The 55,537-nt window shown below is 66.6% G+C and carries 51 protein-coding genes, 4 tRNA genes and 1 pseudogene (1 of these 56 cut by a window edge); 42 read left to right on the top strand and 14 right to left on the bottom strand.

Going from position 1 to position 55,537, the window contains the following annotated elements; translation table 11 throughout:
- Window positions 1-596, bottom strand: the 5' portion of a protein-coding gene (locus BMY22_RS13975; protein WP_090623028.1) for an ABC transporter substrate-binding protein. The gene continues 478 nt to the left of window position 1, outside the view; 596 of the gene's 1,074 nt are visible here — the first part of the coding sequence; its start codon is at window positions 594-596; its stop codon lies off the left edge, out of view.
- Window positions 597-647: 51 nt separating this feature from the next.
- Window positions 648-1,838: an acyl-CoA dehydrogenase family protein gene (locus BMY22_RS13970; RefSeq protein WP_090623026.1), complete on the bottom strand. Its 1,191-nt coding sequence runs from the start codon at window positions 1,836-1,838 to the stop codon at window positions 648-650.
- 497 nt (window positions 1,839-2,335) lie between these two features.
- Here BMY22_RS13970 and BMY22_RS13965 point away from each other — a divergent pair, with 497 nt between their 5' ends.
- The 3 genes from BMY22_RS13965 (at window position 2,336) to BMY22_RS23815 (ending at window position 6,730) form a co-directional block, all read left to right on the top strand.
- Window positions 2,336-2,614 carry a helix-turn-helix domain-containing protein gene (locus tag BMY22_RS13965; protein ID WP_090623024.1) on the top strand — a complete coding sequence of 93 codons (279 nt, stop codon included), beginning with the start codon at window positions 2,336-2,338 and terminating at the stop codon, window positions 2,612-2,614.
- A gap of 261 nt (window positions 2,615-2,875) precedes the next feature.
- Window positions 2,876-6,196 carry an SIR2 family NAD-dependent protein deacylase gene (locus tag BMY22_RS13960; RefSeq protein WP_090623022.1) on the top strand — a complete coding sequence of 1,107 codons (3,321 nt, stop codon included), beginning with the start codon at window positions 2,876-2,878 and terminating at the stop codon, window positions 6,194-6,196.
- A gap of 24 nt (window positions 6,197-6,220) precedes the next feature.
- The gene (locus BMY22_RS23815; RefSeq protein WP_143068494.1) at window positions 6,221-6,730 is read left to right on the top strand and encodes a hypothetical protein; all 510 of its coding nucleotides are present in this window, start codon (window positions 6,221-6,223) and stop codon (window positions 6,728-6,730) included.
- 188 nt (window positions 6,731-6,918) lie between these two features.
- On the opposite strand, the gene BMY22_RS13955 is transcribed toward BMY22_RS23815, so the two are convergent.
- Entirely contained in the window at window positions 6,919-7,830 is a 912-nt protein-coding gene (locus BMY22_RS13955; protein WP_090623020.1) for a LysR family transcriptional regulator, read from the bottom strand.
- A 98-nt stretch (window positions 7,831-7,928) separates the two neighbouring features.
- Between BMY22_RS13955 and BMY22_RS13950 the strand changes: the two genes are divergently transcribed.
- From BMY22_RS13950 to BMY22_RS13910, 9 genes are all read left to right on the top strand, one after another.
- Window positions 7,929-8,537, top strand: coding sequence for a cysteine dioxygenase family protein (locus tag BMY22_RS13950; RefSeq protein WP_090623019.1), 609 nt, complete (start codon window positions 7,929-7,931; stop codon window positions 8,535-8,537).
- Window positions 8,534-10,117 carry a rhodanese homology domain-containing protein gene (locus BMY22_RS13945; protein WP_090623016.1) on the top strand — a complete coding sequence of 528 codons (1,584 nt, stop codon included), beginning with the start codon at window positions 8,534-8,536 and terminating at the stop codon, window positions 10,115-10,117. The genes BMY22_RS13950 and BMY22_RS13945 overlap by 4 nt, the downstream gene beginning before the upstream one ends.
- Before the next feature lie 137 nt (window positions 10,118-10,254).
- Window positions 10,255-10,680: a hypothetical protein gene (locus BMY22_RS13940; protein ID WP_090623015.1), complete on the top strand. Its 426-nt coding sequence runs from the start codon at window positions 10,255-10,257 to the stop codon at window positions 10,678-10,680.
- A 287-nt stretch (window positions 10,681-10,967) separates the two neighbouring features.
- Window positions 10,968-11,864 (top strand): TauD/TfdA dioxygenase family protein, encoded by an 897-nt coding sequence (locus tag BMY22_RS13935; protein WP_090623013.1) that lies wholly within the window; start codon window positions 10,968-10,970, stop codon window positions 11,862-11,864.
- 142 nt (window positions 11,865-12,006) lie between these two features.
- A complete protein-coding gene (locus BMY22_RS13930) occupies window positions 12,007-13,038 on the top strand; it encodes an ABC transporter substrate-binding protein (protein WP_090623011.1) in 1,032 nt (343 codons plus the stop codon).
- Between the two features lie 4 nt (window positions 13,039-13,042).
- A complete protein-coding gene (locus BMY22_RS13925) occupies window positions 13,043-13,873 on the top strand; it encodes an ABC transporter ATP-binding protein (RefSeq protein WP_090623009.1) in 831 nt (276 codons plus the stop codon).
- 119 nt (window positions 13,874-13,992) lie between these two features.
- Window positions 13,993-14,859, top strand: coding sequence for an ABC transporter permease (locus tag BMY22_RS13920; RefSeq protein ID WP_090623007.1), 867 nt, complete (start codon window positions 13,993-13,995; stop codon window positions 14,857-14,859).
- 49 nt (window positions 14,860-14,908) lie between these two features.
- A complete protein-coding gene (locus BMY22_RS13915) occupies window positions 14,909-15,667 on the top strand; it encodes an SDR family NAD(P)-dependent oxidoreductase (RefSeq protein WP_090623005.1) in 759 nt (252 codons plus the stop codon).
- Between the two features lie 62 nt (window positions 15,668-15,729).
- A complete protein-coding gene (locus BMY22_RS13910; RefSeq protein ID WP_090623002.1) occupies window positions 15,730-16,746 on the top strand; it encodes an ABC transporter substrate-binding protein in 1,017 nt (338 codons plus the stop codon).
- Between the two features lie 48 nt (window positions 16,747-16,794).
- On the opposite strand, the gene BMY22_RS13905 is transcribed toward BMY22_RS13910, so the two are convergent.
- Together BMY22_RS13905 and BMY22_RS13900 are read right to left on the bottom strand one after the other, a co-directional pair.
- The gene (locus BMY22_RS13905; RefSeq protein WP_090623001.1) at window positions 16,795-17,775 is read right to left on the bottom strand and encodes a 2-hydroxyacid dehydrogenase; all 981 of its coding nucleotides are present in this window, start codon (window positions 17,773-17,775) and stop codon (window positions 16,795-16,797) included.
- Window positions 17,776-17,920: 145 nt separating this feature from the next.
- A complete protein-coding gene (locus BMY22_RS13900; protein WP_090622998.1) occupies window positions 17,921-18,919 on the bottom strand; it encodes a sulfate ABC transporter substrate-binding protein in 999 nt (332 codons plus the stop codon).
- Window positions 18,920-19,134: 215 nt separating this feature from the next.
- Between BMY22_RS13900 and BMY22_RS13895 the strand changes: the two genes are divergently transcribed.
- The 10 genes from BMY22_RS13895 (at window position 19,135) to BMY22_RS13850 (ending at window position 24,954) form a co-directional block, all read left to right on the top strand.
- A complete protein-coding gene (locus tag BMY22_RS13895; RefSeq protein ID WP_090622996.1) occupies window positions 19,135-19,773 on the top strand; it encodes a peroxiredoxin in 639 nt (212 codons plus the stop codon).
- A gap of 10 nt (window positions 19,774-19,783) precedes the next feature.
- On the top strand, window positions 19,784-20,377 hold the full coding sequence (ssuE, locus tag BMY22_RS13890; protein ID WP_090622994.1) for an NADPH-dependent FMN reductase: 594 nt from the start codon (window positions 19,784-19,786) through the stop codon (window positions 20,375-20,377).
- 97 nt (window positions 20,378-20,474) lie between these two features.
- Window positions 20,475-21,437, top strand: a complete 963-nt coding sequence (locus BMY22_RS13885) for a sulfonate ABC transporter substrate-binding protein (RefSeq protein WP_090622991.1) — start codon at window positions 20,475-20,477, stop codon at window positions 21,435-21,437.
- A gap of 51 nt (window positions 21,438-21,488) precedes the next feature.
- Window positions 21,489-22,637, top strand: coding sequence for an FMNH2-dependent alkanesulfonate monooxygenase (ssuD, locus tag BMY22_RS13880; protein WP_090622990.1), 1,149 nt, complete (start codon window positions 21,489-21,491; stop codon window positions 22,635-22,637).
- Between the two features lie 159 nt (window positions 22,638-22,796).
- Window positions 22,797-23,591, top strand: a complete 795-nt coding sequence (gene ssuC / locus BMY22_RS13875) for an aliphatic sulfonate ABC transporter permease SsuC (protein WP_090622987.1) — start codon at window positions 22,797-22,799, stop codon at window positions 23,589-23,591.
- On the top strand, window positions 23,588-24,394 hold the full coding sequence (gene ssuB, locus BMY22_RS13870) for an aliphatic sulfonates ABC transporter ATP-binding protein (RefSeq protein WP_090622984.1): 807 nt from the start codon (window positions 23,588-23,590) through the stop codon (window positions 24,392-24,394). Before ssuC ends, ssuB begins: the two co-directional genes overlap by 4 nt.
- 101 nt (window positions 24,395-24,495) lie before the next feature.
- A tRNA-Ala gene (locus tag BMY22_RS13865) sits at window positions 24,496-24,571 on the top strand.
- A 58-nt stretch (window positions 24,572-24,629) separates the two neighbouring features.
- Window positions 24,630-24,705, top strand: a tRNA-Glu gene (locus BMY22_RS13860).
- A 50-nt stretch (window positions 24,706-24,755) separates the two neighbouring features.
- Window positions 24,756-24,831: transfer RNA gene (locus BMY22_RS13855), tRNA-Ala, on the top strand.
- A gap of 47 nt (window positions 24,832-24,878) precedes the next feature.
- Window positions 24,879-24,954 (top strand) — tRNA-Glu (locus BMY22_RS13850).
- Window positions 24,955-25,126: 172 nt separating this feature from the next.
- Here BMY22_RS13850 and sodC read toward each other — a convergent pair.
- Window positions 25,127-25,648 carry a superoxide dismutase family protein gene (sodC, locus tag BMY22_RS13845; protein ID WP_090623036.1) on the bottom strand — a complete coding sequence of 174 codons (522 nt, stop codon included), beginning with the start codon at window positions 25,646-25,648 and terminating at the stop codon, window positions 25,127-25,129.
- 153 nt (window positions 25,649-25,801) lie between these two features.
- Between sodC and BMY22_RS13840 the strand changes: the two genes are divergently transcribed.
- From BMY22_RS13840 to BMY22_RS13790, 11 genes are all read left to right on the top strand, one after another.
- Window positions 25,802-26,632, top strand: coding sequence for a MinD/ParA family protein (locus BMY22_RS13840; RefSeq protein WP_208599287.1), 831 nt, complete (start codon window positions 25,802-25,804; stop codon window positions 26,630-26,632).
- A 180-nt stretch (window positions 26,633-26,812) separates the two neighbouring features.
- On the top strand, window positions 26,813-27,463 hold the full coding sequence (ccmA, locus tag BMY22_RS13835; protein ID WP_090622980.1) for a cytochrome c biogenesis heme-transporting ATPase CcmA: 651 nt from the start codon (window positions 26,813-26,815) through the stop codon (window positions 27,461-27,463).
- Window positions 27,460-28,131 carry a heme exporter protein CcmB gene (gene ccmB, locus BMY22_RS13830; RefSeq protein ID WP_090622978.1) on the top strand — a complete coding sequence of 224 codons (672 nt, stop codon included), beginning with the start codon at window positions 27,460-27,462 and terminating at the stop codon, window positions 28,129-28,131. Before ccmA ends, ccmB begins: the two co-directional genes overlap by 4 nt.
- Before the next feature lie 90 nt (window positions 28,132-28,221).
- The gene (locus tag BMY22_RS13825) at window positions 28,222-28,974 is read left to right on the top strand and encodes a heme ABC transporter permease (RefSeq protein ID WP_090622976.1); all 753 of its coding nucleotides are present in this window, start codon (window positions 28,222-28,224) and stop codon (window positions 28,972-28,974) included.
- Window positions 28,971-29,147 (top strand): heme exporter protein CcmD, encoded by a 177-nt coding sequence (gene ccmD, locus BMY22_RS13820; RefSeq protein ID WP_090622973.1) that lies wholly within the window; start codon window positions 28,971-28,973, stop codon window positions 29,145-29,147. The genes BMY22_RS13825 and ccmD overlap by 4 nt, the downstream gene beginning before the upstream one ends.
- Window positions 29,144-29,611, top strand: a complete 468-nt coding sequence (ccmE, locus tag BMY22_RS13815; RefSeq protein WP_090622971.1) for a cytochrome c maturation protein CcmE — start codon at window positions 29,144-29,146, stop codon at window positions 29,609-29,611. The genes ccmD and ccmE overlap by 4 nt, the downstream gene beginning before the upstream one ends.
- The gene (locus tag BMY22_RS13810) at window positions 29,608-31,581 is read left to right on the top strand and encodes a heme lyase CcmF/NrfE family subunit (RefSeq protein ID WP_090622969.1); all 1,974 of its coding nucleotides are present in this window, start codon (window positions 29,608-29,610) and stop codon (window positions 31,579-31,581) included. The genes ccmE and BMY22_RS13810 overlap by 4 nt, the downstream gene beginning before the upstream one ends.
- 2 nt (window positions 31,582-31,583) lie before the next feature.
- On the top strand, window positions 31,584-32,114 hold the full coding sequence (locus BMY22_RS13805) for a DsbE family thiol:disulfide interchange protein (RefSeq protein ID WP_090622966.1): 531 nt from the start codon (window positions 31,584-31,586) through the stop codon (window positions 32,112-32,114).
- Complete coding sequence (locus BMY22_RS13800; RefSeq protein ID WP_090622964.1) at window positions 32,111-32,584, top strand: cytochrome c-type biogenesis protein; 474 nt, start codon at window positions 32,111-32,113, stop codon at window positions 32,582-32,584. Before BMY22_RS13805 ends, BMY22_RS13800 begins: the two co-directional genes overlap by 4 nt.
- Window positions 32,581-33,783, top strand: a complete 1,203-nt coding sequence (ccmI, locus tag BMY22_RS13795) for a c-type cytochrome biogenesis protein CcmI (RefSeq protein WP_090622962.1) — start codon at window positions 32,581-32,583, stop codon at window positions 33,781-33,783. Before BMY22_RS13800 ends, ccmI begins: the two co-directional genes overlap by 4 nt.
- Before the next feature lie 23 nt (window positions 33,784-33,806).
- The gene (locus BMY22_RS13790; protein ID WP_090622959.1) at window positions 33,807-34,283 is read left to right on the top strand and encodes a hypothetical protein; all 477 of its coding nucleotides are present in this window, start codon (window positions 33,807-33,809) and stop codon (window positions 34,281-34,283) included.
- A 20-nt stretch (window positions 34,284-34,303) separates the two neighbouring features.
- Here BMY22_RS13790 and BMY22_RS13785 read toward each other — a convergent pair whose 3' ends face one another.
- Window positions 34,304-35,152 carry an ion transporter gene (locus BMY22_RS13785; RefSeq protein ID WP_090622957.1) on the bottom strand — a complete coding sequence of 283 codons (849 nt, stop codon included), beginning with the start codon at window positions 35,150-35,152 and terminating at the stop codon, window positions 34,304-34,306.
- A gap of 190 nt (window positions 35,153-35,342) precedes the next feature.
- Between BMY22_RS13785 and moaA the strand changes: the two genes are divergently transcribed.
- From moaA to ligA, 4 genes are all read left to right on the top strand, one after another.
- Window positions 35,343-36,338 carry a GTP 3',8-cyclase MoaA gene (gene moaA / locus BMY22_RS13780; protein ID WP_090623034.1) on the top strand — a complete coding sequence of 332 codons (996 nt, stop codon included), beginning with the start codon at window positions 35,343-35,345 and terminating at the stop codon, window positions 36,336-36,338.
- A gap of 212 nt (window positions 36,339-36,550) precedes the next feature.
- Complete coding sequence (gene smc, locus BMY22_RS13775) at window positions 36,551-40,039, top strand: chromosome segregation protein SMC (RefSeq protein ID WP_090622953.1); 3,489 nt, start codon at window positions 36,551-36,553, stop codon at window positions 40,037-40,039.
- A 216-nt stretch (window positions 40,040-40,255) separates the two neighbouring features.
- The gene (gene zipA, locus BMY22_RS13765) at window positions 40,256-41,116 is read left to right on the top strand and encodes a cell division protein ZipA (RefSeq protein WP_090622951.1); all 861 of its coding nucleotides are present in this window, start codon (window positions 40,256-40,258) and stop codon (window positions 41,114-41,116) included.
- A 103-nt stretch (window positions 41,117-41,219) separates the two neighbouring features.
- The gene (gene ligA / locus BMY22_RS13760; RefSeq protein ID WP_090622948.1) at window positions 41,220-43,571 is read left to right on the top strand and encodes an NAD-dependent DNA ligase LigA; all 2,352 of its coding nucleotides are present in this window, start codon (window positions 41,220-41,222) and stop codon (window positions 43,569-43,571) included.
- Window positions 43,572-43,811: 240 nt separating this feature from the next.
- On the opposite strand, the gene rapA is transcribed toward ligA, so the two are convergent.
- The gene (gene rapA, locus BMY22_RS13755; RefSeq protein ID WP_090622947.1) at window positions 43,812-46,661 is read right to left on the bottom strand and encodes an RNA polymerase-associated protein RapA; all 2,850 of its coding nucleotides are present in this window, start codon (window positions 46,659-46,661) and stop codon (window positions 43,812-43,814) included.
- Between the two features lie 160 nt (window positions 46,662-46,821).
- Between rapA and BMY22_RS13750 the strand changes: the two genes are divergently transcribed.
- Both BMY22_RS13750 and BMY22_RS24395 read left to right on the top strand, forming a co-directional pair.
- Window positions 46,822-47,412 carry an alpha-ketoglutarate-dependent dioxygenase AlkB family protein gene (locus BMY22_RS13750; protein ID WP_090622944.1) on the top strand — a complete coding sequence of 197 codons (591 nt, stop codon included), beginning with the start codon at window positions 46,822-46,824 and terminating at the stop codon, window positions 47,410-47,412.
- Window positions 47,409-47,576 carry a hypothetical protein gene (locus BMY22_RS24395; protein WP_090622941.1) on the top strand — a complete coding sequence of 56 codons (168 nt, stop codon included), beginning with the start codon at window positions 47,409-47,411 and terminating at the stop codon, window positions 47,574-47,576. The genes BMY22_RS13750 and BMY22_RS24395 overlap by 4 nt, the downstream gene beginning before the upstream one ends.
- A gap of 72 nt (window positions 47,577-47,648) precedes the next feature.
- Here BMY22_RS24395 and BMY22_RS13740 read toward each other — a convergent pair whose 3' ends face one another.
- The 3 genes from BMY22_RS13740 to BMY22_RS13730 form a co-directional block, all read right to left on the bottom strand.
- Window positions 47,649-49,367 carry an FAD-dependent oxidoreductase gene (locus tag BMY22_RS13740; protein WP_090622940.1) on the bottom strand — a complete coding sequence of 573 codons (1,719 nt, stop codon included), beginning with the start codon at window positions 49,365-49,367 and terminating at the stop codon, window positions 47,649-47,651.
- A 129-nt stretch (window positions 49,368-49,496) separates the two neighbouring features.
- Window positions 49,497-50,498 (bottom strand): tripartite tricarboxylate transporter substrate binding protein, encoded by a 1,002-nt coding sequence (locus BMY22_RS13735; RefSeq protein WP_090622938.1) that lies wholly within the window; start codon window positions 50,496-50,498, stop codon window positions 49,497-49,499.
- A 37-nt stretch (window positions 50,499-50,535) separates the two neighbouring features.
- A complete protein-coding gene (locus BMY22_RS13730) occupies window positions 50,536-50,757 on the bottom strand; it encodes a hypothetical protein (RefSeq protein WP_090622936.1) in 222 nt (73 codons plus the stop codon).
- Window positions 50,758-50,995: 238 nt separating this feature from the next.
- Here BMY22_RS13730 and BMY22_RS13725 point away from each other — a divergent pair, with 238 nt between their 5' ends.
- A complete protein-coding gene (locus tag BMY22_RS13725; RefSeq protein WP_090622934.1) occupies window positions 50,996-51,784 on the top strand; it encodes an IclR family transcriptional regulator in 789 nt (262 codons plus the stop codon).
- A 218-nt stretch (window positions 51,785-52,002) separates the two neighbouring features.
- Window positions 52,003-52,896, top strand: a complete 894-nt coding sequence (locus tag BMY22_RS13720) for a LysR family transcriptional regulator (RefSeq protein WP_090622933.1) — start codon at window positions 52,003-52,005, stop codon at window positions 52,894-52,896.
- Between the two features lie 31 nt (window positions 52,897-52,927).
- Here the strand turns inward: BMY22_RS13720 and BMY22_RS13715 are convergent, their stop codons facing one another.
- From BMY22_RS13715 to BMY22_RS13705, 3 genes and pseudogenes are all read right to left on the bottom strand, one after another.
- The gene (locus tag BMY22_RS13715; RefSeq protein ID WP_090622931.1) at window positions 52,928-53,770 is read right to left on the bottom strand and encodes an SDR family oxidoreductase; all 843 of its coding nucleotides are present in this window, start codon (window positions 53,768-53,770) and stop codon (window positions 52,928-52,930) included.
- Between the two features lie 198 nt (window positions 53,771-53,968).
- A complete protein-coding gene (locus tag BMY22_RS13710; protein ID WP_090622929.1) occupies window positions 53,969-54,724 on the bottom strand; it encodes a carboxymuconolactone decarboxylase family protein in 756 nt (251 codons plus the stop codon).
- A 41-nt stretch (window positions 54,725-54,765) separates the two neighbouring features.
- Window positions 54,766-55,185: pseudogene (locus BMY22_RS13705) on the bottom strand (zinc-binding dehydrogenase); the annotation flags it as partial.
- A gap of 52 nt (window positions 55,186-55,237) precedes the next feature.
- Between BMY22_RS13705 and BMY22_RS13700 the strand changes: the two are divergent.
- Window positions 55,238-55,537: helix-turn-helix domain-containing protein (locus BMY22_RS13700; protein ID WP_143068493.1), on the top strand; the 300-nt coding region annotated here is incomplete at its 3' end.

Below are 55,537 nucleotides of genomic sequence, written 5' to 3'. Positions count from 1 at the left end.
GTCCGCCAGTTCACGTCGCGGACCGGATCGACGCCGTGGCGCTTGAGCATCAGCGAGAAGAAATTCTTGTCCGGGCTGGCCATGTCGGTGACGCCGATGGTCTTGCCCTTGAGGTCGGCGAAGCTGCGCGGGCCGTTTTCCTGGGCGATCAGGCGCAGGCAGCCGCCGTGGGTGCCGGCGGTCAGCTTGACGTCGAAGCCCTGCTCCAGCGCCTTCAGCCAGCGCAGCGCCATGCCGGTGGCGGCGTCGGCCTTGCCGGTGGCCAGGGATTCGAGCAGCACCTCGGTGGAGTGGCCGAAGTTGACGAACTCGACTTCCAGGTTGTGGTTGCGGAAGAAGCCCTGGCTGTCGGCCACCGCGACCGGGGCCAGGCAGATCGCGTTGAGGTTGGTCGCCAGCTTGAGCTTGCGCGGCGCCGGCAGCGCCCAGCCCTTGGCGTCGAGCGAGAAGCTTTGTGCCGGCGCGGCATGGCCGGCGTGGCCGGCATGGGCGTGCGGATCGGCGGCCCAGGCGAAGCGGCCGACGGCGGCGGCCGCGGCGGCGGTGCCGGCCAGACCGAGCAGGCGGCGGCGGGAGAGGTTGGAGTTGAAGGTCATGCGAATCGCTTCCGTGAGAATCGGGTAATGGGTTCGGGGTCGGCGGATTTGCTAGAGGCCCAGGGCGGCCTGACCGGCCTTGACCAGCACGACATCGCTCTGCGGCGTGTGGATGCGTCCGCACAGCACGTCGCGGTAGTGCCGCTCCAAGGGGTTGTTCCTGCTCAGGCCGTGGTTGCCGGAGGCCTGCAGGGCCAGCTCCACCGCGCGGATGGCGTTGTCGGTGACCAAGTGCTTGAGCTGGCCGCTGCTGCCTTCCGGCAGGCGCCGGCCGGCGGCGGCCTCCAGCAGGCTGCGGTTGACCAGCAGCAGGCTGTCGATTTCGCCGACCAGTTGCTGCAGGCGCGGCAGGGAGGCGAGCGGCGCGCCGAGCGCACTCGGCGTGCGGTTTTTCAGCCAGTCGACCAGCCAGTCGCGGGCGGCGCGGGCGACGCCGTCGTAGAGGGCGCCGAGCAGGGCGCCCATCCACAACAGGCCCTCGGGGTCGAGTTCGGTATCGGTGCTCCGGTGGCTGGCCGGCGCCACGTTGACCGCGTGCTCCAGCGGCACCAGCACCTCGTCGAAGTCGATGCGGTGGCTGCAGGTGGCGCGCATGCCCAGGTGGTCCCAGTCCTCGACGATGCGGATGCCGGGGCTGTCCTGGCGCACCAGCCAGACGCCGACCAGCGGGTCGGGGTCGTCGCTGCGGGCGAACACGTTGCACCAGGTCAGCCCGTAGCTGCCGGTGGAGTAGAGCTTGCTGCCGCTGATCCGCCAGCCCTCGGGCGTGCGCCGGGCGACGGTGGCCGGCAGGCCGCCGCGCGAGGGCGAGCCGAGCGCCGGCTCGACGCGCAGCGCGTTGATCAGCGCACCGTCCTCGACGGCCTCGCGGACCACCCGCTGGCGCAGCGCGTTCGGCCACTGCGGGTTGTCCTGCAGGCGGTTGTGGTGGAGGTACTGCATGGCCAGGATCAGCGCGGTGGACGGATCGCCCTTGGCCACCGCGCCGATGGCCTCGACGGCCTCGGCCAGTCCGCCGCCCAGGCCGCCCTGGGACAGGGGAATGGTCAGGGCCAGCAGGCCTTCCTGATGCAGGCGATGGAAGTTTTCCTGGGGAAACTCGCCGCTGCGGTCGTAGTCGGCGGCACGCCCGGCGAACTCCTCGCCGAGACGGTTCAGCAGCGCGGAAAAGGCCGGGCTGCCGGGGCGGACGGGCGAGCCCGCGGCTGCCCGGGAAGGGTTGCGAAGTGGAGTGATGCTCATCGGAATGCACCTGGGGCGACTGTCACGATGCCGAGTCGTCCGGTGGTCCGGTGGGCCAGCCATCTGTAGCGCCGGTTGAGGGGCCTGCAGGAAGTGGTGGCCCAATACTGCATGCATAAGAGAGCAATCTGAAATTCGATTTTCTTATAAATTAATATTCCTCAGTTTTAACTTTAATCGTCTTTAATTTGCTTTATTTGCATTTTGTGCGTGGCTTTCATGCGTGCCTCGCGGGTTCGGAGTGGGTAGGGTGGATGGCCGAAGCCATCCACCTTCGTTCGGCTTCGCCATCGGCCTGCTGTTGTTAGGGCGGCGCCCGGATCGGCGTGAATGCGCTTGCATGACAGAAGGCAATACATTGCCTGTTTCGCACGAGTAAGACGTCGAAATGGGTATTTAAATACCTTTTTCATGCTTGGGAAGGCTAAAAATAGGCACTATGATGCCTATCTGGACCGACTCACACGGGGCGCGCAGCAGTCGCTGCCGGACATGCCATGAAGAAGCCGGAAGAAGACCGCGGCGCGGTACTCGACGAAATCCGCCAGCAACTGGCCGACGGCACCCTGAGCTTCGGCGGCGCGATCCGCCAACTGCGCCTGCGCGTCACCGGCCTGAACCAGACCGACTTCGCCCGCATGTGCAAACTCTCCCTGCGTACCCTGCGCCAGCTCGAACAGGACACCGGCAACCCCACGGTAGCGACCCTGGACAGCGTGTTCAGGCTGTTCGGGATGCGGGTGGGGATAGTGGCGGTGAGGAGGAAGGGGACGTGAGGGGGGATCATGATCGGTTCCCCGTTGCCCCCTCAGATGCTGCAGGAGCTGAACGAGGGGGGACTTGCTTGGTCGTGTGGCGCCTCAAGTGGCTGACATCCATTGGCCATTGGCTGCAGTCGACCAGAAGCGGCTAGGCGCGAGAGTACCAATTGACATATAGGCATCATAGCACAATGCCATGTAACTTAATCGGCTGCTACTTACAATGATTACTCTTATAGAAAACGCGGCGGCTTTACAGCGGCAACAGGGGGAGCAGTGTCTATAAAAATCAACGATGAGGTCCACTACAACGCTATCCGCAAAGCATTAGCCAACGGCAATGCCGCAGTCATGGTAGGAGCCGGATTCAGTCGAAATGCAGAAAATGGCGATCAGTTGGCCATGTGGTACGACGTTGCGAAAGAACTATGGCGCGAATTGAACCCGACGGACAGTGATCTGAAGGATTTTTCAGCAGGCATGGTAACGCAACTGGGTGAGCAATATGCCCGCGTTTTTTCTAAGCCCGCACTCGAAGAAGTTTTGAAGCGCCTCATTCCTGACGACAGAGTGCGTCCAGGTATTTTGCACAATCAACTACTTCAGTTGCCATGGTCAGAGATCTTCACTACTAACTACGACACCTTATTGGAACGAGCAGCGGACGACATCGTTGAGCGTGCCCATTATACGGTGATTTGTCGCGAAGACATTCCACAATCGAAAATCCTAGGCAGACGACGCATTGTAAAATTGCACGGATCTTTTCCGTCTCAGAGGCCATTCATCTTTACGGAAGATGACTATCGGCGCTACCCAGAGTTATTTGCACCTTTCGTAAATTTGGTGCGCCAATCATTGCTTGAAAATGTGTTCTGTCTCGTTGGATTCTCCGGTGATGATCCAAATTTCTTGCACTGGATCGGATGGGTTCGTGACATGCTTGATAAACATGCTTTGCCCATCTATTTATTTGTCAGTCGTGCCCCGTCGCTTGGTCAGCGAACGCTACTCGAAGCACGCCAAGTGACCCCAGTGGTTTTGCCTTTGCCAAGTGGGGTAGACGAGTTGGACTACTTCTCCCGATTTGACGCTATGTTTCGGCTATTGGCAAAGCCGCTTGAGGAAGAAGACTCTGAGTGGGGTGACCTTCCCCCTCTGGATCAGGTATCACGCCTTCCTCATCAAGATGTAGACGAACGGCGAAGTCGCCTGTTGAACGTATATGCTCCTGTTGGAAATTTGCGTAGAACTTATCCGGGATGGCTAATAGCACCAATCTCTGTACGCCGGCGCTTTCAGCATAGCATTGATGCAATTCCTGGATTCTTAAATGGCAAAGATCTGCTCGACAAACTAGTACAGGACACGCCGCATGTCGGAGTTGCAGTGCTCGCAGAGTACGCTTGGCACCAGGAAGTACTTCTCCAGTGCTTCGATGACTCATTGGCCTTAGCCGCGCTGGCTTTGATCAAAGCAACAAGCAAGTATTCCGTCACTATGTTCGATAAGCAGAAAACGGAGCTTAAGCGGTTCGGCATTGAATCAACGATAGAATTTCAACGACGCTGGCGTGATCTCGGAGTGAGCCTGTTGCGCTGGGCTAGGCAAGAGCTTCGTCGAGATGATTTCAACGCACTGAAAGAACTTCTTGCGTCCGTGCTACCGAAGGATCTTCAGCTTCATGACGAGATTGCGCACGAGTCAATTCTACTTGCACTTTATGAGGGTGACCGTGATATCGCCCACCGTTTACTTAGTGAATGGCACATCCGCTCATCGGACAGCTATATGCGTGTTCGAAAAGGTATGCTTTTGGGAGAGGTTGGCAAACCAGAGGCAGGTATTGCTGTCAGCTTGAAAGGGCTGCAGCAGTTACGCAGCAATCAACGGTTGCGTTCTAATAGCACGCAATATTTATCTCAAGAAGCATGGGCATGCTTGGCGATAAGCTATTTACAAACCTCCAAAAGTTGGCGTTGGCCCTCTACTGAAGAAGACTCGAATAATGCGCTTCCATCCGAGCAGCTTGATCGTCGGCTGGCGGATCTCGCAGCGAAAGGATTTGACTCTCGGCTTGAGCTGCAACAGCTTACCGCTGCCTTAAATGCCGAAACACCTCCCCCATCTCAGCCCAAAAGCTACACTCCCCAATTTGAGTTGGGACGCTATTCAGCAACTGAACAGCTAAACGGCTCTCAGAACTTAAGAGATAAAATATACGCAGCATTCGCCTGGCTAACGTTGAGCGATCGAGTTGCGTTGGTGCCTCGCATTGAAAGTGTGACCTTCGACATTGGCTCATTTGCTCAAGCCGCGTGGTGGGTGCAATACGCGGACTCAATGCAGCGGGTGCTGAGCGTAATGATAAGAGGCCTCAACAAAAATATGTTGAAACCGAGAAATCCAAATCAATTGCTGCACACAGCAGGCTGGCTATCTCGGTACCAAGTTGCTCGCACCGAGGAGTCGCTTGCGCTACAGATTTGCTCTCGCTCTCTAAGCCTTGTCGAGCGTATGTTCAGCGATCCGGTCGATGACGAAGATCTGCAACGTGTGACTGGCTTTCACATGGACGTATTCGCTCGGTTGGTCATCCGCATTAGCGATACAGCAAAAGTATATTCTTTCATGGAACGAGTCATCGCCCTGTACCACCAGCCTTTGCTTTGGCGTCTTCACCTGCTTTGGAAAGAGCTTGCGCTAGTACTTTCACGGTGTTTTGAAGCTCTGCCGGTGGATGACAGGGCGAGAATTGCTCCTTCAATTGCCAGCATTCCTGACGTAACTGCTTTGTTGGTAAGAGATCAGTATTTTGAAGATGATTGGATATGTCTGCACATGCTTCAACGGCGTGACAATGATTTAATTATTTCTAACGAAAATCATAATATTTCGGCCGTTATTGATAATCTAATTTCGAAATTAGAACCGCTACAGCTAAACCAGAATCCGAGCAATGCCCCAAGCACCACAGTGTTGAAGGATGCCTGGCAACGTTTATTCTGGCTGAATAGCTGGGGCTTCATCACAAATAGTCAAAAAGAGGTCATCAGGCAGTTTCTAGTTAAAGGCGAATCCTGGCCACTGATACCTGGCCACTATCCTTGGGCCGCCTTCACTTGGCTAGATGATAATAACGTCGATTTTGACCTCTCTTTTAGACGCTGGATTCTTAGTCAAGAAATAACATCTTTCGCGGCACCATCATCCTTCACGATAAGTTCCCGAAACTCTAGAAAATCCTGGAGTCCCCTTGCTAATAATGACTTGCTACAGAATTGGATTCGTTCACTGGAAAGAAAACCATGGCCGGAAAGCGACATGCTTGCAGGCCTTCAATTAGTAAAGCGGTGGTGGGACAACGAGTGGCAGGACGTACGTGAAGAACTGCTCCATGTAAATGAATTGCGCACAGCAGTCAATCAGCGACTGGACTTATTTGATAGCATTGTCGCAGCGATGGTTGAAAACGAAAACACATCTGGCTCGCTCTGTGACTCAAATATAGGCAAATGGTTTCAGTCAGTCGTTGATCAAAGCGCCGAATTTGGCAATAATTTTTGGCGATTCCGTCTTATGAGAGCATTAAAGTAGCGCGATGAATATGAGCTGCTCCGAGTGGAAGCTGAACTGGTAGAGCACCTCATAGATTCGGATGTTTCCAAAGTAAATAATGCCTCAAACGTAATTTCATACTGGATTCATCGGCCTGATCTAAGTCAGTCTGGGCTGCCAGAGCTGTTGATTAATACGCTTTCTGGAATTATTGCAGCGCGCCGCATGCCAGCACTGCCATGGGGCTTAAGCTTGATGCTAGACATTGCGAAGCACCAGAGCGCATGGATTAGCGAAAGCTCTTTTGCATTAATTGAGTCAGGGCTTAAAAAGATGCTCGTAGAGCTTTCATATGAGCACCGACCGCTTGGCTCGGGAGTGCCAGATGATAATGTACCAACGTTACGCTGGAGTTGCGCGAGACTAGCGCGAGAGCTCGTAAGCAGCAGACCCACGAAAGTTTCTAAAAGCATCACCGCCTGGGTCCAACTAACGTCCTCTGACCCGCTACCAGAATTGCGTTTTCTTGGAGAAACCTCAAAGCTATATTGGGAAAAAACTGATGGCAAATGAGATTCTGAAGTTTTGGTTGACAATGAGAGAGCGTCTGCTTTAGGTCATTGCTGCCAGCGCCGATTGGTAGAAAACCACACCGCGTTTTCTACCAATCCGCTTCCATCCCGTAATGCCCGGTGGAAAAGACCTGCGGTCGTTTTCCACCCTACAGGGCGCCACCCGCCGCGAATGAGTCCGCCCCCCGTTCAGACGCCGCCCGCCACCGGCGGCGAAGCCAGGTGGCGGGCCACCAGGTTGCCGAACAGTTCGATGGCGCCGTGCAGGTTGCCGACGAAGCGCGGCTGCAGCAGCCAGAGGTCGACCGTCGGCTTGAAGTCGGCGAGGGCGACGACCTCCAATTGCTCGCGGTAGCGGCTGGCCAAGAGCAGCGGCTCGGGAACCAGGCCGAGGCCGAGGTTCTTCGCCACCAGGCCGAGCTGCAGTTCGCTGCCGAAGGTTTCCAGGTTGATCCGCAGTTTCAGGCCCTGTTCGGCCAGGGCGTGCTGCAGGCCGGCGCGGAAGCCGCAGCCGTCCGGGTTCAGCACCCAGCCGCGGTCGCAGCAGTCGGCGAGTCTGCCGCCGCGCCTTTCCGAGCTGCCGCGGGCGGCCACCACCAAGAGCCGCAGGCGCCCCAGCGAGGTGGCGGCGATGCCCTCGGGAAAGCTCTTGCTGGCGGGAAACAGCGCCGCCACGGCGTCCAGTTCGAGGTTTTCCAGGCGCTCGAGCAAGGTGCTGCCCCAGCCGCTGGAGACCTGGGTCTGCAGGTCGGGATAGGTGTTCCTCAGCTGCTCCAGGGTGTCGAGCAGCACCACGTCGCCGATGGTCTGCGGCACGCCCAGGCGCAGGGTGCCGCTGGGCGGGGCGTCGCGGGCGACGATCTCGCGCAGCACGTCCATGCTGCGCAGCACCTCGCGGCACTGCTCGTAGACCCGCAGGCCCATGGCCGTCGGCTTGAGGGGCTTGGTGTTGCGGTCGAGCAGCAGGGTGCCGAGGTCGTCCTCGAAATTCTGCACGCGGCGGGTGATCGCCGACTGGGTCAGTTGCAGGCTGTCGGCGGCCAGGCTCAGCGACTGGCAGCGGACGACGGCGACGAAGGCTTCGATGTCATCTGTCTTCATGCGTTATCAGCATATTAGCTTATGAATAAAGTGCATTTTGATAATGATATGGTGCTTGGTAACGTGGCGCCATCTTGTCACAGAATGGATGAGCGACGATGAGTCAATCCCCCCTGCGCCTGGACCGCCTGCGTGATTTCGTCGGTGCCCTGGGCGAGCTGCTCGACCGTCATGACGACGAGGAGAGCGTACTGCGCGAAGGCCGGCACCTGCTGCGCGAACTGGTCCGCCACGACGACTGGCTGCCGGAAGCCTTCGCCCGACCCGACCCGGAGCGCTACCAGCAGTATCTGCTGCACGCCGACTCCCGCCAGCGCTTCTCGGTGGTCAGCTTCGTCTGGGGACCGGGACAGACCACCCCGGTGCACGATCACCGGGTCTGGGGCCTGATCGGCATGCTGCGCGGCGCCGAGGATGCGCAGCACTTCGAGGTGAGCGCCGAGGGCCTGCGCCCGCTCGGCGATCCGCAGCGCCTGTCGCCCGGCCAGGTCGAGGCGGTGTCGCCGCGGATCGGCGACATCCACCGGGTGTTCAACGCCAGCCCCGACCAGCCGTCGATCAGCATCCACGTCTACGGCGCCAACATCGGCGCCGTGCGGCGTGCCGTCTACCTGCCGGACGGCAGCGAGAAGCCGTTCATCTCCGGTTATTCCAACCAAGTCCTGCCCAATATCTGGGATCTGTCCAGGGAGAATGTTCCCGCATGAGCCGTATCGCCACCCGTTCCTTCACCGATATCCGCGCCGCCCTGCTGGCGCGCGAGGAACTGGCCCTGCTGGATGTGCGCGAGGAAGCGCCGTTCGCCGAGGGCCACCCGCTGTTCGCCGCCAACATCCCCTTGTCGCGCCTGGAGATCGAGGTCTATGCGCGAGTTCCGCGCCGCAGCACGCCGGTCACCGTCTACGACGACGGCGAGGGCCTGGCCGAGCGGGCCGCCGAGCGCCTGCTGGCGCTGGGCTACAACGACGTCGCCCTGCTGGAGGGCGGCCTTGCCGGCTGGCGCGAAGCCGGCGGCGAGCTGTTCATCGACGTCAACGTGCCGAGCAAGGCCTTCGGCGAGCTGGTCGAGGCCGAGCGCCACACGCCGTCGCTGGCCGCCGAGGAGGTCAAGGCGCTGCTGGACGAGAAGGCCGACGTGGTAGTGCTGGACGCCCGGCGCTTCGACGAATACCAGACCATGAGCATTCCCGGCGGGATCAGCGTGCCCGGCGCCGAGCTGGTGCTGCGGGTGCGCGAGCTGGCGCCGAACCCGCAGACCCGGGTGATCGTCAACTGCGCCGGGCGCACCCGCAGCCTCATCGGCACCCAGTCGCTGGTCAACGCCGGGATTCCCAACGCGGTGGCGGCGCTGCGCAACGGCACCATCGGCTGGACCCTGGCCGGCCAGCAGCTGGAGCACGGGCAGAGCCGCAAATTCCCCGAAGTCTCCGCCGAAAACCGCGCGCTGGCCGCCGCCTCCGCCCGGGCGGTGGCTGACAAGGCCGGGGTCGGCCGCGCCGCTCTCGCCGATCTGGCGCGCTGGCGGGAGGAGGCCAGCCGCACCACTTATCTATTCGACGTGCGCACCCCGGAGGAGTACGAGGCCGGCCATCTGCCGGGCGCGCGTTCCACGCCGGGCGGCCAGTTGGTCCAGGAAACCGACCACTTCGCCAGCGTGCGCGGCGCGCGCCTGGTGCTGGCCGACGACGACGGCGTGCGCGCCAACATGAGCGCTTCCTGGCTGGCGCAGATGGGCTGGGAGGTGCATGTGCTGGACGGCCTGGGCGCCGCGGAGTTCGCCGAGCGGGGCGGCTGGTCGGCGCCGGTGCCGCCGGCGCCGCAGAGCGAGGACATCGCGCCGGAAGCTCTGCAGACCTGGCTGGCCGAGGGCGACACCCGGGTGTTGGACTTCACCACCAGCGCCAACTACGTCAAGCGGCACATTCCCGGCGCCTGGTGGGCGCTGCGCGCGCAGCTGCCGCAGGCCCTGGAGGCGCTGCCGCCGGCCGGACGCTACGTGGTCACCTGCGGCAGTAGCCTGCTGGCGCGCTATGCGGTGGACGAGCTGCAGGCGCTGACCGGCAAGCCGGTGTTCGTCCTGGCCGGCGGCACCGCGGCCTGGATCGCCGCCGGCCTGCCGCTGGAGGAGGGCGAGACCGCCCTGGCGGTGCCGCGCAGCGACCGCTACCGGCGTCCCTACGAGGGCACCGACAATCCCCGCGAGGCGATGCAGGCCTATCTGGACTGGGAGTTCGGTCTGGTCGAGCAACTGGGCCGCGACGGCACCCACGGGTTCTTCGCGATCTGATCGGGCGGAGCCGGCGCCGCACGGGGTAGCGCCGGCCGTTCGCCCGACGACAGGAACTGTATCGGAAGCGTAAAGACTCGCCACTCGACCGGCAGGCATGCTGTGATAGCCGCTCCGAACTGCCCTAGAGGTGCAACATGCTGAAAATCCGTCACATTGCATTGCTGGCCTGCCTGGCCGCGCCCCTGGCGATGGCTGCCGAGGAGGGCGCTGTCGGCCATCCGCCGGGCGAGCACATGGTGCCGCCGCCGGAAGCCGCCTTCAAAGCCTGCGAAGGCAAGCAGGTCGGCGACCGAGCGTCCTTCGGCAAGGCGGACGGCAAGAGTTTCTCCGGCATCTGCCGGAACGTCGAGGGCAAGCTGGCGGTGGTGCCGGAGCACGGCCGCATGGGCCCGCCGCCGGGCGCCCTCAAGGCCTGCGAAGGCAAGCAGGTCGGCGACAGCGGCTCCTTCACCGGACCGGACGGCAGGACCTTCTCCGGCACCTGCAGCGACATGGGCGGCAAGCTGACGCTGATGCCGGAGCCCGCGGACAAGTCGGGCAAGCACGGCAACGGCCACTGACGCCCCGAGCCGCGCAGCCGTCTTCCGCCGGAAGGCGGCTGCCCTGCCGCCAGCCCCCGCCTGGCTGGCGCCCTGAGCGGCCCGATGGCAACGCCGCCGTTCGCATGGCGAAGTCGGTCATTACCATAGGCTAAAAAGTTATTTAAATAAAAATTCATATTCCATTAAATTGCGCCTGTCGCGTACTTGTCGGTCAACCGCCGAGCCGCATGAAGAGAAATGGATGCGCCATTCGCGTCCACGCCAGTTCCTTCGGGCCATGCCCGATCATGCGTTTGGAGATCCCCATGTCAGCGGTTGAATCCTTGTTGTCTGCCTCCCAGGTTCCTTCCCAGTCGTTCGAGATCCGTCCCTTCGACGGCGGTCTGGGTGCGGAAATCATCGGTCTGGATCTGTCCCGTCCGCTCAATCCGCAGGATTTCGCCCGTATCCACGGCGCGCACCTGGAGCACAAGGTCGTGGCGTTCCGCGACCAGCGCATCACGCCCGAGCAGCATATCGCCTTCAGCCGCCGCTTCGGCGCGCTGCAGATCCACGTCCTCAAGCAGTTCCTGCTGGCCGGCCATCCGGAGATCTTCGTCATCTCCAACATCGTCGAGAACGGCAAGCCCATCGGCCTGGGCGACGCCGGCAAGTTCTGGCACTCCGACCTGTCCTACAAGGAGCTGCCCAGCCTCGGCGCCATGCTGTACGCCCGGCAACTCCCGGCCGAGGGCGGCGACACCCTGTTCGCCGACCAGCAGTACGCCTACGAGACCCTGCCGGAGGCGCTGCGCAAGGCCATCGAGGGACGCCGTGCGGTGCATTCCTACACCGCCCGCTATGCCGACGAGGTGTTCGAAGGCATCCAGCGGCCGACGCTGACCCTGGCCCAGTTGGAAGAGGTGAAGGCGGTCGTCCATCCGGTGGTGCGCACCCACCCGGAAACCGGGCGCAAGGGCCTGTTCGTCAACGAGAACTTCACCACCCATATCCTCGATATCCCGGAAGAGGAAAGCCGGCAGATCCTCGCCGAACTGTTCGCCCACAGCGCGCGCCCCGAGTTCGTCTATCGCCACCGGTGGCAGCCCAACGATCTGCTGTTCTGGGACAACCGCTCGGTGATCCACCTGGCCACCGGTTGCCCGAACCACCTGCCGCGCCGGATGCATCGCACGACCATCCAGGGCGACGCCCCGTTCTGACCCTGAGCGGGAGCTGCCGCGGCAGCTCCCGCGCGTGGAGCACGCGTGCGCCCATCGACCGCTCGTGCCCGCGCTTTACCCGGTCGCGCACCGAACCGACTTTCAGCGAATCCGTTTCGTCACGTATCCAATGGAGCTTCCCATGTTTCCAGGCAAACGCTTTCCCGCGATTCGCCGCCTCGCCGGCGGTATCGCCCTGGGCCTCGGCCTCGCCGGCGGCCTGCTGACGCCGGCGGCGGCCCAGGCCGAGGGCCAGATCCGCATCGCCGAGCAGTTCGGCATCGTCTACCTGCTGCTCAACGTGGTGCGCGACCAGCACCTGATCGAGAAGCACGGCAAGGAGCAGGGCCTCGACATCCAGGTCGACTGGACCCAGCTGTCCGGCGGCTCGGCGGTCAACGACGCGCTGCTGGCCGGCACCATCGACATCGCCGGGGCCGGCATCGGTCCGCTGCTGACCGTCTGGGATCGCACCCAGGGCAAGCAGAACGTCAAGGGCGTGGCCTCGCTGGGCAACTTCCCGTACTACCTCTTGAGCAACAATCCCAAGGTTAAGACCATCGCCGACTTCACCGAGAAGGACCGCATCGCGGTGCCGGCGGTGGGCGTCTCCATCCAGTCGCGCTTTTTGCAGTACGCCGCCGCCAAGCAGTGGGGCGACAAGGCCTACGACCGGCTGGACAAGTACACGGTCGCGCTGCCGCACCCGGAGGCCACCACGGCCCTGACCGGCGGCGCCACCGAGCTGACCGGCCATTTCTCCAACCCGCCGTTCCAGAACCAGGCGCTGGAAAACCCCAACGTGCACGTGGTGCTCGACACCTACGATCTGCTCGGGCCGAACTCGCCGACCGTGCTGTACACCACCGAGAAGTTCCGCAAGGACAATCCGAAGACCTACCGGGCCTTCGTCGACGCGCTGGCCGAGGCGGCCGACTTCGCCCAGAAGGACAAGGCCGCCGCGGCGGACACCTACATCCGCGTGACCGGGGCGAAGATCGGCAAGGACGCGCTGCTGAAGATCATCGACAACCCGCAGTTCGAATTCAGCGTGACGCCGAAGAACACCTATCCGCTGGCCGAGTTCCTCCATCGGGTCGGCGCGCTGAAGCACAAGCCGGCGTCCTGGCAGGACTACTTCTTCCCCGATCCCAAGCTGGCCCAGGGGAGCTGAGACGATGAACGCCTTTCTCCAGAATTCCGCGCCCGCCGTGGCGACGGCTTTCCAGCCGCTGCTGCAGGTCGAGGGCGTCAGCCTCGAATACCGCACCGCCGAGCGCGTGGTGCGCGCCACCCACGAGGTCAGCTTCGAGGTCGATCCGGGCGACCGCTTCGTCCTGCTCGGGCCCTCCGGCTGTGGCAAGTCGACCCTGCTCAAGGCGGTGGCCGGCTTCATCCGCCCGCGCGACGGCGCGATCCGCCTGGACGGCCGGGAAGTCCGCGAGCCGGGGCCCGACCGCATCGCGGTGTTCCAGGAGTTCGACCAGTTGCCGCCGTGGAAGACGGTCAAGCAGAACGTGATGTTCCCGCTGCTGGCCACGCGCACCCTGAACCGCCGCGAGGCCGAAGAGCGCGCCCTGCATTACCTGGACAAGGTCGGCCTGGCCAGGTTTGCCGACGCTTACCCGCACACCCTCTCCGGCGGCATGAAGGCGCGCGTGGCCATCGCCCGCGCCCTGGCCATGCAGCCGAAGATCCTGCTGATGGACGAGCCCTTCGCCGCGCTGGATGCGCTGACCCGGCGGCGGATGCAGGAGGAACTGCTCGAACTGTGGCAGGAGGTGAAGTTCACCCTGCTGTTCGTCACCCATTCGATCGAGGAGGCGCTGGTGGTCGGCAACCGCATCCTGCTGCTCTCGCCGCATCCGGGACGGGTCCGCGCCGAGGTCGCCAGCCATGCCTTCGACCTGCACAGCAGCGGCAACGCCGACTTCCAGCACGCCGCCCGGCGCATCCACCGGCTGCTCTTCGAGGAAGGGGAAAGCCCCGCCGCCGTGCATGCCGCGTAGGAGCCAGCTTGCTGGCGATCGGTGATCGGCCCGGCCACGGCTATCGCCAGCAAGCTGGCTCCTACAAGGGCGCTGACGCGCCTTCCCGTTTTTACCTAAGACTCTACGGAAAACACACCATGAGCCAGACTCCGCCGCTGCGACCGGAATACGAAATCGCCCTGCAACCCCTGACCGATCTGCCGCTCGAGCGCGAGCTGTCGCTGGCGCAGCGCCTGTGGCAGCAGGGCTGGCTGCGCAAGTCGCTGATCCTCGCCGCGCTGGCGCTGCTCTGGGAAGTGGTCGCCCGCCTGCAGGGCAACGACCTCCTGCTGCCGAGCTTCCTGCAGGTCGCCCGCGCCCTGGCCGAGGGCCTGGCCAGCGGCGAGCTGCTGGAGAAGGTGGCGATCTCCCTGTCGGTGCTGGTCCAGGGCTACCTGATCGGCATCCTGCTGGCCTTCGTCCTGACCAGCCTGGCGGTCTCCAGCCAGCTCGGCCGCGACCTGCTGTCGACCCTGACCGCGATGTTCAACCCGCTGCCGGCCATCGCGTTGCTGCCGGTGGCGCTGCTCTGGTTCGGCCTGGGCGAGGGCAGCCTGATCTTCGTGCTGGTGCATTCGGTGCTCTGGTCGCTGGCGCTGAACACCTACGCCGGCTTTCTCGGCGTCCCGGAAACCCAGCGCATGGTCGGGCGCAACTACGGCCTGCGCGGGCTGCGCTTCGTCGCCCTGATCCTGGTGCCCGCCGCGCTGCCGTCGATCCTCTCCGGCCTGAAGATCGGCTGGGCCTTCGCCTGGCGCACCCTGGTCGCCGCCGAGCTGGTGTTCGGCGCCTCGTCCGGCAAGGGCGGGCTCGGCTGGTACATCTTCCAGAACCGCAACGAGCTGTACACCGACAAGGTGTTCGCCGGCCTGGTGGTGGTGATCCTCATCGGCCTGCTGGTGGAGAGTCTGGTCTTCGCCCTGCTGGAGCGCTGCACCGTGAAGCGCTGGGGCATGCAGCGCTGAACCCTTCCTCCCTTTTCCCTTTCATGTAGTCGCAACGAGAGCATTGCAGATGAGCAACATCGTCTTCATTACCGGTGCCACCTCCGGTTTCGGCCGCGCCGCGGCGCGCCGTTTCGCTGCCGCCGGCTGGTCGCTGGTCCTCACCGGACGCCGTCTGGAGCGCCTGCAGGCGCTGCAGGAGGAACTCGGTGGCCAGGTGCCGGTGCATGTCGCTGCCCTCGACGTGCGCGACGCCGCCGCGGTGCGGCAGGTGGTCGGCGAGCTGCCGGAAGCCTTCCGCCAGGTTCGGGCGCTGGTCAACAACGCCGGCCTGGCCCTGGCGCCACAGGCGGCGCAGCAGGTCGAGCTGGCCGACTGGCACACCATGATCGACACCAACGTCACCGGGCTGGTCAACGTCACCCATGCACTGCTGCCGACCCTGATCGCCAGCGGCGCGGGGGCGAGCATCGTCAACCTCGGCTCGGTCGCCGGCCAGTGGCCCTATCCGGGCAGCCACGTCTACGGCGCGACCAAGGCCTTCGTCCAGCAGTTCAGCTACAACCTGCGCTGCGACCTGCTCGGCACTGGCGTGCGGGTCACCGACATCGCGCCCGGCATGGCCGAGACCGAATTCACCCTGGTGCGCACCAGGGGCGACCAGGCCGCCTCCGAGCGCCTCTACAGCGGCACCACGCCGCTGACCGCCGAGGACATCGCCGAGCAGATCTTCTACGTGGCGAGCCTGCCCGCGCACATCAACATCAACCGCCTGGAGGTCATGCCGACCCGTCAGGCCTGGCAGCCGTTCGCCGTGGATCGCGACTGATCCGCCGCGCCGTTTCCGTTTTCGCCCGCGCGGGCCTCGCGCGGGTTCGTCCGAGGTTTCCCATGCAGAAAAACCCCTTTTTCCGTCCCGCCCGACTGGCCGCCGGCGTGCTCGCCGGGCTGCTGACCGGCCCGTTGCTCGCCCAGGCCGAGGGCAGCATCGGCATCGCCCAGCAGTTCGGCATCGCCTACCTGCTGCTCGACGTGGTCCGCGACCAGAAGCTGATCGAGAAGCACGGCAAGGAGCAGGGCATCGACATCCAGGTGGAGTGGCGCAGCATCTCCGGCGCCACCGCGATGAACGAGGCGTTGCTGGCCGGCGTCCTCGACGTGGTGTCGGCCGGCGTGCCGCCGATGCTGACCATGTGGGACCGCACCCGCGGCCGGCAGAACGTCAAGGCCATCGCCGCGCTGGGCTCGCAGCCCAACTACCTGCTGACCAACAATCCGGCGGTGAAGTCCCTGCAGGACCTGGGCGAGAAGGACCGCATCGCGGTGCCCGCCGCCGGCGTCGGCTTCCAGTCGCGGACCCTGCAGATCGAGGCGGCCAAGCTGTTCGGCAAGCAGCACTTCCAGCGCTTCGACGGCATCAGCGTCAGCCTGCCGCATCCCGACGCCACCGCGGCGCTGATCTCCGGCGCCTCGGAGATCAGCGCGCATTTTTCCAGCGCCCCTTTCTATTACCAGGCCCTGGAGAACCCGAAGGTGCGCAAGCTGATCAGCTCCTACGACATCCTCGGCGGGCCGGCGACCTTCAACGTGCTCTACACCACCGAGAAGTTCCACAAGGAGAATCCCAAGACCTACCGCGCCTTCTACGACGCCCTGGCCGAGGCCGAGCGGATCGTCAAGGCCGACAAGCGCGCCGCGGCGCAGACCTACATCCGCGTGGAGAGCTCCAAGCTGGCGCCGGCGCTGGTGGAGAAGATCGTCGAGGATAAGGAAAACGACTTCACCATCGTCCCGCAGCGCACCTTCATCTATGCCGAGAAGCTCCACGAGCTGGGCGTGCTGAAGAACAAGGCGGCGTCCTGGAAGGACTATTTCTTCGAGGAAGCCCATGGAGGGGCGGGGAGCTGAGGCTCCCCTTCAATGGCCTCTCCCCGGCAGGGAGAGGCCACGCTTTCGCTACGGCTGGCGCCGGCTCCAGACCTGCGGGTTGACGATGTCCCGCGGAGTGCCGCCGAGCAGCGCGCGCTCGAGGTTGTCGATCGCCCGTTCGGCCATGGCCCGGCGGGTCTCGTGGGTCGCCGAGCCGATATGCGGCAGGGTGACCGCGTTGGGCAGGGCGAACAGCGGCGACTCCTGCAGCGGCTCCTTCTCGTAGACGTCCAGTCCGGCGGCCAGGATGCGTCGTTCCTGCAGGGCCTCGATCAGCGCCGCCTCGTCGATCACCGGGCCGCGGGCGATGTTGACCAGGATCGCCGAGGGCTTCATCAGCGCCAGTTCGCGGCGGCCGATCAGCCGACGGGTGCGCTCGCTGAGCGGCACCACCACGCAGACGAAATCCGCCTCGCCGAGCAGCTCGTCGAGGCTCCGGTAGCGGGCGCCGAGTTCCTCCTCCAGCTCGGCCTTGCGGCCGTTGCCGTGGTAGATCACCTCCATGCCGAAGCCGAAACGTCCGCGCCGGGCGATCGCCGCGCCGATCTTGCCGAGGCCGAGGATGCCGAGGGTCTTGCCGTGCACGTCGCTGCCGAACTGCGCCGGGCCGACCGGCGCCTGCCAGTGGCCGGCCTTGACCCAGGCGTCGAGTTCGGCGACGCGGCGGGCGGCGCCGATCAGCAGGGCGAAGCCCAGGTCGGCGGTGCTCTCGGTGAGCACGTCCGGGGTGTTGGTGAGGAGGATGCCGCGCTCGTCGAGGTAGGCCAGGTCGTAGTTGTCGTAGCCCACCGAGATGCTGGTGATCGCCTCCAGCTGCCGCGCCGCTTCCAGCTGGGCGGGGCCGAAGGGCCGGCCCACGCCGAGCAGGCCGTGGGCCGCTGGCAGCGCTGCGGCGTACTGGGCGGCGATGTCCCCGGCGGGGTCGAGGAGGGTGACGTTGAAGTGCCGGCGCAGGCGCTCCTGGTGCTCGGGAGCGAGGCGGCTGAAGACGAAGACGTTCTTTTTCATGGGGGTCCGTTCTGGGCTGGGGACGCGGCAGTGGGCGTTTCCGTCCCGTCTTCGACGGTGCGGCGGCGCCCGGCAAACGGGTTGGGGCAGGGCACTTGCAGGGTGGACAACGCTGCGCGGTCGTCCACCCGGCGGCAGGGGCTCCTCAGCGGGCGCCGTAGACCTGGTCGAACACCCCGCCGTCGTTGAAGTGGGTCTTCTGGATTTCCGGCCACTCGCCGAAGGTCTTCACCACGTCGAGCAACTCGACCTTGGGGAAGCGGTCGGCGAATTCGGCGAGGATCTTCGGGTTGCGCGGGCGCAGGTAGTTGTTGGCGGCGATGCGCTGGCCCTCGTCGGACCACAGGTATTTCAGGTAGGCCTCGGCCTCCTGGCGGGTGCCTTTCTTGTCGACCACCTTGTCGACCACCGTCACCGGCGGCTCGGCCTGGGCGGAGACGCTGGGGTAGACCACCTCGAAGGCGCCGCGGCCGAATTCGCGGGCGATCATTTCCGCCTCGTTCTCGAAGGTCACCAGCACGTCGCCGATTTGGTTCTGCATGAAGGTGGTGGTGGCGGCGCGACCGCCGGTGTCGAGGACCGGCGCCTGGCGGAACAGTTTGCCGACGAAGTCGCGGGCGGCCTGCTCGTTGCCGCCGCTCTTCAGTACGTAGCCCCACGCCGAGAGGTAGGTGTAGCGGCCGTTGCCGGAGGTCTTGGGATTGGGCACCACCACCTGCACGCCGTCCTTGAGCAGGTCGGGCCAGTCCTTGAGCTGCTTCGGGTTACCCTTGCGGACGATGAACACGGTCGCCGAGGTGAAGGGCGCGCTGTGGTCCGGCAGGCGCTCGGCCCAGTTCTTCGGAATCAGCTGGCCGTGGTCGTGCAGGGCGTTGATGTCGGTGGCCATGTTCATGGTGATGACGTCGGCCGGCAGGCCGTCGATCACCGCGCGGGCCTGCTTGCTCGAGCCGCCGTGGGACATCTGGATCTGCAGCGGCGGATGGCCCTCGGCCTGCCAGTGCTTCTGGAAGGCCGGGTTGTATTCCTTGTAGAAGTCGCGCATCACGTCGTAGGAAACGTTCAGCAGAGGGGCCGCCTGGCTGGTGGCGCAGGCCAGGGCCACGCCGGCCGCCAGCAGGGAAGAGGTCAGCAGTCGCTTCATGGAGACTATCCAGGGGGTTCGGACAAAAGATGGTGGCACTATAGGAGAATCTTTTTTATGCCATAAAAGAATATTTGGTTACTTGGATATTCCCCCGGGCTGGCCTTTTGTTTTATTCCAAATAGCGATTAATAAATCAAAATATATTCTTTTTGTTTTTGAAACGCCCTGCGCATAGTGGCCGCCAGTTCAGGACCACACTGCAGGAGCAGACCATGAGCATCCGTCTCGGCGACATCGCCCCCGACTTCGAACAGGATTCCAGCGCCGGCCGCATCCGTTTCCACGAGTGGCTGGGCGACAGCTGGGGAGTCCTGTTCTCCCACCCCGCCGACTTCACTCCGGTATGCACCACCGAGCTGGGCTTCACCGCCAAGCTCAAGGAGGAGTTCGCCAAGCGCAACGTCAAGGCCATCGCGCTCTCGGTGGACCCGGTGGAGTTCCACCTGAAATGGATCGGCGACATCGAGGAAACCCAGGACGTCCAGGTCAATTTCCCGATCCTCGCCGACGCCGACCGCAAGGTCTCCGGGCTCTACGACCTGATCCACCCGAACGCCAGCGACACCCTGACCGTGCGTTCGCTGTTCATCGTCGACCCGAACAAGAAGGTGCGGCTGATCATCACCTATCCGGCGAGCACCGGGCGCAACTTCCACGAGATCCTGCGGGTGATCGATTCGCTGCAGCTGACCGACCACTACAAGGTCGCTACCCCGGCCAACTGGCAGGACGGCGAGGAGGTGGTGATCGTGCCCTCGCTGCAGGACCCGGACGAACTCAAGCAGCGCTTCCCGAAAGGCTTCCGCGCGGTGAAGCCCTATCTGCGCCTGACCCCGCAACCCAACAGGTAAGGAGACGATCATGCACGTTGTCCTGCTCTCCGGCAGTCCCTCGCAACGCTCGCGCGGCGAGCTGCTGCTGGATTACGCCCGCGAATACCTGGAGCGCCGGGGGATCGCGGTGTCGCTGATCCGGGTGCGCGACTTTGCCGCCGAGGAGCTGCTCCATGCCCGCTTCGACAGCCCGGCGGTGCGCGATCTGCAGGCCACGGTCGGACTGGCCGATGGCCTGATCGTCGCGACCCCGGTGTACAAGGCATCCTTCTCCGGCGCGCTGAAGGTCCTGCTCGATCTGCTGCCCGAGCGGGTGCTGAACGACAAGGTGGTGCTGCCGGTGGTCAGCGGCGGCAGCCCGGCCCATCTGCTGGCGGTGGATTACGCCCTCAAGCCGGTGCTCTCGGCGCTGAAAGCCCAGGAGGTGCTGACCGGGGTGTTCGCCGTGGATGCGCAGATCGCCTATCCCGAGGGCGAGCAGCCGGCCCGCTTTACCGACGAACTGGTCGAGCGTCTCGACGAATCCCTCGACGATCTGCTCGCCGCCCTGATCCGCCGCAGCGGCGCCCTGGATATTCACCACTCGAACGACCGGCCGGAACGCGCCCGCCGGAGTCTCTGATCCCGCAAGCCGCTGCCAGCAGCGGAAACCCCGCCTTACTGGCCCGTCAACGGGCGAGCAGGTCGCACACCCAGTCCATGCGAAGGAGAGGTCGCCCATGCGCGCCATCGCTTTGCGTCGAAGTCTGGTTGCCCTGTTCGCGGCAGCCGTTTCCTTCGGCGTCATCACCCAGGCACAGGCCGAGTCCCTGCGGATCGGTTATCAGAAATACGGCACTCTGGTGCTGCTCAAGGCCAAGGGCACGCTGGAGAAGCGCCTGGCGGCACAGGGCATCGAGGTGCAGTGGACCGAGTTTCCCGGCGGCCCGCAGCTGCTGGAGGGGCTGAACGTCGGCTCCATCGATTTCGGCGTGACCGGCGAAACCCCGCCGGTATTCGCCCAGGCCGCCGGCGCCGATTTGCGCTACGTGGCCTTCGAACCGCCGGCCCCGCTGGGCGAGGCGATCCTGGTGCCCAAGGATTCGCCGATCAAGAGCGTCGCCGAACTCAAGGGCAAGAAAGTTGCCCTGAACAAGGGCTCCAACGTCCACTACCTGCTGGTCCGCGCCCTGGAAGAGGCGGGCCTGGGGATCGGGGACATCACCCCGGTGTACCTGCCGCCGGCCGACGGCCGCGCCGCCTTCGAGGGCGGCCGGGTGGACGCCTGGGTGATCTGGGACCCCTTCCAGTCCGCCGCCGAGAAGCAGCTGGCGGCGCGCACCCTGCGCAACGGCCAGGGGATCGTCGACAACCATCAGTTCTATCTGGCCACCGGTGCCTACGTCGGCAAGCACCCGCAGGTGATCGAGACGCTGATCGAGGAAGTGCGCAGCGTCGGCGAGGATTCCAGGGCCGATCCGCAGAAGGTCACCGCGCAGGTCGCGCCGCTGATCGGCCTGTCCCCGGAAATCACCCACCAGGCGGTGGTACGCCAGGGCTACGGCGCGCAGCCGCTCACCCCGGCGGTGGTCGCGGCGCAACAGAAGATCGCCGACACCTTCGCCGAGCTGAAGCTGATTCCCAAACGCCTGAGCATCAAGGACGTGGTGTGGACGCCGCCGGCCAAGGTGGCCCGGCAGTAATTCACCGGCGTTCGCCCGCGTCCCAAGCCCCCATCGAAAGGAGACCACTCCATGAGTCTGAACGTTTTCTGGTTCCTGCCCACCCACGGCGACGGCCACTACCTGGGCACCGCCGAGGGCGCCCGCGCCGTCGACCACGCCTACCTGCAGCAGATCGCCCAGGCCGCCGACCGCCTCGGCTTCGGCGGCGTGCTGATTCCCACCGGGCGTTCCTGCGAGGATTCCTGGCTGGTCGCCGCCTCGCTGATCCCGGTCACCCAGCGCCTGAAGTTCCTCGTCGCCCTGCGTCCGGGGATCATCTCGCCGACCGTGGCGGCGCGGCAGGCGGCGACCCTCGACCGGCTGTCCGGCGGTCGCGCGCTGTTCAACCTGGTGACCGGCGGCGACCCGGAGGAACTGGCCGGCGAGGGCCTGCACCTGTCCCATGCCGAGCGCTACGAGGCGGCGGCCGAGTTCACCCGGATCTGGCGCGGCGTGCTGTCCGGCGAGACCGTCGACCTGAAGGGCAAGCACATCCAGGTCGAGGGCGCCAAGCTGCTCTTTCCGCCGCTCCAGCAACCCCATCCGCCGCTGTACTTCGGCGGCTCCTCGGAGGCCGCCCACGAGCTGGCCGCCGAGCAGGTCGACCTCTACCTGACCTGGGGCGAGCCGCCGGCCGCGGTGGCTGAGAAGATCGCCGACGTGCGCGCCCGCGCCGCCCGCCACGGGCGCACGGTGCGCTTCGGCATCCGCCTGCACGTGATCGTCCGCGAGACCAACGAGGAAGCCTGGGCGGCCGCCGACCGGCTGATCAGCCACCTCGACGACGAGACCATCGCCAAGGCCCAGGCCTCGCTGGCGCGCTTCGACTCGGTCGGCCAGCAGCGCATGGCCGCCCTGCACGGCGGCAGCAAGGAGAACTTGGAGGTGTCGCCCAACCTCTGGGCCGGCGTCGGCCTGGTGCGCGGCGGCGCCGGTACCGCGCTGGTCGGCGACGGGCCGACGGTGGCGGCGCGGATCAAGGAATACGCCGACCTCGGCATCGACACCTTCGTGTTCTCCGGCTACCCGCACCTGGAGGAGTCCTACCGGGTCGCCGAGCTGCTCTTTCCGCACCTCGAGCTGGCCCGTCCGGCCAGGCCGGACGGGCGCAACTACGTCAGCCCGTTCGGCGAGGTGGTGGCCAACGACATCCTGCCCAGGGCGGCGGCTGCCAGCTGAGAGACCGAGCGTGCTCACGCTCCTGCGTGGGCACGCTGCCCCGACCACTGGACGCCGAGCGTCCAGGTCGCGGGTTTCCACGCAGGAGCGTGGGAACCATCGTGAAAAGTGCTGCGCGCGTTTTCCATCCTACGGACCGCAAGACTCAAGAGGTCGAAAATGACTACACCCCATATCAAGCGGCTGGCCCAGCGCCTGTCGCCCTGGGCGCTGCCCCTGACGCTGTTGGCGGTCTGGCAGGGCGCGGTGGCCAGCGGGCTGCTTTCCACCCGCATCCTGCCGGCGCCGAGCGCAGTGCTAGAGGCCGGCTGGGACCTGTTCGCCAGCGGCGATCTCTGGCAACACCTGGCGATCAGCGGCTGGCGGGCGAGCATCGGCTTCGCCATCGGCGGCGGCCTCGGCCTGCTGCTCGGCTTCATCACCGGCCTGTCGACCTGGGGCGAGCGCCTGCTCGACAGCTCGGTGCAGATGATTCGCAACGTGCCGCACCTGGCGCTGATCCCGCTGGTGATCCTCTGGTTCGGCATCGACGAGGCGGCGAAGATCTTCCTGGTCGCCCTCGGCACCCTGTTTCCCATCTATCTGAATACCTACCACGGCATCCGCAACGTCGACGCCGGCCTGGTGGAGATGGCGCGCAGCTACGGCCTGTCCGGGTTTGCCCTGTTTCGCCAGGTGATCCTGCCCGGCGCGCTGCCGTCGATTCTGGTCGGCGTGCGCTTCGCCCTCGGCTTCATGTGGCTGACGCTGATCGTCGCGGAAACCATTTCCGCCAGTTCCGGCATCGGCTATCTGGCGATGAACGCCCGCGAATTCCTGCAGACCGACGTGGTGGTACTGGCGATCCTGCTCTACGCCGTGCTCGGCAAGCTGGCCGACGTAGCGGCGCGCACCCTGGAGCGCCTGTGGCTGCGCTGGCATCCAGCCTATCAGGCCAAGGCAGGTGCCCAATGAGCGCCTTGCACAATTTGAAGAACGGCATCCCGCTGGCGCTCGAAGGCCTCCACAAGGCGTTCGGCGAGCGCCGGGTGCTGCAGGAGATCGATCTGCACATTCCGGCCGGCCAGTTCGTCGCCGTGGTCGGTCGCAGCGGCTGCGGCAAGAGCACCCTGCTGCGTCTGCTGGCCGGGCTGGATGCGCCGAGCGGCGGAGCGCTGCTGGCCGGCCAGGTGCCGCTGGCGCAAGTGCGCGAGGACACCCGGCTGATGTTCCAGGACGCACGCCTGCTGCCCTGGAAACGGGTGATCGACAACGTCGGTCTCGGCCTGTCCGGCGACTGGCGTCCCCGTGCCGAGGAGGCCCTGGCTGCGGTGGGGCTGGCCGAGCGCGCCGGGGAGTGGCCGGCGGCGCTGTCCGGCGGGCAGAAGCAGCGGGTGGCCCTGGCGCGGGCGCTGATCCACCGCCCGCGCCTGTTGCTGCTCGACGAGCCGCTGGGCGCGCTGGACGCGTTGACCCGCATCGAGATGCAGCAGCTGATCGAACGGCTCTGGCAGCAGCATGGCTTCACCGTGCTGCTGGTCACCCACGACGTCAGCGAGGCGGTCGCCGTCGCCGACCGGGTGATCCTGATCGAGGAGGGACGCATCGGCCTGGATCTGCCGGTCGATCTGCCGCGTCCGCGCAGCCGGGGCTCGGCACGCCTTGCTGCGCTGGAGGCGGAAGTCCTCGATCGGGTGCTCAGGCCGGTCGAGCCTTCGCCCAGCCGCGAGCCTCTGCCAGCCCGTGCCGTCCGGTGGGGTGGAGCGGGAGCGTCCTGAACCGCCGTGCCCGGTAAGTAATTGTTCTATTGGCAAAAAAAATCGAAAAATCTGTTGACAGCCCCAGGGTGTAATCCTAATATGCGCCCCGTCCTCGAGACGGGGCTATAGCTCAGCTGGGAGAGCGCTTGCATGGCATGCAAGAGGTCGACGGTTCGATCCCGTCTAGCTCCACCACTCTCGACTGCGAGAGTGGCCGCGTCAGTCAGTGTGACTGATCGCTTTTGAAGGTTTCGTCCCCTTCGTCTAGTGGCCTAGGACACCGCCCTTTCACGGCGGTAACAGGGGTTCGAGTCCCCTAGGGGACGCCATTTCCAGCGGCAGCGCCAAGGCGCTGTCTACGTCGAGAGACGCTAAATCCGGGGCTATAGCTCAGCTGGGAGAGCGCTTGCATGGCATGCAAGAGGTCGACGGTTCGATCCCGTCTAGCTCCACCAATTCCACGCAAGGCCGGCGGTATCGCCGACTTTGTATCGAAGGTTTCGTCCCCTTCGTCTAGTGGCCTAGGACACCGCCCTTTCACGGCGGTAACAGGGGTTCGAGTCCCCTAGGGGACGCCAGTTCTACCCTCCATTGGGTTCAAAGGGTCGCCTGCATGGGCGGCCCTTTTTGTTTTTCGCCTCCAGTGGCCGGTTCCCGGCTGGCTCCCCTGTCGCCCAGTCCCGTTTCGGGTCTGGCCTGGCGACAGGGGAGCGTTGTTCCGACGTCCGTGTCGGCGGGTGTTTCAGCTCCTTACTTGATGACGCCGCAGGCCACCCGGGCTCCGCCACCGCCCAGTGGGGCAGGGCTGTCGGCATGATTGTCGCCGCCGGCGTGCACCATCAGGGCGTGGCCCTTGAGGGCTTCCAGATCTTTCAGGCGCGGTGCCAGCAGCGGCTGGGTGGCCTTGCCGTCGGTGCCCACGTAGAGGGCTGGCAGATCGCCCAGGTGGCCGTCCCCCCAAGGCTGGCCATGCTTGGCGGTGTTCTGCGGGTCCCAGTGGCCGCCCGCGGCGCCTGCGGGGATCTTCTGACCGTCCTTTTCCGCGACGGCGCAGCTGCCCGAGGCGTGGACGTGGAAGCCATGGATGCCGGGTTGCAGTCCGCTGAGATCGGGGGTGAAGACCAGGCCGTATTCGCTCTGCTCGATGCTGACGGTGCCGAGCGCTGCGCCGGTACCGTCGGCGCTCACCGCGTTGAGCGTGACGCTGAGCGGCGCGGCCTGCAGAGTCATCGCACTGCTGGCGGTCACTGCCGCAATCAGCCATTTCTTCATGGTGGGTATCTCCTTGTTGTGCGTGCGGAAGGGCTGTTCTTGCCCCTGGATGGCCAGGCTGGCGTAGGCTTGCTGGCACAATGGGTATGCTGGGCCCCGGCGGAGCGGGCGGTCAATGGTGGCGAGCGGGCAGGGCGGGTATTGATGGACGGCATGACAAGCGTATATCCCGTGCAGGTTATCGCGGTGGCCAGCGGCAAGGGCGGGGTGGGCAAGAGTGTGGTGGCGGTGAACCTGGCGCTGGCGCTGGCCGGGCTCGGACGACGGGTGATGCTGCTCGATGGTGACCTGGCGATGGGCAATATCGACCTGCTGCTCGGTCTCGGCGCCGAACGTACCCTGGCCGACGTCCTTGCCGGGACTTGCGAGCTGGGGGAGGTGGTGGTGTCGGGGCCGGGCGGTATCCGTGTGGTGCCCGCCGCCTCCGGCATGCGCAGCATGGTGCGACTCTCGGCCCGGCAGCAGGCCGGGCTGATCCATGCCTTCGGGCGGCTTGCCGAGCCGCTCGATGTGCTGGTGGTGGACACCGCTTCCGGCGTCGACGATTCGACGGTCGGCTTCGTCCGGGCGGCGCGGGAGGTGCTCGTGGTGCTCTGCGACGAGCCGGCGTCGATCGCCGATGCCTATGCGTTGATCGGGCTGCTCAATCGCGACTATGGGGTGAGCCGCTTCCGGGTCCTCGCCAATATGGTGGCGGGGCCTCGGGAGGGGCGCGAGTTGTTCGCCAAACTGCTCCGGCTGACCGAGCAGTTTCTCGCCGCGACCCTGCAGTACGTCGGTGCCGTGCCCTGGGATGACAACCTGCGCAGGGCAGTGCAGCGGCAATCTGCCGTCTGCGAGGCCTTTCCCCGTGCGAAGAGCGCGCTGGCCTTCCGGGCGATCGCGGAGAAGGTCGACGGCTGGCCTTTGCCGGCCAATCCGCGGGGGCATGTGGAGTTCTTCGTCGAACGTCTGATCCGCGCGGCGCAGGCGAAGTCGGCGTAGGATTCCGACCGTCGGGCACTTTTTTACGGGTGTGCCGGTGCTGGGCGGGCTGTCCGGACGGGGCGCCGGAGCGGCGAAAATAGCCCCTCCGGCCTGCCGGGCCGGCATGTATAATGCCGGCCCGTCCAGGCCGGTGCCTGCCGCATGCGGCGCTCGGGCCGGGACCGCTGTGTTGAGCCGATGGGTAGCCCTATTGTGACCACTCCCTTTCTCGAAATCATGGCGCTCGCCTGCGAGCGGGACTGGCGCCTGCTGTTCGAGCGGCTCGATCTGGCGCTGGCGCCCGGCGACATGCTGCAGGTGGTGGGGCCCAACGGCAGCGGCAAGACCAGTCTGCTGCGTCTGCTGGCCGGACTGATGCAGCCCTCCGCCGGGGAGGTGCGCCTGCAGGGACGCAGCCTGTGCGGTCAGCGTGCCGAGCTGGCGCGCAACCTGCTCTGGATCGGCCATGCCGCTGGCATCAAGGGGCTGTTGACCGCCGAGGAGAATCTGGCCTGGCTCTGCGCCCTGCACCGCCCCGCCGGACGCGAGGCGATCTGGCAGGCGCTGGCGGCGGTCGGCCTACGCGGCTTCGAGGACGTGCCTTGCCATACCCTGTCGGCCGGCCAGCAGCGGCGTGTGGCGCTGGCCCGTCTGCATCTGGAGGCGCCACCGCTGTGGATCCTCGACGAGCCCTTCACCGCCCTCGACAAGCAGGGCGTGGCCCAGCTGGAGCGGCATCTGCAGGATCACTGCGAGCGCGGCGGGATGGTCGTGCTGACCACCCACCACAGTCTGGCGGTCAAGCCGGCGACCTTCCGCGAACTGGATCTGGAGCGGTGTGCCGCATGAGCCCTGTGTTCGCTCTCCTGCTCGCCCGCGAGTCGCGGCTGCTGTTCCGCCGCCCGGCCGAGCTGGTCAATCCGCTGGTGTTCTTCGCCATCGTCATCGCCCTGTTTCCGCTCGCCGTGGGACCCGAGTCGCAGCTTCTGCAGACGCTTTCGCCCGGGCTGATCTGGGTGGCGGCGCTGCTCGCCGTGCTGCTGTCGCTGGATGGACTGTTCCGCAGCGACTTCGAGGACGGTTCGCTGGAGCAATGGGTGGTGGCGCCGCAGCCGCTGCCGCTGCTGGTGCTCGCCAAGGTACTGGCGCACTGGCTGTTTTCCGGGCTGGCGCTGGTCCTGCTGGCGCCGCTGCTGGCCCTGATGCTGGGGCTGCCGGCCCGTTGCCTGCCGGTGCTGCTGCTCTCGCTGCTGCTCGGCACGCCGGTGCTGAGCCTGCTCGGTGCCGTTGGCGCGGCGCTGATCGTGGGCCTCAAGCGCGGCGGCCTGCTGCTGCCGCTGCTGATTCTGCCGCTGTACATCCCGGTGCTGATTCTCGGCAGCGGGGTGCTGCAGGCGGCGCTGCAGGGATTGCCGGCGACCGGCCATCTGCTCTGGCTGGCCAGCCTGGCCGTGCTGGCCGTGACCCTGCTGCCCTTCGCGATCGCTGCCGGTCTGACCATCAGCGTCGGCGAGTGAGTGATCCGTCCGGAAGGCCGGATCGAACGGTTACGGAACGACCGAAGCGGGCCGGGCGCATCCGGCCCCCTGAGAATGTGAGTGGTCTCGATGAATTGGACGTGGTTTCACAAGCTGGGTTCGCCCAAATGGTTTTATGAGGTCAGCGGCCGCTGGCTGCCCTGGTTCGCCGTGGCCGCCGCGCTGCTGCTCGGCGTCGGCCTGGTCTGGGGGTTGGCCTTCGCACCGCCGGACTACCAGCAGGGCAACAGCTTCCGCATCATCTACATCCATGTGCCGGTGGCCTTCCTCGCCCAGTCCTGCTACGTACTGCTGGCGGTGGCCGGGCTGGTCGGGCTGGTCTGGCGCATCAAGCTGGCCGACGTCGCCCTGCAGTGCGCCGCGCCGATCGGCGCCTGGATGACCTTCATCGCCCTGGTCACCGGCGCCATCTGGGGCAAGCCGACCTGGGGCACCTGGTGGGTCTGGGATGCCCGGCTGACCTCGATGCTGATCCTGCTGTTCCTCTACTTCGGGATCATCGCCCTCGGCCAGGCGATCGCCAACCGCGACAGCGCGGCCAAGGCCTGTGCGGTGCTGGCGATCGTCGGGGTGGTCAACATCCCGATCATCAAGTACTCGGTGGAGTGGTGGAACTCCCTGCACCAGCCGGCCACCTTCACCTTGACCGAGAAGCCGGCGATGCCCATGGAAATGTGGTTGCCGATGCTGGTCATGGTGCTCGGCATCTACTGTTTCTTCGCCGCCGTGCTGTTGCTGCGCATGCGCCTCGAGGTGCTCAGGCGCGAGGCGCGCAGCAGCTGGGCCAAATCCGAGATCAAGGCTCTCGTGGGGGCAGCATGAGTTTTTCCTCGTTCGCCGAATTCGTCGCTATGGGCAACCATGGCCTCTATGTGTGGTCGGCCTATGGCATCAGCCTGGCGGTGCTGATCCTCAATGTCGTCGGACCGCTGCTGGCACGCCGGCGCTATCTGCAAGAAGAGGCGCGTCGCCTGCGCCGGGAGGCGTCGAAGTGAACCCTGTGCGCAAGAAGCGGCTGTTCATCGTCCTAGCGATCCTCGCCGGCGTGGGCATCGCTGTGGCGCTTGCCCTGTCTGCCCTGCAGCAGAACATCAACTTGTTCTACACCCCCAGCCAGATCGCCGCGGGCGAGGCGCCGCAGGGCGCGCGGATTCGCGCCGGCGGCCTGGTGGAGCGGGGCTCGGTGCAGCGCGATGCGGACTCGCTAGCGGTGTCCTTCCGGGTCACCGACGGCGCCGAGACGGTGACCGTCCGCTACCAGGGCATCCTTCCCGACCTGTTCCGCGAGGGGCAGGGCATCGTCGCCCTGGGGCGGGTCGCCGGCGACGGCGCGCTGCAGGCCGACGAGGTACTGGCCAAGCACGACGAGAACTACATGCCGCCGGAAGTCAGCCAGGCGCTGGAGAAGAGCGGCATGCTCAAGCACTACGAAGGCGGCAAGCCGGGGGGCGCGCAATGATTCCCGAACTCGGCCACCTGGGGATGATCCTCGCCCTGTGCCTGGCGCTGGTGCAGGGCAGCCTGCCGCTGATCGGTGCCTGGCGCGGCGACCGCCTGTGGATGGGCCTGGCGCAGCCGGCCGCCTGGGGGCAGTTCGCCTTCCTGCTGTTCGCCTTCGCCTGCCTGACCCAGGCCTTCTTGGTCGACGACTTCTCGGTCGCCTACGTGGCGGGCAACTCCAACAGTGACTTGCCCTGGTACTACAAGCTCAGCGCCGTGTGGGGCGCCCACGAGGGCTCGCTGCTGCTCTGGGCGCTGATTCTGTCGGGCTGGACCTTCGCCGTGTCGATCTTCTCCCGGCAGTTGCCGGAGGAGATGCTGGCCCGCGTGCTGGGCGTGATGGGGCTGATCAGTGCCGGCTTCCTGCTGTTTCTGATCGTCACCTCCAATCCTTTCGCGCGCCTTTTGCCGCAGTCGCCGGCGGATGGCCGCGACCTCAATCCGTTGCTCCAGGACTTCGGCCTGGTGGTACACCCGCCGATGCTCTACATGGGCTACGTCGGCTTTTCGGTAGCCTTCGCCTTCGCCATCGCCGCGCTGCTCGGTGGCCGTCTGGACGCCGCCTGGGCGCGCTGGTCGCGGCCCTGGACGCTGGTCGCCTGGGCCTTCCTCGGGGTCGGTATCGTGCTCGGCTCCTGGTGGGCCTACTACGAGCTGGGCTGGGGCGGCTGGTGGTTCTGGGACCCGGTGGAGAACGCCTCCTTCATGCCCTGGCTGGTCGGCACCGCGCTGCTCCACTCGCTGGCGGTGACCGAGAAGCGCGGGGTGTTCAAGAGCTGGACAGTGCTCTTGGCCATCGCTGCCTTCTCCCTGAGCCTGCTCGGTACCTTCCTGGTGCGCTCCGGTGTGCTCACCTCGGTGCATGCCTTCGCCAACGATCCCGAGCGCGGGGTGTTCATCCTCGGCTTCCTGCTGCTGGTGGTCGGCAGCTCGCTGACCCTGTTCGCCCTCCGCGCGCCGGTGGTCAGGAGCCAGGTCGGCTTTGCCCTCCGCTCGCGGGAGGCCCTGCTGCTGGTGAACAACCTGCTGCTGGTGGTGGCGACCTCGACCATCCTCCTCGGCACCCTTTATCCGCTGCTGCTGGATGCGCTGTCCGGCGCCAAGCTGTCGGTCGGCCCGCCGTACTTCAATGCGCTGTTCCTGCCGCTGATGGGCCTGTTGATGCTGACCCTCGCGGTGGGCGTGCTGGTGCGCTGGAAGGATACCCCGCTGCGCTGGCTGGGCGGCATGCTCGCCCCGGTGCTGTTGGCCAGCGTGGCGCTGGCCCTGCTCGCCGGCTTCGTCCTCGACGATTTCGCCTGGGCGGTGCTGGCAACCGGCTTCCTGGCCGCCTGGGTGATCCTCGCCGGGGGCCGCGACCTGCTCGACAAGACCCGCCACAAGGGGCTGTTCAAGGGACTGCGCGGCCTCTCGCCGAGCTACTGGGGGATGCAGCTGTCCCATGTGGGGATCGCCGTCTGCGCCCTGGGCATCGTCCTGAGCAGCCAGGAAAGCGCCGAGCGCGACCTGCGCATGGCGCCGGGCGACGCCGTGGAGCTGGGTGGCTACCGCTTCGTCTTCGAAGGCACCCGCCACCACCAAGGTCCCAACTTCGTCGCCGACCGGGCCAGCGTCCGGGTCTTCGACGGCGATGACGAGGTGACCGTGCTGCACCCGGAGAAGCGTCTGTATACCGTGCAACGGATGCCGATGACCGAGGCCGGCATCGACGCCGGCCTTGCCCGCGATCTCTACGTCGCCCTCGGCGAGCCGCTGGAAAACGGCGCCTGGGCGGTTCGCCTGCATATCAAGCCGTTCGTCCGCTGGATCTGGCTGGGAGGCCTGATGATGGCCTTCGGCGCAGCGCTGGCGGCTTGCGACCGGCGTTATCGGCTCAAGGTCAAGGCCCGCGTGCGCGAGGCCTTGGGCTTGGCCGAACAAGGAGCCTGAACGTGAAGCGAGCGCTACTCCTGTTGCCGCTGGTGCTTTTTCTGGGCGTCGCGGCTTTTCTCTACCGCGGCCTGTTCCTCGATCCCGCCGAGCTGCCCTCGGCATTGATCGGCAAACCGTTCCCGCCGTTCTCCCTGCCGGCCGTCGAGGAGCCGGGGCGCACGCTCACGGTCGAAGACCTCAAGGGCCAACCGGCGCTGGTCAACGTCTGGGCGACCTGGTGCGTGTCGTGCAAGGTCGAGCACCCGGTGCTCAACGAGTTGTCCCGGCGTGGCGTGAGCATCGTCGGCGTCAACTACAAGGACGACAACGCCAGCGCGCTGAAATGGCTGCAGGAGTTCCACGATCCCTACCGGCTCAACATCCGCGACGAGCAGGGCAGCCTGGGCCTGGACCTTGGCGTCTACGGCGCGCCGGAAACCTTTCTCGTCGACAAGCACGGGATCATCCGCCACAAGTTCGTCGGGGTGATCGACGAGCGGGTCTGGCGCGAGCAGCTTGCCGCGCGCTACCAGGAGCTGCTGGACGAATGAACGCCCTGATACGCGCCGCGCTGTTCGGCCTGGCGCTGAGTGCGACGGCCCATGCCGCCATCGACACCTATGAGTTCAAGAGCGATGCCGAGCGCGAGCGCTACCGCAGCCTGATCGAGGAACTGCGCTGTCCGAAGTGCCAGAACCAGAACATCGCCGACTCCGACGCGCCCATCGCCATGGACCTGCGCCGGGAGATCTACCGGATGCTCGGCGAAGGACAAAGCGACGAGCAGATCGTCGACTACCTGGTGGCCCGCTACGGCGACTTCGTCCGCTACAAGCCGCCGCTCGATGCCCGCACGCTGCTGCTCTGGTACGGCCCGGCGGGCCTCCTGGCCGTCGGTTTCGGCGTGCTGGCACTGATTCTCGTCCGACGCCGACGCGGCATCGCCGACCCCGCGTCGAACGCCCTTTCCCCGGCCGAGCGCGAGCGCCTCGCCACCCTGCTGGACAAAAAAGACCCATGATCGACTTTTGGATCGCCGCCGGCCTGCTGTTGCTGCTGGCCCTGGCTTTTCTGCTGCTTCCCGTGCTGCGCGGTCGCCGCGCTCAGGCCGAGGAGGACCGTACCGCGCTCAACGTGGCGCTCTACGAGGAGCGCCTGGCCGAGCTGGAGGCGCAGCGCGCGGCCGGCACCCTGGACGCCGAACAGCTCAAGGCCGGCCGCGCCGAGGCGGCCCGCGAGCTGCTGGCGGACACCGCGGATGGCGATGCGCCGTGGCGCTCCTCCTTGGGCAAGGCCGTGCCGCTGGCGGCGGCTTTGCTGGTGCCGCTGCTCGGCTACGGCCTGTACCTGCACTGGGGCGCTAGCGACAAGCTCGAACTGGCCCGCCGGTTCGCCGAGCAGCCGAAGACCCTCGAGGAGATGACCGCCCGCCTGGAAGAAGCGGTCAAGGTCCAGCCGGAGTCCGCCGAGGGCTGGTACTTCCTCGGCCGCACCTACATGGCCGAGGAGCGTCCGACCGATGCCGTGCGGGCCTTCGAGCAGGCCGCCCGGCTGGCCGAGCGGCCGCCGGAGATCCTCGGCCAGTGGGCCCAGGCGCTGTATTTCGCCGAGGGCAAGCGCTGGAGCCCGCAGATGCAGGCGCTGACCGACGAGGCGCTGGCCGGCGATCCGACCGACGTCACCAGTCTCGGCCTGCTCGGCATCGCCGCTTTCGAGGCGCGCCGCTTCAGCGATGCGGTCGGCTATTGGGAACGCCTGGTGGCGATCCTCCCGGAGGGCGATCCGTCGCGCACGGCGATTCTCGGCGGCATCGCCCGGGCCCGCGAGCAGGGCGGGATCGCCGGGACGCCGGAGAGCGCGAAGCCGGCGGCCGGCCAGGTCGAGCTGAGGGTCAGCGTCGCCCTGGCCCCGGATCTGGCCGGCAAGGTGCAGCCGGACGACAGCGTGTTCGTCTTCGCCCGTGCCGCCTCCGGTCCGCCGATGCCGCTGGCGGTCGAGCGCCTGCGGGTGGCCGATCTGCCGGCGCAGGTCGCCCTGAGCGATGCCGATGCGATGATGCCGCAGCTCAAGCTGTCGAACTTCGCCGAGGTGCAACTGGTCGCCCGGGTTTCGCGGGCCGGCAATCCCACCGCGGGCGACTGGGTCGGCCGCCTCGACCAGGTGAGCGGCAAAGCCTCGGGCGAATACGCCCTGACCATCGATCGAGCCGACGCGCCCTGAGGGTGCGCCCCCGGAGAGGACTCATGAAGGTTCGTTCCCCCTCGCTGCGGTTCCCGGCCCGGCTCGCCGGGCGGCTGTGTCGCCTGCGGCCGCTTGGCGTGCTCGGCCTGACCCTGCTGCTGAGCGCCTGCGCCCACCAGGGGTACGACTACCCGTCCGAGCAGCACCCGGCGCCGTCCCCGCGTCCCCCGGTGCAGAGGCCGCCGGCCCAGGTGCCGCCCCAGCCGCAGCAGACGATCAAGGCCCTGCCGCCCAAGCCCGGTAGTTCGCCGCAGGCCCGGAGCGGCAACCATCCGCGCTATGCGCCGCCGCCGGATGTCGACGCCTACTGGGACAACAACCTGGGGGTCTACGTGGTGAGGGGCCGGCCGCTGTACTACCGGGAGCGCCTCTACTACCGCTGGAGCGACGGCTGGTACAGCTCCGGACGGCCGAACGGCCCTTGGGAGACGGTCGAGGGGCCGAGCGTGCCGCCGGGGCTGCGTCGTAGCCATCCATAGCCCGGCCTGTGGCGTAGGCCTCAGCCGCGCGGCGCTTCGCCGGCTGCGGATTCGGGGTGCCGGGGAAACAGCGCGTTGCCGCAGCGGCTGCAGTAGGCGGCATCGGGCTCGTGGGCACTCTTTTCGCAGGTCGGGCAGATCCGCTGCAGGCGTTCCGACTGCATGGCGCTGGCCAGTTCGGCGGTGAAGATCCCGGTGGGCACGGCGATCACCGAGTAGCCGGTGATCATCACCAGGGTCGCCAGGGCCTGGCCCAGCGGGGTCTTCGGCGTCATGTCGCCATAGCCGACCGTGGTCATGGTCACCACCGCCCAGTAGATGCTGGCGGGAATGCTGGTGAAGCCATGTTCCGACCCTTCGATTACATACATCAGGGTGCCGAAGACGATCATCAGGGTGGTCACGCTGAACAGGAAGACGATGATCTTCTGCCGGCTGCCGCGCAGTGCGACGAGCAGGAAATTCGCCTGGCTGAGGTAGGGCAAGAGCTTCAGCACGCGGAACACCCGCAGCATGCGCATGACCCGGATGATCAGCAGGTACTGCGCCTCGGGAAGCAGCAGGGCGAGGACGGCCGGCAGCACGGCCAGCAGGTCGACGACGCCGTAGAAGCTGAAGATGTAGTGCGACGGTCTGGGGTGGATGGCGATGCGCAGCAGGTATTCGGCGGCGAAGAGCATCGTGAAGCCCCATTCCAGAGCGTAGAGCAGCTCGCCGTAGCGGTCGTAGCCCGGCACGCTGTCGAGCATCACCACCACCAGGCTGGCGAAGATGGCCAGCAGCAGCGCGATGTCGAACTGCCGGCCGGCCGGCGTGTCGCTGAAGAAGACGACGGGGTAGAGGCGCTCGCGCCAGCTTTTCTTGCCCATGCTCACTCCTGCGCTTCGCGGCGCCGGGCCTCGAACTGGTCGGCTGGCGCGCATCCTGCTTCACTATAGAGAAGAAGGTCGCCGATGTTTGGCATCCGTGACCTGCGATCATAACCGGCTCGAGGACGCGAGCGATCCAGCCTGGTCCCACGGAGCGGTACCCTGCAGGCTGGCGAGAGTGAACTACGCCATGTCCAATGCCGAACTGGTCGATCCCTTCGGGCGCCGCATCACCTACCTGCGGCTGTCGGTGACCGACCGCTGCGATTTCCGCTGCACCTACTGCATGAGCGAGAACATGGTGTTCGCCCCGCGCGAGCAGATCCTCAGCCTGGAGGAGCTCTACGACGTGGCGGACGCCTTCATCGGCCTGGGCGTCAAGCGCATCCGCATCACCGGCGGCGAGCCGCTGGTGCGCAAGGGCCTGTTCAGCCTGCTCGAGCGCCTGGGCGCGCGCCCGGAGCTGGAAGACCTGGCCATGACCACCAACGGTTCGCAGCTGCCGTTCATGGCCGGCGATCTGCGTGCGACCGGACTCCGGCGGCTGAACATCAGCCTCGATTCGCTGCAGTCCGAGCGCTTCGCTGCCTTCACCCGCCGCGACAAGCTCGACCAGGTCCTCGCCGGCATCGACGCGGCCCGCGCCGCAGGCTTCTCGCGGATCAAGCTGAACAGCGTGGTGCAGAAGGGCCGCAACGACGACGAGGTGCTCGATCTGGTCGAGTTCGCCGTGGAGCGCGGCCTGGATATCAGCTTCATCGAGGAGATGCCGCTCGGCGGCATCTCCAGCCACCAGCGCAGCGAAACCCTCTGCTCCAGCGACGAGGTGCGCCAGCGCATCGAGGAGCGTTTCACGCTGGTGCGCAGCAGCCATGTCAGCGGCGGTCCCTCGCGCTACTGGCAGGTGGTCGGCAGCCAGACCCAGGTCGGCTTCATCTCGCCGCACAGCCACAATTTCTGCGGCGCCTGCAACCGCGTGCGGGTCACCGCCGAGGGCAAGCTGGTGCTCTGCCTCGGCCACGAGGGCGCGCTCGACCTGAAGACCCTGATGCGTGCCCACCCCGGCGATTCCGCGCGGCTGCGCCAAGCCCTGATCGACGCCCTGCAGCTCAAGCCCGAGCGCCATCACTTCGAGGCCGATGCCCAGGTGCAGGTGGTGCGCTTCATGAGCATGACCGGCGGTTGAGCGAAACGAGTGCACGCCTGCTTCTCGCGTGCACCGGACTGGAGCCTCCTGCGATCTTCGTCGCATCCGCCGGCGCTGTCCGGGCGGGTCCCTGTGCTAGACTTCGCGCCCTGCACGCACCCGACGAATCCCAACTCCAGCCATGATCCCGCCGGCTCCCGACCGCTCCCTCTTCATGCTCCCTGCCGGCCGCGGCCTGCCCGAGACCCGCCATGCGTCTTAAGTGCATCAAGCTGGCCGGTTTCAAATCCTTCGTCGATCCCACCACGGTGAGCTTCCCGAGCAACATGGCGGCGGTGGTGGGCCCCAACGGTTGCGGAAAGTCCAATATCATCGACGCCGTTCGCTGGGTGATGGGCGAGAGTTCGGCGAAGAATCTTCGCGGCGAGTCGATGACCGACGTCATCTTCAACGGCTCCAACACGCGCAAGCCGGTGACCCAGGCCTCCATCGAGCTGATCTTCGACAACTCCGACAACACCCTGCTCGGCGAGTACGCCAGCTACGCCGAGATTTCCATCCGCCGCCGGGTCACCCGCGACGGCCAGAACACCTACTTCCTCAACGGCACCAAGTGCCGCCGGCGCGACATCACCGACATCTTCCTCGGCACCGGCCTGGGGCCCCGCAGCTACTCGATCATCGAGCAGGGCATGATTTCCCGGCTGATCGAGGCTCGCCCCGAGGATCTGCGCAACTTCATCGAGGAAGCCGCCGGCATTTCCAAGTACAAGGAGCGCCGCCGCGAGACCGAGAGCCGCATCCGCCGTACCCAGGAGAACCTGGCGCGCCTCTCCGACCTGCGCGAGGAGCTGGAGCGCCAGCTCGAGCGTCTGCAGCGCCAGGCCCAGGCCGCCGAGAAGTACCAGGAATGCAAGGCCGAGGAGCGCCGTCTCAAGGCTCAGCTCGCCGCCCTGCGTTGGCGGGCGCTGAACGAGCAGGTTGGCCAACGCGAGCAGGTCATCGGCGACCAGGAGATCGCCCTCGAGGCGCTGCTCGCCGAGCAGCGCAACGCCGACGCTGGCATCGAGCGCCTGCGCGACGGGCACCACGAACTTGGCGAACGCTTCCATCAGGTGCAGGGGCGCTTTTATTCGCTGGGCGCCGACATCGGCCGGGTCGAGCAGAGCATCCAGCACGGCCAGCAGCGTTTGCGCCAGTTGCAGGACGACCTGCGCGAGGCGGAGAAGAGCCGCGAGGAAATCGAGGCCCACCTCGGCCAGGACCGCGGCCTGCTGGTCGAACTCGACGAGGAACTGGCCCTGCTCGAGCCCGAGCGGGAAATCGCCGCGGCCGGCGCCGAGGAAAGCGCCGCCCGCCTGGCGGAGGCGGAGTCCTCCATGCACGCCTGGCAGGAGCAGTGGGACGGCTTCAACCAGCACTCGTCGGAGGCGCGGCGCAGCGCCGAGGTACAGCAGGCGCACATCCAGCAGCTGGAGCAGAGCCTCGAACGCCTGCTCGAGCGCGAGCGTCGTCTCGACGAGGAGCGTGCCCGGCTGACGGCCGATCCGGAGGAGGCCGAGCTCGCCGAGCTGGCCGAGCAACTGGCCCTCGGCGAGCTGACCCTGGAGGACCTGAGCGCCGCCGAGGCGGCCTTGGGCGAAGCGCTGGAGCGGCTGCGCGGCGAACTGCAGCAGGCGAATCAGGAGCAGCAGCAGGTCCAGGGCGAACTGCAGCGCCTGAACGGGCGGATTGCTTCCCTGGAGGCTCTGCAGCAGGCAGCACTGGACCCCGGCCAGGGGGTCGCCGAGTGGCTGCGCGGGCAGCGCCTGGAGGACCGCCCGCGGCTGGCCGAAGGGCTGCGGGTAGCGCCGGGCTGGGAGCTGGCGGTAGAAACCGTGCTCGGCGCCGATCTGCAGGCGCCGCTGCTGGAGGACTTCGCCGGCCTCGACCTGGCGGGCTTCGCCCAGGGCGAGTTGCGCCTGCTCGGCCCGGCGCCGGACGCTACGCGCCTGGCCGGCAGCCTGCTCGACAAGGTCGAGGGCGGTGCCGATCTGGCGCCCTGGCTGGGCCGGGTGCTGGTGGTGGAAAGCCTCGCCGAGGCTCTGCAGCGGCGCCCCTCCCTGATGGAGGGCGAGAGCCTGATCGGCCGCGACGGCTACTGGGTCGGCCGCCATTTCCTGCGGGTGCATCGGGCCAGCGATGCCGAGTCCGGTCTGCTCGCCCGCGGCCAGGAGCTGGAGCGCCTGCAGGCCGAGCGCGAGACGCTCGAGGCGCGCCTGGCCGAGCTGGAAGAGCGCCTGTTCGCCCTGGACGAGGCGCGACGCCAGCAGGAGGAAACCCGCGAGGGGCAACGCCGGCGTTTGCAGGCGGAGGCCCGCCAGCAGGGCGAGCTGAAGGCCCGGCTGGCGGCCCTCCAGGCGCGGGCCGAACAGTTGTTGCTGCGCCGGCGCCGCTTCGACGAGGAGCTTGTCGAACTGGTCGAGCAGCGCGCCCTGGAGATCGAACGGCTGGGCGAGTGCCGCCTGCAACTGCAGGACGCTGTGGAGACCATGGCCGCGGACAACCAGCGCCGCGAGCAACTGCTGGCCGGACGTGACGCCCTGCGTGGGGGCCTCGAGCGCCTGCGCCGGGAGGCCGGCTCATACAAAGACCAGGCCCACCAACTGGCCGTGCGGCTCGGCTCGCTGCAGGCCAGGCGCGATTCCACCCGGCAGTCCCTGGAGCGACTGGAGCGGCAGTTCGAGCGGACCCTGGAGCGCCGCGAACAGCTCGGCCTGGACCTGGAGGAGGGCGCGGCGCCGCTGGAGGAGCTGCGCATGAGGCTCGAGGAGTTGCTCGAGCAGCGCCTGGCTGTCGAGGAGGAGCTGCGCGAGGCCGGCCTGGCCCTGGAAGACGCCGAGCGCGGGCTGCGCGAGGTGGAGAAGCGCCGCAGCCAGGCCGAGCAGCAGGCCCAGCTGCTGCGCAGCCAGCTGGAACAGCAGCGTCTGGACTGGCAGGCCCTCAGCGTGCGGCGCAAGGCCCTGCAGGACCTGTTGCAGGAGGATGGCCATACCCTCCACGAGGTGCTCGGCGCGCTCCCCGACGAGGCGTGCGAAGCGGACTGGGAGGCGGAACTGGAGCGCGTCGCCGCGCGCATCCAGCGCCTCGGCGCGATCAACCTGGCGGCCATCGACGAATACCGCCAGCAGTCCGAGCGCAAGCAGTATCTGGATGCGCAAAATGCCGACCTGGTGGAAGCCCTGGAAACCCTGGAGAGCGTGATCCGCAAGATCGACCGGGAAACCCGCAACCGCTTCAAGGATACCTTCGAGCAGATCAACGCCGGTCTGCAGGCGCTGTTCCCGAAAGTTTTCGGCGGCGGCCAGGCTTATCTGGAACTTACCGGCGAGGATCTACTCGATACCGGGGTAGCCATCATGGCGCGCCCCCCGGGCAAGAAGAACAGCACCATCCATCTGCTTTCCGGCGGCGAGAAGGCGCTGACCGCGCTGGCCCTGGTATTTGCGATCTTCCAGCTCAATCCGGCACCGTTCTGCATGCTCGACGAGGTGGACGCGCCGCTGGACGACGCCAACGTCGGCCGCTACGCCAGGCTGGTCAAGGAGATGTCGGAAAAGGTGCAGTTCATCTATATCACCCACAACAAGATCGCCATGGAGATGGCCGACCAACTGATGGGGGTGACCATGCACGAGCCGGGCTGTTCGCGCCTGGTAGCGGTGGACGTGGAGGAGGCGGTGGCACTGGCGGGCATCTGAGGCGAATGTATTGCCGGATCTTCCCGCTCACCGGAATACGGCGCCCGGCGGTACAATCCGCGGATGGGGCGTGCTAGCTTAATGTGCAATTTTCGGTACGCGTGGAATGTACTGCGGGAACACGCGGTGGCCACGTTTTTACGAGGGTAGGACGCCCTTTTTTGTGTGGGGATGGGAAGCCCTTTTTGTCAAATCAGTTCAGGGGTTGTGGATTTCATGGAAATCGGTCTGCGTGAGTGGCTGATCGTCATTGGCATCGTCGTCATCGGCGGCATCCTGTTCGATGGATGGCGGCGCATGCGTGGCAGCAAGGGCAAGCTCAAGTTCAAGCTCGAGCGCAACATTGCCGAAGCGCCCGAGGCCGTCAGCGAAAACAGCGAGTTGCTGGGGTCCCCCCGGTCGGTCGATTTCTCGCGGGAGCCCTCCTTCGAGCCGGACGAGGAAAACCTGCCCTCGCTGAGTGCCCGTGGGCTGAACCGGCGGCACCTCGACGAGGAGTTGGAGCCGGGCGATCTCGAGCTGGATCTCGACGAGCCGGTCCGCCTGGCCGCCGAGCCCGCACCCAGGCCCCGCAGGGCCGAGCCGAAGAGCGAGCCGAGGAGGGCCGAACAGGTCGAGCGCAGCGAGCCGCGGGAACAGCAGCCGCTCGAGGAGGTGCTGGTTATCCGCGTGGTGTCGCGGGAGGAGGTGGGCTTCAGGGGGCCGGCGCTGCTGCAGAGCATCCTCGAAAGCGGCCTGCGCTTCGGCGAGATGGACATCTTCCATCGCCACGAAAGCCTGGCCGGCAACGGCGAGGTGCTGTTCTCCATGGCCAATGGCGTCAAGCCCGGCACCTTCGACCTGGACGACATCGACCATTTCACCACCCGGGCGGTCAGCTTCTTCCTCGGTCTGCCCGGCCCGCGCCATCCGAAGCAGGCCTTCGACCTCATGGTGGCCGCTGCCCGCAAGCTGGCCCAGGAGCTGAACGGCGAGCTGAGGGACGACCAGCGCAGTGTGATGACCGCGCAGACCATCGAGCATTACCGGCAGCGAATCGTCGAATTCGAACGCCGGCAGCTGACCCACAAGCGCTGAGCCCGGGGGCCGGCGGCCCTGAAGCCGCCGCCCCGGTGCTTTCCCCGACGCACCTTCCTCGAGCAGCCACGGCTGCTCGTTTCGTTTTCCGGAAACCACCGCCATGACCGACGCCCAGACCGCCGCCGAACGCATCGCCCGGCTGCGCAGCGAGATCGACGAACACAACTACCGCTACTACGTGCTCGACACGCCGAGCGTGCCGGATGCCGAATACGACCGTCTGTTCTACGAGCTCAAGGCCCTGGAGGCCGAGCATCCCGAGCTGGTTACTCCGGAGTCGCCGACCCAGCGCGTCGGCGGCGAGGCCCTGGCAGCCTTCGGCCAGGTGCGCCACGAGCTGCCCATGCTCAGCCTGGGCAATGCCTTCGCGGAGGAGGATCTGCTCGATTTCGACCGCCGCGTGCGCGAGGGGCTCGGCCTGGACGGCGGGATCGTCGACTACAGTTGCGAACCCAAGCTGGACGGCCTGGCCGTCAGCCTGCTTTACGAGAATGGCCAACTGGTGTGCGGCGCCACCCGCGGCGACGGCAGCACCGGCGAGGACATCACCGCCAACGTGCGGACCGTGCGCAATATCCCGCTGCGCCTGCACGGCGAGGGCTGGCCGACGCTGCTCGAGGTGCGCGGCGAGATCTACATGCCCCGCGCCGGCTTCGAGGCGCTCAACGCCCGTGCCGTCGAGAACGGTGGCAAGACCTTCGCCAACCCGCGCAACGCCGCTGCCGGCAGTCTGCGCCAGCTCGACCCGAAGATCGCCGCCAGCCGGCCGCTGGACTTCTGCGCCTATGGCATCGGGCGCAGCGCCAGTGCGCTGCCCGGCAGCCACATCGGCATCCTCCGGGCGTTGAAGGGCTGGGGCCTGCCGATCAGCCGCGAGCTGAAGGCAGTCCGCGGCATCGAGGCGTGCCGGGCCTATTACGAGGAGATCGGCGCACGGCGCGACGCGCTGCCCTACGAGATCGACGGGGTGGTGTTCAAGGTCGACTCGGTCGCCCGCCAGCAGGAGCTGGGCTTTCGCGCCCGCGAGCCGCGCTGGGCCATCGCCTACAAGTTCCCGGCCCAGGAGGAACTCACCGAGTTGCTCGGCGTCGAGTTCCAGGTCGGCCGCACCGGCGCCATCACCCCGGTGGCGCGCCTGAGGCCGGTGCAGGTGGCCGGCGTCACGGTGTCCAACGCGACCCTGCACAACCTGGACGAGGTGGCGCGCCTCGGGGTGATGGTCGGCGATACGGTGATCGTCCGCCGCGCCGGCGACGTGATCCCGCAGATCGTGCAGGTGGTGCCCGAGCGCCGCCCGGCCGATGCCCGCCCCATCGAGGTGCCGCCGCAGTGCCCGGTGTGCGGCTCGGCGGTGGAGCGCACCCAGCTGGTCCGGCGCGGCAAGGGCAAGGCTACGCTCAGCGAGGGGGCGATCTACCGCTGCGTCGGCCGCCTGGCCTGCCAGGCCCAGCTCAAGCAGGCGATCGTCCACTTCGTCTCGCGGCGCGCCATGGACATCGACGGCCTCGGCGAGCGGATCGTCGAGCAGCTGGTGGACACCGGCCTGGTGAAGTCGCCGGCCGACCTCTACACCCTGACTTTCGAGCAGTTGGTGGTGCTGGACGGCTTCGCCGAGGTTTCCAGCAACAACCTGCTGGCCGCCATCGCTGCCAGCCGCAAGCCGAGCCTGGCGCGCTTCGTCTATGCCCTCGGCATTCCCGATGTCGGCGAGGAGACCGCCAAGCGGCTGGCCCGGGCCCTCGGGTCGCTTTCGCGTATCGAGAAGGCTCTGCCGGAGGTGCTCACCTGGCTGCCGGACGTCGGCCTGGAGGTCGCCCACGAGATCCACAGTTTCTTCGAGGACGAGCACAACCGCACGGTGATCGAGCACTTGCTGGCGCGCGGCGTCGAGCTGCAGGAGGAGGGCGAGCTGCAGGCAGAGTTCGCCGCTTGCGCCAGCCTCGACGAGCTGCTGGACAAGCTGGGCATTTCGGGAGTCGCCGCCACCGGCGCGAAGAAGCTCGCCGAGGCGGCGGGCAGTCTGGAGGCGGTGATCGCCCTCAGCCAGGACTGGCTGAGCCTGAGCATGACCAAGGGGCTGAGCGAGAAGGCCCGGCAGGCGCTACGCGCGTTCTTCGCCGACGCCGCCAACGTCGAGCGCGCTCGGGCCATCGAGGCGCAGCTGCGCGAGTTCGGCATGCACTGGGAAAGCGAGCGCCGGAGCGCCGTCGGTCTGCCGCTGGCCGGGCAAACCTGGGTGTTGACCGGCACCCTGGAGTCGATGAGTCGCGAGCAGGGCAAGGAGAAGCTGGAAAGCCTCGGCGCCAAGGTGGCCGGTTCGGTTTCGGCGAAGACCGCCTGCGTGGTCGCCGGTCCCGGCGCCGGCTCGAAGCTGGCCAAGGCCGGCGAGCTGGGGGTGAAGGTGCTCGACGAGGAGGCTTTCCTCGTCCTGTTGCGGCAGCTGGAGAGATGAGCGCTCTCTCGTGAAGACGTAGGGCGGGTGAAACCCGCCGACTCTGGGCGTGATCCTGCACCATGTCTGGCGGGTTTCACCCGCCCTATGCAAGCTGAATGGGGTGGAAAACGCGCATAGCGCTTTTCCACCGTTACCGAGTCGGCCGCGAAAAACGGGCGCAATGTTTTTCGGCCCGACCGCATGGGTGGGAAAGGCCTGTGGCCGTTTCCCACCCTGACCATGCAGGTGGGCGCAGCCTCAGCCGGCCACCAGCACGCGAATCGCCTCCAGGCGCAGGGCGGCCTTGTCGAGCATGGCCAGGCCGTCCTCGCGCTGCTGGCGCAAGGCTTCCAGTTCGCTGTCGCGCACGCTCGGGTTGACCGCCTGGAGCGCGCTCAGGCGGGCCAGCTCCTCGTCGAGGCTGGCCTTGAGGCGCTGGCGGGCTTCGGCGACGCGCTCGGCGTGGCGCGGCGCGACCTTGGCCTCGGCGGCGTTGATCTGCTTGGCCAGTATGTCGCGCTGGGCCTGCACGAACTTGTTGGCGCTGCCGCGCGGCACGCTTTCCAGCTGGTCGTTGAGGGTGTCGAAGGCGACCTTCGGTGCCAGGTCGTTGCCGTTGGCGTCGAGCAGGCAGCGCAGCGCCAGCGGCGGCAGGAAGCGGGCGAGCTGCAAGGCGCGCGGCGCCACCACCTCGCTGACGTAGAGCAGTTCGAGCAGCACGGTGCCGGGCTTGAGCGCCTTGTTCTTGATCAGCGCAACCGCGGTGTTGCCCATCGAGCCGGCCAGTACCAGGTCCATGCCGCCCTGCACCATGGGATGTTCCCAGGTGAGGAACTGCATGTCCTCGCGGACCAGGGCCTGGTTGCGGTCGTAGGTGACGGTCGCTGCCTCGTCGCTGCCCAGCGGGAAGCTGGCGTCGAGCATCTTCTCGCTGGGACGCAGGATCAGTGCGTTCTCCGAATGGTCCTCGCTGTCGATGCCGAAGGCGTTGAACAGCTCTTCCATGTAGATCGGCAGGGCGTACTGGTCGTCCTGTTCGTGGATGTCCTCGACCAGCGCATCGCCCTCGCCGCCGCCGCGGGAGTTGAGTTCCAGCAGGCGGTCGCGGCCGGCATGCAGCTCGCTTTCCAGGCGTTCGCGTTCGGCGCAAGCCGCATCCAGCAGGTCCTGCCACTCGCCGTCGTCGCCGCCTTCCAGAAGCGGCAGCAGGCGCGGGCCGAACTGGTGGTGCAGGGCGTTGCCGGTGGGGCAGGTGGCGAGGAAGGCGTTCAGCGCCTGGTGGTACCACTGGAACAGCCGCTCCTGGGCGCTGTTCTCCAGGTAGGGCACGTGCAACTGGATGCTGTGCTTCTGGCCGATGCGGTCGAGGCGGCCGATGCGCTGTTCGAGCAGGTCCGGGTGGGCCGGCAGGTCGAACATCACCAGATGGTGGGCGAACTGGAAGTTGCGTCCCTCGCTGCCGATTTCCGAGCAGATCAGCACCTGGGCGCCGAACTCCTCGTCGGCGAAGTAGGCCGCCGCGCGGTCGCGCTCGAGGATGCTCATGCCCTCGTGGAACACCGTGGCCGGGATGCCGGAGCGCACCCGCAGGGCGTCCTCCAGATCCTGCGCGGTCTCGGCGTGGGCGCAGATCACCAGCACCTTGACCTTCTTGAGCATCTTCAGGGTGTCGATCAGCCACTCGACGCGGGGGTCGAGGCGCCACCAGCGGTTCTCCTCGCTGGCGTCCTCCTGCTGGGCCTGGAAGCTGACCTCCGGATACAGATCGGCATGCTCGCCGACCGGCAGCTCCAGGTATTCGTCCGGGCTCGGTAGCGGATAGGGGTGCAGCTGGCGCTCGGGGAAGCCCTGCACGGCGGCGCGGGTGTTGCGGAACAGCACCCGGCCGGTACCGTGGCGGTCGAGCAACTCGCGGGTCAGGCGCGCGCTGGCCTGGATGTCGCCGTCGCTGACCGCGGCGAGCAGCGCCTCGCCCTCGGCGCCGAGAAAGCCGTGGATGACCTCGTGGGCCCGCTCGGAGAGGCGGCCCTGGTCGAGCAGCTCCTGCACCGCCTCGGCCACCGGGCGGTAGTTGGCGCTCTCGGCGCGGAAGGCCTCGAGGTCGTGGAAGCGGTCGGGGTCGAGCAGGCGCAGGCGCGCGAAGTGGCTCTCCTGGCCGAGCTGTTCGGGAGTGGCGGTGAGCAGCAGCACGCCGGGGATCACCTCGGCGAGCTGCTCGACCAGCGCGTATTCGGGGCTCGGCTGCTCGGGGTGCCAGACCAGGTGGTGCGCCTCGTCGACCACCAAGAGGTCCCAGCCGGCGGCGAACAGCGCATCTTGGGCGTGCTCGGCATGGGTCAGCCATTCCAGGGCAACCAGCGCCAGCTGGGTGTCCTCGAAGGGGTTGCCGGCGTCGCTGGCGGCGAAGCGTTCGGCGTCGTACAGCGCCACTTCCAGGTTGAAGCGCCGGCGCATCTCCACCAGCCACTGGTGCTGGAGGTTCTCCGGGACCAGGATCAGCACCCGGCTGGCGCGGCCGGAGAGCAGCTGGCGGTGGATCGTCAGGCCGGCCTCGATGGTCTTGCCCAGGCCCACCTCGTCGGCCAGCAGCACGCGGGGATTGACGCGGTCGGCGACCTCGCGGGCGATGTGCAGCTGGTGGGCGATCGGCTGGGTGCGGGCGCCGGACAGGCCCCAGAGCGAGGATTGCAGCAGACGGCTGCGGTGCTCCAGGGTGTGGTAGCGCAGGCCGAACCAGGACAGCGGGTCGATCTGGCCGGCGAACAGACGGTCGCTGGCCAGGCGGAACTGGATGAAGTTGGAGAGCTGGGTTTCCGGCAGGGTACGGCCCTGGCTGTGGCCGTCGAGGCCATGGTAGATGAGCAGGCCGTCCTGGTCCTCGACCTCGCGGACGACCATCTTCCAGCCGTCGAAGTGGGTGATCTCGTCGCCCGGAGCGAAGCGAACGCGGGTCAGGGGAGCATTGCGCAGGGAGTACTGGCGGGTTTCGCCGGTGGCAGGATAGAGCACCGTGAGCAAGCGGCCATCCGCGGTGAGAATGGTTCCGAGTCCGAGTTCCGCTTCGCTGTCGCTGATCCAGCGCTGCCCCGGTTGATATTGCTGCACCATGCCTGTCTCCGCTGTAAAAAGGCCGGCTATGGTAACGGAATGCCCTGGGTAGATCGACGTCGACTGCCGGCGCATTGATAGGAAAGCGTAGCTTTCAATGGTCGGCTTGCCCGTGCCGGCCGGTGTAGGATGGCCTCCCGTTTCTACCGATCCCTGCGCCATGACGCTGTTCGACGCCGATCCCCTCGATCTGCTGCGCCATTTGCCCGGCTGGGTGGACGGCGCCACGGCGGACCGCTGGCTGGCCGCGCTGCTGGCTGAAACCCCCTGGGAGCAGCCGCAGGTGCGGTTGTACGGGCGCCTTTACCCGGTGCCGCGGCAGGTCGCCTGGTACGGCGATGCCGGTGCCCGTTATCGCTATTCCGGGCTGAGCCACCGGCCGCTGCCCTGGACGCCGCTGCTGGCGGAGATCCGTGCGGCCGTCGAGGCGTTCGTCGGCCAGCCGCTGAATGGCGTGCTGCTCAACCATTACCGCGACGGTCGGGACTCCATGGGCTGGCACAGCGACGACGAGGCCGAGCTGGGACGCAATCCGCTGATCGCCTCGCTCAGCCTGGGCGGCACGCGGCGCTTCGACCTGCGCCGAGTCGGGCAGAGCCGCATCGCCCATTCGCTGTTCCTCGAGCACGGTTCCCTGCTGGTCATGGCCGGCGCAACGCAGCATGATTGGCAGCACCAAGTGGCGAAGACGCGCAGGCCCTGCGCGCCGCGCCTGAATCTGACCTTCCGCCAGGTGCATCCGCAGCCATGAATTCCGACGACAAGCTGATCGATTTCAGCAGCGAGCGCAGCAAGCGCATCCACGACCTGCACGAAAAACGCCTGGACGACATGCGCCAGGCCTTCGCGCAGGCCCTGCCGTTGCCCCAGGGGAAAAAGAAGAAGCCTGCCGGCAAGCCGAAGAAGAAGCGCTGAACTTCGCCGGGAGCCTGGCGAAAGGAAAGGACCGTGGCGGAGCGCTCCGCCACGGCCTGGTCGGGTCGAGTTTCACTCGTAGGCGGTGGCCCCGGCGATATGCCGGCCGGCGATGTAGCCGAAGGTCACCGCCGGGCCGAGGTTGATGCCGCCGGCCGGGTAGTTGCCGCCCATGATGCTGGCCATGTCGGTGCCGGCGGCGTAGAGGCCGTCGATCGGCTGGCCGGCGCCGTCCAGCACTTGGGCGTGGGCGTTGGTCTTCAGGCCGGCGAAGGTGCCGAAGCAGCCCGGCTGCACCTTCACCGCGTAGAACGGGCCGTTCTCGATGGGCGCGACGCAGGGGTTGGGCTGGTGCGTGGCGTCGCCCTGCTTGCGGTTGTAGGGCGTCGAGCCGCGGCCGAAGGCCGGGTCCTCGCCGTTGCGGGCATGGCGGTTGTACTCGGCGACGGTCTCGGCCAGGCCCGCCGGGTCGATGCCGCAGGCCCGGGCCAGCTCCTCGAGGGTCTTGCCGGTCTTCAGGTAGCCGTTGCGGACCCACGGGCCGACCGGTACCGGCGTCGGGCGCGAGATGCCCAGGCCGTAGCGGCGCTGGAAACGGTGGTCGCAGATCAGCCAGGAGGCGACTTCCTGTCCCAGCGGCACCGCGGCGACCATCGCCGAGGTGTAGTCGTAGTAGCCGTGAGCCTCGTTGACGAAGCGCTTGCCGTTGGCCAGCACGCCGATGATGCCGGGCTTGCCGCGCTCGATGATATGCGGGAAGTGGCCGGTGCTGCCGTCTTTGTGGCGCACCAGCGACACCGGCGCCCAGGCTACCGGCGAGACCAGGTCGGTGGCGACCTGGCCGCCGGCCGATTCGCCCAGGCGCAGGCCGTCGCCCGAGGCGCCCAGCGGCGGTAGGGCCAGGTGTTCGCGGCCGGTCGGCGTGCGCGGGAACAGCTGCTTGCGCCGCTCGATGTCGTTGGGGAAGCCGCCGGCGGCGAGCACCACCGCCTTGCTGGCGCGGATGCTGACCTCGCCCTTGGCGGTCTCCACCACCGCGCCGCGCACGGCGCCGTTTTCCAGCAGCAGGCGCCTGGCCGGTGCCGATTCGATCAGTTGCACGCCGAGGTCCTCGGCCGATTTGGCCAGCCGTGCCACCAGTGCCACGCCGTTGACCAGTTGCATGGCGCGGCCGTGGCGGGCGAGGTCGATCAGGTGGCGGCCGAAGCGTCGCCCGGCGTAGACGAACGAGCGCGCCGAGCGGGTCATGTTCATGAACGAGGCCAGGTCCTTGCCGGCCATGATCGGCATGCCCATGAACGAGGTCTCGCGCATGGTCTTGCTCAGGCGGTGGATCAGCGCGCCGACCTCGCGGCCGTCGTAGGGCGCGGCGATCACCGAGCGCCCGCCGGTGCCTGCGCCGGGGGTGTCGCCGTGGATGTCGGCGATCAGGTTGCCGTCGGAAAACTGCAGGGCGGTGTGCCGCTCGAAGAACTCGACCATGCGCGGGCCGGCCTCAAGGAAGGCGTCGATGCGTGCGGCGTCGTACTTTTCGCCCAGCTCGTGCTTGAGGTAGGTGCGCGGCAGCTCGGGGTCCTCGACGATGCCGGCACGGCGCGCCAGCGGGTTGCACGGCACCCACATCCAGCCGCCGGACCAGGCGGTGGCGCCGCCGAACACCGGGTCTTTTTCCACCACCACCACCTTCTGCCCGTGCCAGGCGGCAGTCACCGCGGCCGACAGGCCCGCGGCCCCCGAGCCGACAACCAGAACATCGCATTCGACCGTGTGGGCCAGAGGACTCGCAGGCATCGATTTTCTCCCGTTCGGAAAGGTGAGGCGCGGCTTTTGCGCCTTTTTATTTTTTGGAACACAATTCCAATATTAAGGGTTCGCGCCACGTTCGCCAAGCGGGTGTCGTTCCAGGGGGCTGTCGGGGGCCTACGGCTTGGCAATGCCCAGGGTGTCCGGCGAGATCTGCACCGCCTTGGCCTTGTACATCGACCAGGCGGTGACCGATTGCCAGCGCTGGAGATACCGGGAGGCCTCGTCGCCACTGAGGTTCAGCGGTTTGGCGCCGTAGTTCTTCAGGAAGGCCTGGAACTCCGGGGCAGCCACGGCCCTGGCGTAGGCGCCGCTCAGCTTCTGCTTGATGTCCTCGGGGGTGTCCTTGTGCACCCAGACGCCCCAGAACGAACCCCACGGCAGGTATTCGGCGATACCCGGCAGGGCCTTGCTGATCGGTTCGACGCCCGGCAGCTCCGCCACCTTCTCGGTGCTCACCACGGCCAGGGCCTTGAGCTTGCCGGCGCGGATCAGCTCCTTGCACGAGGCCAGGCTGAGGGGCATGAAGTCGATTTGCTTGCCCATCAGCGCGGCGATGCCGGAGCCATCGCCGCTGAAGGTCTGTTCGCTCACCTTGAGTTCTTCCACGGCATTGATCATCGCGTGCACGGTATTTGGCAGGGCACCGACGCCGGCGCCGCCCATGCGCAGGCTGCCGGGATTGGCCTTGGCCGCGGCCAGCAGGTCCGCCATGCTGTTCCACGGGCTGTCGGGATAGGTGGCGATGACCGCCACGTTCTGGCCGATCAGGTTGATCGGATAGAGGGCGCTGTAGTCGAACTTGGCCAGGCCGAGCACCGGGTACAGCTGGGGGTTTTCCGCGCCGAGCAGCAGGGTGTAGCCGTTGGGCTGCTGGCCGAGGACGTAGCTGGTGCCGATCACCGCGGTACCGCCCGGGCGGCTGCTGAGGGTCAGTTTGCCGCCCAGTTCCTTCTCCACGAAGGGCGAGAGGCTGCGCATCACATTGTCGGTGGCGCCGCCGACGCCCCAGGGGATCACCGCCTGGATGCTGCGCTCGGGGTAGGCGGCATGGGCGGCGAGGGTGAAGCCGGCGGCACTGGCGGCGAGGGGCAGTCCGACGAACAGTTTCTTGAACATGGGGCACTCCGCTTGTCGTTGTTTTGGGGGCGATTGGTCAGGGTGTTGCGCTTTTCGGCCAGCCCGGCACGAGCGTCTGGCCGGGCTGGCAGACGCCGAAGGCGAGGGTGGGCGGCAGGTAGATCGGGCTTGCCCACAGGCTGCTGGCCGGCAGGGCCGTCGGCGGCCGGCCGCTGCACAGCTGGCGGATCGACAGCTGCAGGAGGACGCAGGCGCTGGCGTGGAAGCTGACCCATCGGATGCGGGCCGGGCCGGTCACCGACGTGTGTTTGTGGCAGGGGCGCGGCGCCGCTGGGGCTGGCTGCGTCTGGCGCAGATACTGGTGGCAAGCCTGATGGCAATCAATCGGCGGCGCTCGATAATCGAACGAAAACTAACCGGTTAGGACATTTTTGGCGACGATTCCCGTGCCGCCGGGGGCCGGGACGCGGAGAAGGGTGTGGTCCACGCTGGCCGGCTCTTTTAGAATTGCGGCATTTTCCGCCTGGATGCTGAACATGGCTGGCAGTCAAATCGAACGCGCGCTGAGTCTTCTGGAAAGCCTGACCGCCGATCCCGGCGGAACCCCCCTGCAGAGCCTGGCCGACCGGCTGCTCATCCCCAAGAGCGCCACCCACCGGATGCTCGCCGAGCTGATCCGCCTGGGCTACGTGCGGCAGGACCCGCAGACCAGCCGCTACCAGCTGTCCACCAAGCTGGTGGCGCTGGGTTTTCGCTACCTGGCCAACAGCGGTGCGGACGTGGTCCAGCCGATTCTCGACCGCCTGGCCGAGGAAACCGGCGAGCTGGTGCGCCTGGGGGTGATCGACGGCGAGCGGCTGACCTGGATCGCCAAGTCCCAGGGTGCCCGCGGCGGGCTACGCTACGATCCGGACATGGGCCGCGACGCGCCGCTGTCTTCCACCGCCTCCGGGCACGCCTGGCTGGCCAGCATGGGCGACGAGGAGGCCCTGGCCCGGGTCGCGCAGCAGGCGGCGGTCGATCCGGCCGAGCTGGGTCCCAATGCGCCGCGCTCCAGAGCCGAACTGCTCGAACGCCTGCATCTGGCACGTGCGCACGGCTATGCCTGGGTGGTGGAAAGCTCGGCGGTCGGCACCGCCGCCATGGCCGCGGCGGTCCGCGACCCGCGCAATCACCGCCCCATCGGCGTGCTCAGCCTCGCCGGCCCCAGCGCCCGCCTTGGCGAAGCGCGCATGCATCAGCTGGCGCCGCGCCTGCTGGCTGCCAGCGCGGAACTCTCCGAAGCCAGCCAGGCTTCCGAGCTGTTCCCCTGTGGCCTGGGCTAACGGTGTTTCACCCTTGGCAGCCGTCGATCCAGCGCAGACGCCGGTCTGAAATTGGCCGAGGTGATCGTGGCCGGCAAGAGGCTATGGCGAAGCGTGCATTCGCGAGCAGATCGAGGCACAGGACGCTCGACCGGGAATCGTTTTGCCACATTGCCATTTGCGTACGACCTACCGCTTGGGTGGCATAATCCGCTCAAGCTCATGAGGCGGATCGATAAGTGCCCCGCGAAAACTACAACGATCTCCTGGCCTTCGTGATGGTTGCCCGTGAGGGAAGCTTTACCCGGGCAGCGGCGCAGCTCGGGGTATCGCAATCGGCGTTGAGCCACACCATTCGTTCGCTCGAGGCCAGGCTGGCTCTTCGGCTCCTCACCCGCACCACGCGTAGCGTCTCGCCGACCGAGGCGGGCGAGCGCCTGCTCCTGACGCTGGCCCCCCGGTTCGAGGAGATAGACGCCGAGCTTGCGGCCTTGAGCGAACTGCGCGAAAAACCCGCAGGTACCCTCCGCATCACCTCCGCCGAGCATGCCGTCGATACTGTCCTTTGGCCCAGGTTGGAGAGGCTGCTGCCGGACTATCCCGACATCAAGGTGGAAATCACCATCGACTACGGGCTGAGCGATATCGTCGCGCAGCGCTATGACGCCGGCGTGCGCCTCGGCGATCAGGTCGCCAAGGACATGATCGCCGTGCGCATTGCGCCGGACATGCGCATCGCGGTGGTGGGGGCTCCGGCCTACTTCGCCAGGAAAGCGCCGCCGCGGACGCTGCAGGCGCTGGCCAGCCACGACTGCATCAACCTGCGCCTGCCGACCTACGGAGGCCTGATGGCCTGGGAGTTCATCAAGGATGGACACGAAGTCAAAGCGCGCGTCGAAGGCCAACTGGTGTTCAACAATGGCTCGCAGATACTCCGCGCGGCACTGGCCGGCTTCGGCATCGCCTACCTGCCGGAGGACATGGCGCGGGAGCACATCGCCACAGGCCGGCTCGTATCGGTGCTGGAGGACTGGTGCCCGACCTTCCCGGGCTACCATCTCTACTACCCGAGCCGCCGGCAGTCTTCGGGGGCCATGGCGGTGCTGATCGAGGCGCTGCGCTATCGCGCGTAGCCCCGTATTGCGCTTGCGACGACAGTGCCGGTCACTCCCCGGGCGGGAAGTCCGTGGAGGCGGCGAGTTCGGCCTGCGCTTCGAAGCCGGCGATCCGCTTGCGCAGGGTCGAGAGGGTGCTCTCCAGCGCCTGGGAGCCGAGCACCAAGCGCAGCGGCGCGGGCTCCACGTCGACGCTCTCGATGATCCGCGCGGCCATGCGGGCTGGGTCACCGGGGGCCGAAGCGTTTTGGGGATCGAGCATCCGCAGGAAGCCGTGTGCCGGGGTGTCGTCATAGACAGGCAGGAGTGTCGCCACCCGCGCGCTCCCGTAACGGAACTCGGTGCGCGCGCCGCCGGGCTCGACGATCGTCATGCCGATCCCGAAGGATGCGACCTCCTGCGCGACCGACTCCACGAAGCCTTCGATGCCCCACTTCGTCGCGTGGTACATCGAGTTTCCCGGGAAAGCGACCTGGCCGCCGTAGGACGATATCTGGACGATGCGTCCGCCGCCCTGGGCGCGAAGACGCGGCAGAGCGGCACGGATGAGCTGGATCGAGCCGACCAGGTTGGTCGCGACAATGTGCTCGATCTGCTCGTCGGTGAGCTCCTCCGCCGCGCCGAACAGGCCGTAGCCGGCGTTGCCGATGATCACGTCGATGCGTCCGAGCCGGGCGAACGAGCGTTCGACCACCTCGCGGATCGCCGCTGTGTCGGTCACCTCGAGCACTTCGGCGTGGAACGCTTCGGGATAACGCTCGATCAGATCGGTGACCTTGCCGGTGTCGCGGACGGTTCCGACGACGCAGTCGCCGCGCTCGAGGAGCTGACCGGTGAGCTGGCGGCCGAAGCCGCTGCTGACCCCCGTGATGAACCAGGTGCGTTTCGACATGGTGAATTCTCCTGTAATTGTTGCAGTGACACCGTAGCCATCCCGAAGCGCGCTATGCCGAGTACACCAGGGCACGCACGAAGGACCACCTCATCGGCGCCGGGACGCCCGCTGCTGCCGGTCGCCCCGGCGACCAGGCAGTTCTGCGGAGAATAGCCATGACATCTCCTGTCTGTGCGGTGTCGCAGCCCGTCGTGTTCATGAGGCGGTGACCTCGTCGACGACCCGCAACGCATTGAGCGTGCGGGGATAGCCGATGAATGGCAGTAGCTGGGTCAACACATCGATCAGTCGTGCGCGGTCGTTGCCGACGTTGAGGTTCGCCGCGACATGGCCCTTGACCTGCGCTTCGCATCCACCGAGCGAGACGAGCATGCCGAAGGTGAGCAGCTCGCGTGTAGGTACGTCGATGCCGGTGCGCGTGTAGTGGTCGCCGAAGCAGTGGGCCGACAGGTAGCGCTGGATGTGCACCAGGTCGGCGGGCGCGGAGGCGTAGAGGCTCTCGACGGCATCGCTGCCGACGATCTGCTTCTCGACCTCGAGCCCCTTCTGCGCGCGGTTGTCGGGCGTGGTCGTGGACTGGCCCGGCAAGGGCAACTCGACCCCGCGCTCGGTGAGTACGTTGTTCGTGGCGTGGATGAAGTCGAAGACCTTGGCCATGCCCACGTACGGCACCGCCTGGTAGACGATCTCCTTGGCCTCCACCGGCGTGACCCCAACGGTGAGCGCCGCGCCGAGCATGATGCGGTACTCGCTCAGGGCTTGGGAGGCAATCATCGAGGCGAGTTGGACCATCAGCCGGGTCCGGGCGTCCAGACTGCCGTGACGGAGCACCTCGTCGAAGGCAAAGTTGTCGAACGTCTCGATGAGCTCGGGGTCGGTCACCGCCAGGGTGGAGACATGGCCAGGAAAAAGCTCGTCGTGGTTCTTGCGCGCTCGCTCATTGGGAGCCATCGCCGTTCTCCTTGTCGTCTGTCGTCGTCAGGGCCGACCGCTCAGGCCTTGGCTCCTGCGGCCGAGTCCAGCGAAGCCATGTCGATCACGAAGCGATAGCGGACATCGGCATGCTCCAGCCGCTCGAAAGCCTCGTTGATCTGGTCCATGCGGATCATCTCGCACTCCGGCAGGATGTTCTTCCGTGCGCAGAAGTCGAGCATCTCCTGGGTCTCGCGGATGCCGCCGATCAGCGAGCCGGCGATCCGGCGACGACCGAGGATCATCGGGACGGTGTTCGGCTCGGCGAGCGGACCGACCTGTCCGAGCAGCACCAGGGTGCCGTCGACGTCCAGCAGCGGCAGATAGGGGTTGAGGTCGTGCTTGACCGGAACCGTATCGATGATGAGGTCGAAGCCGGACTGCGCCTTGGCCATGGCCTCCTCATCCGTCGAGACGAGCAGCCGGTCGGCGCCTAGTGCAGTTTCATAGATGTAGTTGTTGAAAATGCGGTGTCGGGCGATGCTATGGCCCATGAAAGCACCTCTATTCGTTCGCCCTTTGACTACTGAGGAACGGCAGGCCCTGCAGGTTGGCCTGCGTGCCCGGGAAGCCTTCACGCTGCGGCGCTGCCAGATCCTGCTGGCCAGCGCCGACGGCAAGACCGCCACGGAAATTGCTGCCCTGTTCGGCTGCGCCACGCAAACCGTACGCAACACCCTGCGGGCCTTTGCCGCCGAGGGGTTGTCTTGCCTGACGGAGAAGTCGCATCGGCCCAAACGTGTCCGTCCCTTGCTTGCGGGCACGCAGGCCGAGCGCTTGCGCACTTTGCTG

It is taken from the genome of Azotobacter beijerinckii (genome assembly GCF_900110885.1).
Taxonomy (GTDB): domain Bacteria; phylum Pseudomonadota; class Gammaproteobacteria; order Pseudomonadales; family Pseudomonadaceae; genus Azotobacter; species Azotobacter beijerinckii.
This window is presented reverse-complemented; position numbering and strand designations above follow the sequence as displayed.

Bases quoted from the DNA above. Each gene is read 5' to 3' on its own strand.
- BMY22_RS13970 (WP_090623026.1), bottom strand. From the start codon at position 1,838: ATGAGCATCACTCCACTTCGCAACCCTTCCCGGGCAGCCGCGGGCTCG.
- BMY22_RS13965 (WP_090623024.1), top strand. From the start codon at position 2,336: ATGAAGAAGCCGGAAGAAGACCGCGGCGCGGTACTCGACGAAATCCGC.
- BMY22_RS13955 (WP_090623020.1), bottom strand. From the start codon at position 7,830: ATGAAGACAGATGACATCGAAGCCTTCGTCGCCGTCGTCCGCTGCCAG.
- BMY22_RS13950 (WP_090623019.1), top strand. From the start codon at position 7,929: ATGAGTCAATCCCCCCTGCGCCTGGACCGCCTGCGTGATTTCGTCGGT.
- BMY22_RS13945 (WP_090623016.1), top strand. From the start codon at position 8,534: ATGAGCCGTATCGCCACCCGTTCCTTCACCGATATCCGCGCCGCCCTG.
- BMY22_RS13940 (WP_090623015.1), top strand. From the start codon at position 10,255: ATGCTGAAAATCCGTCACATTGCATTGCTGGCCTGCCTGGCCGCGCCC.
- BMY22_RS13935 (WP_090623013.1), top strand. From the start codon at position 10,968: ATGTCAGCGGTTGAATCCTTGTTGTCTGCCTCCCAGGTTCCTTCCCAG.
- BMY22_RS13930 (WP_090623011.1), top strand. From the start codon at position 12,007: ATGTTTCCAGGCAAACGCTTTCCCGCGATTCGCCGCCTCGCCGGCGGT.
- BMY22_RS13925 (WP_090623009.1), top strand. From the start codon at position 13,043: ATGAACGCCTTTCTCCAGAATTCCGCGCCCGCCGTGGCGACGGCTTTC.
- BMY22_RS13920 (WP_090623007.1), top strand. From the start codon at position 13,993: ATGAGCCAGACTCCGCCGCTGCGACCGGAATACGAAATCGCCCTGCAA.
- BMY22_RS13915 (WP_090623005.1), top strand. From the start codon at position 14,909: ATGAGCAACATCGTCTTCATTACCGGTGCCACCTCCGGTTTCGGCCGC.
- BMY22_RS13910 (WP_090623002.1), top strand. From the start codon at position 15,730: ATGCAGAAAAACCCCTTTTTCCGTCCCGCCCGACTGGCCGCCGGCGTG.
- BMY22_RS13905 (WP_090623001.1), bottom strand. From the start codon at position 17,775: ATGAAAAAGAACGTCTTCGTCTTCAGCCGCCTCGCTCCCGAGCACCAG.
- BMY22_RS13900 (WP_090622998.1), bottom strand. From the start codon at position 18,919: ATGAAGCGACTGCTGACCTCTTCCCTGCTGGCGGCCGGCGTGGCCCTG.
- BMY22_RS13895 (WP_090622996.1), top strand. From the start codon at position 19,135: ATGAGCATCCGTCTCGGCGACATCGCCCCCGACTTCGAACAGGATTCC.
- ssuE (WP_090622994.1), top strand. From the start codon at position 19,784: ATGCACGTTGTCCTGCTCTCCGGCAGTCCCTCGCAACGCTCGCGCGGC.
- BMY22_RS13885 (WP_090622991.1), top strand. From the start codon at position 20,475: ATGCGCGCCATCGCTTTGCGTCGAAGTCTGGTTGCCCTGTTCGCGGCA.
- ssuD (WP_090622990.1), top strand. From the start codon at position 21,489: ATGAGTCTGAACGTTTTCTGGTTCCTGCCCACCCACGGCGACGGCCAC.
- ssuC (WP_090622987.1), top strand. From the start codon at position 22,797: ATGACTACACCCCATATCAAGCGGCTGGCCCAGCGCCTGTCGCCCTGG.
- ssuB (WP_090622984.1), top strand. From the start codon at position 23,588: ATGAGCGCCTTGCACAATTTGAAGAACGGCATCCCGCTGGCGCTCGAA.
- sodC (WP_090623036.1), bottom strand. From the start codon at position 25,648: ATGAAGAAATGGCTGATTGCGGCAGTGACCGCCAGCAGTGCGATGACT.
- BMY22_RS13840 (WP_208599287.1), top strand. From the start codon at position 25,802: ATGACAAGCGTATATCCCGTGCAGGTTATCGCGGTGGCCAGCGGCAAG.
- ccmA (WP_090622980.1), top strand. From the start codon at position 26,813: ATGGGTAGCCCTATTGTGACCACTCCCTTTCTCGAAATCATGGCGCTC.
- ccmB (WP_090622978.1), top strand. From the start codon at position 27,460: ATGAGCCCTGTGTTCGCTCTCCTGCTCGCCCGCGAGTCGCGGCTGCTG.
- BMY22_RS13825 (WP_090622976.1), top strand. From the start codon at position 28,222: ATGAATTGGACGTGGTTTCACAAGCTGGGTTCGCCCAAATGGTTTTAT.
- ccmD (WP_090622973.1), top strand. From the start codon at position 28,971: ATGAGTTTTTCCTCGTTCGCCGAATTCGTCGCTATGGGCAACCATGGC.
- BMY22_RS13810 (WP_090622969.1), top strand. From the start codon at position 29,608: ATGATTCCCGAACTCGGCCACCTGGGGATGATCCTCGCCCTGTGCCTG.
- BMY22_RS13800 (WP_090622964.1), top strand. From the start codon at position 32,111: ATGAACGCCCTGATACGCGCCGCGCTGTTCGGCCTGGCGCTGAGTGCG.
- ccmI (WP_090622962.1), top strand. From the start codon at position 32,581: ATGATCGACTTTTGGATCGCCGCCGGCCTGCTGTTGCTGCTGGCCCTG.
- BMY22_RS13790 (WP_090622959.1), top strand. From the start codon at position 33,807: ATGAAGGTTCGTTCCCCCTCGCTGCGGTTCCCGGCCCGGCTCGCCGGG.
- BMY22_RS13785 (WP_090622957.1), bottom strand. From the start codon at position 35,152: ATGGGCAAGAAAAGCTGGCGCGAGCGCCTCTACCCCGTCGTCTTCTTC.
- moaA (WP_090623034.1), top strand. From the start codon at position 35,343: ATGTCCAATGCCGAACTGGTCGATCCCTTCGGGCGCCGCATCACCTAC.
- smc (WP_090622953.1), top strand. From the start codon at position 36,551: ATGCGTCTTAAGTGCATCAAGCTGGCCGGTTTCAAATCCTTCGTCGAT.
- zipA (WP_090622951.1), top strand. From the start codon at position 40,256: ATGGAAATCGGTCTGCGTGAGTGGCTGATCGTCATTGGCATCGTCGTC.
- ligA (WP_090622948.1), top strand. From the start codon at position 41,220: ATGACCGACGCCCAGACCGCCGCCGAACGCATCGCCCGGCTGCGCAGC.
- rapA (WP_090622947.1), bottom strand. From the start codon at position 46,661: ATGGTGCAGCAATATCAACCGGGGCAGCGCTGGATCAGCGACAGCGAA.
- BMY22_RS13750 (WP_090622944.1), top strand. From the start codon at position 46,822: ATGACGCTGTTCGACGCCGATCCCCTCGATCTGCTGCGCCATTTGCCC.
- BMY22_RS24395 (WP_090622941.1), top strand. From the start codon at position 47,409: ATGAATTCCGACGACAAGCTGATCGATTTCAGCAGCGAGCGCAGCAAG.
- BMY22_RS13740 (WP_090622940.1), bottom strand. From the start codon at position 49,367: ATGCCTGCGAGTCCTCTGGCCCACACGGTCGAATGCGATGTTCTGGTT.
- BMY22_RS13735 (WP_090622938.1), bottom strand. From the start codon at position 50,498: ATGTTCAAGAAACTGTTCGTCGGACTGCCCCTCGCCGCCAGTGCCGCC.
- BMY22_RS13725 (WP_090622934.1), top strand. From the start codon at position 50,996: ATGGCTGGCAGTCAAATCGAACGCGCGCTGAGTCTTCTGGAAAGCCTG.
- BMY22_RS13715 (WP_090622931.1), bottom strand. From the start codon at position 53,770: ATGTCGAAACGCACCTGGTTCATCACGGGGGTCAGCAGCGGCTTCGGC.
- BMY22_RS13710 (WP_090622929.1), bottom strand. From the start codon at position 54,724: ATGGCTCCCAATGAGCGAGCGCGCAAGAACCACGACGAGCTTTTTCCT.